At 72.3% G+C, this 54,365-nt stretch carries 54 protein-coding genes; 24 read left to right on the top strand and 30 right to left on the bottom strand.

Features of this window, described 5'->3' with window-relative positions:
- The 3 genes from DMB66_RS36975 to DMB66_RS36965 form a co-directional block, all read right to left on the bottom strand.
- Positions 1–686 (bottom strand): helix-turn-helix domain-containing protein (locus DMB66_RS36975; RefSeq protein ID WP_148112792.1); only part of this gene is annotated, 686 nt, incomplete at its 3' end.
- Positions 687–802: 116 nt separating this feature from the next.
- Positions 803–1,723 carry a sulfite exporter TauE/SafE family protein gene (locus DMB66_RS36970; RefSeq protein ID WP_125808777.1) on the bottom strand — a complete coding sequence of 307 codons (921 nt, stop codon included), beginning with the start codon at positions 1,721–1,723 and terminating at the stop codon, positions 803–805.
- Positions 1,724–1,854: 131 nt separating this feature from the next.
- The gene (locus DMB66_RS36965; RefSeq protein ID WP_125808776.1) at positions 1,855–2,484 is read right to left on the bottom strand and encodes a helix-turn-helix transcriptional regulator; all 630 of its coding nucleotides are present in this window, start codon (positions 2,482–2,484) and stop codon (positions 1,855–1,857) included.
- A 163-nt stretch (positions 2,485–2,647) separates the two neighbouring features.
- Between DMB66_RS36965 and DMB66_RS36960 the strand changes: the two genes are divergently transcribed.
- The 3 genes from DMB66_RS36960 (at position 2,648) to DMB66_RS36950 (ending at position 4,980) form a co-directional block, all read left to right on the top strand.
- On the top strand, positions 2,648–3,634 hold the full coding sequence (locus tag DMB66_RS36960) for a hydrogenase expression protein HypE (RefSeq protein ID WP_125808775.1): 987 nt from the start codon (positions 2,648–2,650) through the stop codon (positions 3,632–3,634).
- Positions 3,635–3,647: 13 nt separating this feature from the next.
- Positions 3,648–4,157 (top strand): NifU family protein, encoded by a 510-nt coding sequence (locus DMB66_RS36955; protein ID WP_125808774.1) that lies wholly within the window; start codon positions 3,648–3,650, stop codon positions 4,155–4,157.
- 340 nt (positions 4,158–4,497) lie between these two features.
- The gene (locus DMB66_RS36950) at positions 4,498–4,980 is read left to right on the top strand and encodes a hypothetical protein (RefSeq protein ID WP_125808773.1); all 483 of its coding nucleotides are present in this window, start codon (positions 4,498–4,500) and stop codon (positions 4,978–4,980) included.
- A gap of 94 nt (positions 4,981–5,074) precedes the next feature.
- Here the strand turns inward: DMB66_RS36950 and hypB are convergent, their stop codons facing one another.
- Entirely contained in the window at positions 5,075–5,767 is a 693-nt protein-coding gene (gene hypB / locus DMB66_RS36945; RefSeq protein WP_125808772.1) for a hydrogenase nickel incorporation protein HypB, read from the bottom strand.
- Positions 5,768–5,770: 3 nt separating this feature from the next.
- Entirely contained in the window at positions 5,771–6,100 is a 330-nt protein-coding gene (locus DMB66_RS36940; RefSeq protein WP_125808771.1) for a hydrogenase maturation nickel metallochaperone HypA, read from the bottom strand.
- A gap of 196 nt (positions 6,101–6,296) precedes the next feature.
- Between DMB66_RS36940 and DMB66_RS36935 the strand changes: the two genes are divergently transcribed.
- From DMB66_RS36935 to DMB66_RS36875, 13 genes are all read left to right on the top strand, one after another.
- Positions 6,297–7,334, top strand: a complete 1,038-nt coding sequence (locus tag DMB66_RS36935; RefSeq protein WP_233625102.1) for a hydrogenase expression protein HypE — start codon at positions 6,297–6,299, stop codon at positions 7,332–7,334.
- A gap of 14 nt (positions 7,335–7,348) precedes the next feature.
- Positions 7,349–9,139 (top strand): nickel-dependent hydrogenase large subunit, encoded by a 1,791-nt coding sequence (locus DMB66_RS36930; protein WP_125808769.1) that lies wholly within the window; start codon positions 7,349–7,351, stop codon positions 9,137–9,139.
- Between the two features lie 3 nt (positions 9,140–9,142).
- Complete coding sequence (locus DMB66_RS36925) at positions 9,143–9,718, top strand: NifU family protein (RefSeq protein WP_125808768.1); 576 nt, start codon at positions 9,143–9,145, stop codon at positions 9,716–9,718.
- On the top strand, positions 9,715–10,386 hold the full coding sequence (locus DMB66_RS36920) for a DUF5947 family protein (protein ID WP_125808767.1): 672 nt from the start codon (positions 9,715–9,717) through the stop codon (positions 10,384–10,386). The genes DMB66_RS36925 and DMB66_RS36920 overlap by 4 nt, the downstream gene beginning before the upstream one ends.
- Complete coding sequence (locus DMB66_RS36915) at positions 10,383–11,024, top strand: DUF6084 family protein (RefSeq protein ID WP_125808766.1); 642 nt, start codon at positions 10,383–10,385, stop codon at positions 11,022–11,024. Before DMB66_RS36920 ends, DMB66_RS36915 begins: the two co-directional genes overlap by 4 nt.
- The gene (locus tag DMB66_RS36910) at positions 11,021–12,355 is read left to right on the top strand and encodes a hypothetical protein (RefSeq protein ID WP_125808765.1); all 1,335 of its coding nucleotides are present in this window, start codon (positions 11,021–11,023) and stop codon (positions 12,353–12,355) included. The genes DMB66_RS36915 and DMB66_RS36910 overlap by 4 nt, the downstream gene beginning before the upstream one ends.
- A gap of 133 nt (positions 12,356–12,488) precedes the next feature.
- Positions 12,489–13,001, top strand: coding sequence for a hydrogenase maturation protease (locus DMB66_RS36905; protein ID WP_125808764.1), 513 nt, complete (start codon positions 12,489–12,491; stop codon positions 12,999–13,001).
- A 2-nt stretch (positions 13,002–13,003) separates the two neighbouring features.
- A complete protein-coding gene (hypF, locus tag DMB66_RS36900) occupies positions 13,004–15,532 on the top strand; it encodes a carbamoyltransferase HypF (protein WP_125808763.1) in 2,529 nt (842 codons plus the stop codon).
- A 27-nt stretch (positions 15,533–15,559) separates the two neighbouring features.
- Positions 15,560–15,823 (top strand): HypC/HybG/HupF family hydrogenase formation chaperone, encoded by a 264-nt coding sequence (locus tag DMB66_RS36895; RefSeq protein ID WP_125808762.1) that lies wholly within the window; start codon positions 15,560–15,562, stop codon positions 15,821–15,823.
- Complete coding sequence (gene hypD, locus DMB66_RS36890) at positions 15,820–16,923, top strand: hydrogenase formation protein HypD (RefSeq protein WP_125808761.1); 1,104 nt, start codon at positions 15,820–15,822, stop codon at positions 16,921–16,923. The genes DMB66_RS36895 and hypD overlap by 4 nt, the downstream gene beginning before the upstream one ends.
- Entirely contained in the window at positions 16,920–17,978 is a 1,059-nt protein-coding gene (gene hypE / locus DMB66_RS36885) for a hydrogenase expression/formation protein HypE (protein ID WP_125808760.1), read from the top strand. The genes hypD and hypE overlap by 4 nt, the downstream gene beginning before the upstream one ends.
- Before the next feature lies 1 nt (position 17,979).
- A complete protein-coding gene (locus tag DMB66_RS36880) occupies positions 17,980–18,690 on the top strand; it encodes a DUF6390 family protein (RefSeq protein ID WP_125808759.1) in 711 nt (236 codons plus the stop codon).
- Between the two features lie 109 nt (positions 18,691–18,799).
- On the top strand, positions 18,800–19,810 hold the full coding sequence (locus tag DMB66_RS36875; RefSeq protein ID WP_158647493.1) for a LysR family transcriptional regulator: 1,011 nt from the start codon (positions 18,800–18,802) through the stop codon (positions 19,808–19,810).
- Between the two features lie 708 nt (positions 19,811–20,518).
- Here the strand turns inward: DMB66_RS36875 and DMB66_RS36870 are convergent.
- The 7 genes from DMB66_RS36870 to DMB66_RS36840 all read right to left on the bottom strand — a co-directional run bounded on the left by DMB66_RS36870 (position 20,519) and on the right by DMB66_RS36840 (position 27,139).
- The gene (locus DMB66_RS36870; protein WP_125808757.1) at positions 20,519–21,361 is read right to left on the bottom strand and encodes a carbohydrate ABC transporter permease; all 843 of its coding nucleotides are present in this window, start codon (positions 21,359–21,361) and stop codon (positions 20,519–20,521) included.
- A 4-nt stretch (positions 21,362–21,365) separates the two neighbouring features.
- Entirely contained in the window at positions 21,366–22,301 is a 936-nt protein-coding gene (locus DMB66_RS36865) for a carbohydrate ABC transporter permease (protein ID WP_125808756.1), read from the bottom strand.
- Positions 22,302–22,312: 11 nt separating this feature from the next.
- Positions 22,313–23,629 (bottom strand): extracellular solute-binding protein, encoded by a 1,317-nt coding sequence (locus tag DMB66_RS36860; protein WP_125808755.1) that lies wholly within the window; start codon positions 23,627–23,629, stop codon positions 22,313–22,315.
- A 156-nt stretch (positions 23,630–23,785) separates the two neighbouring features.
- Positions 23,786–24,709: an ABC transporter substrate-binding protein gene (locus DMB66_RS36855; protein WP_125808754.1), complete on the bottom strand. Its 924-nt coding sequence runs from the start codon at positions 24,707–24,709 to the stop codon at positions 23,786–23,788.
- 26 nt (positions 24,710–24,735) lie between these two features.
- Positions 24,736–25,428 carry an ABC transporter permease gene (locus tag DMB66_RS36850; RefSeq protein WP_125808753.1) on the bottom strand — a complete coding sequence of 231 codons (693 nt, stop codon included), beginning with the start codon at positions 25,426–25,428 and terminating at the stop codon, positions 24,736–24,738.
- Entirely contained in the window at positions 25,425–26,084 is a 660-nt protein-coding gene (locus tag DMB66_RS36845) for an ABC transporter permease (RefSeq protein ID WP_125808752.1), read from the bottom strand. The genes DMB66_RS36850 and DMB66_RS36845 overlap by 4 nt, the downstream gene beginning before the upstream one ends.
- Positions 26,081–27,139, bottom strand: a complete 1,059-nt coding sequence (locus tag DMB66_RS36840; RefSeq protein ID WP_125808751.1) for an ABC transporter ATP-binding protein — start codon at positions 27,137–27,139, stop codon at positions 26,081–26,083. Before DMB66_RS36840 ends, DMB66_RS36845 begins: the two co-directional genes overlap by 4 nt.
- A gap of 120 nt (positions 27,140–27,259) precedes the next feature.
- Between DMB66_RS36840 and DMB66_RS36835 the strand changes: the two genes are divergently transcribed.
- Positions 27,260–28,729, top strand: coding sequence for an aromatic amino acid ammonia-lyase (locus DMB66_RS36835; protein ID WP_125808750.1), 1,470 nt, complete (start codon positions 27,260–27,262; stop codon positions 28,727–28,729).
- Here DMB66_RS36835 and DMB66_RS36830 read toward each other — a convergent pair.
- Entirely contained in the window at positions 28,697–29,278 is a 582-nt protein-coding gene (locus DMB66_RS36830; protein ID WP_125808749.1) for a cysteine dioxygenase family protein, read from the bottom strand. The two genes, DMB66_RS36835 and DMB66_RS36830, sit on opposite strands and share 33 nt — an antisense overlap.
- Positions 29,275–30,171 (bottom strand): amidohydrolase family protein, encoded by an 897-nt coding sequence (locus DMB66_RS36825; protein ID WP_125808748.1) that lies wholly within the window; start codon positions 30,169–30,171, stop codon positions 29,275–29,277. The genes DMB66_RS36830 and DMB66_RS36825 overlap by 4 nt, the downstream gene beginning before the upstream one ends.
- Positions 30,172–30,298: 127 nt before the next feature.
- Between DMB66_RS36825 and DMB66_RS36820 the strand changes: the two genes are divergently transcribed.
- Positions 30,299–31,327, top strand: a complete 1,029-nt coding sequence (locus tag DMB66_RS36820) for a LacI family DNA-binding transcriptional regulator (protein WP_125808747.1) — start codon at positions 30,299–30,301, stop codon at positions 31,325–31,327.
- Here DMB66_RS36820 and DMB66_RS36815 read toward each other — a convergent pair.
- Positions 31,263–32,783, bottom strand: a complete 1,521-nt coding sequence (locus DMB66_RS36815) for an aromatic amino acid lyase (protein ID WP_233625101.1) — start codon at positions 32,781–32,783, stop codon at positions 31,263–31,265. The genes DMB66_RS36820 and DMB66_RS36815 overlap by 65 nt on opposite strands.
- Entirely contained in the window at positions 32,780–33,799 is a 1,020-nt protein-coding gene (locus tag DMB66_RS36810; protein ID WP_125808746.1) for an ornithine cyclodeaminase family protein, read from the bottom strand. The genes DMB66_RS36815 and DMB66_RS36810 overlap by 4 nt, the downstream gene beginning before the upstream one ends.
- 53 nt (positions 33,800–33,852) lie before the next feature.
- Here DMB66_RS36810 and DMB66_RS36805 point away from each other — a divergent pair, with 53 nt between their 5' ends.
- Positions 33,853–34,713 carry a MurR/RpiR family transcriptional regulator gene (locus DMB66_RS36805; RefSeq protein ID WP_125808745.1) on the top strand — a complete coding sequence of 287 codons (861 nt, stop codon included), beginning with the start codon at positions 33,853–33,855 and terminating at the stop codon, positions 34,711–34,713.
- Here the strand turns inward: DMB66_RS36805 and DMB66_RS36800 are convergent.
- The 5 genes from DMB66_RS36800 to DMB66_RS36780 form a co-directional block, all read right to left on the bottom strand.
- The gene (locus tag DMB66_RS36800) at positions 34,701–35,393 is read right to left on the bottom strand and encodes a hypothetical protein (RefSeq protein ID WP_125808744.1); all 693 of its coding nucleotides are present in this window, start codon (positions 35,391–35,393) and stop codon (positions 34,701–34,703) included. The two genes, DMB66_RS36805 and DMB66_RS36800, sit on opposite strands and share 13 nt — an antisense overlap.
- 171 nt (positions 35,394–35,564) lie before the next feature.
- Positions 35,565–38,666, bottom strand: a complete 3,102-nt coding sequence (locus DMB66_RS36795) for a GH92 family glycosyl hydrolase (protein WP_125808743.1) — start codon at positions 38,664–38,666, stop codon at positions 35,565–35,567.
- Between the two features lie 363 nt (positions 38,667–39,029).
- Positions 39,030–39,512, bottom strand: a complete 483-nt coding sequence (locus DMB66_RS36790) for a hypothetical protein (protein WP_125808742.1) — start codon at positions 39,510–39,512, stop codon at positions 39,030–39,032.
- Between the two features lie 86 nt (positions 39,513–39,598).
- Positions 39,599–40,216 (bottom strand): DNA-3-methyladenine glycosylase, encoded by a 618-nt coding sequence (locus tag DMB66_RS36785; protein WP_233625100.1) that lies wholly within the window; start codon positions 40,214–40,216, stop codon positions 39,599–39,601.
- Between the two features lie 10 nt (positions 40,217–40,226).
- Complete coding sequence (locus DMB66_RS36780; protein WP_125808740.1) at positions 40,227–41,333, bottom strand: citrate synthase 2; 1,107 nt, start codon at positions 41,331–41,333, stop codon at positions 40,227–40,229.
- 67 nt (positions 41,334–41,400) lie between these two features.
- Between DMB66_RS36780 and DMB66_RS36775 the strand changes: the two genes are divergently transcribed.
- The gene (locus DMB66_RS36775) at positions 41,401–42,636 is read left to right on the top strand and encodes a citrate synthase (RefSeq protein ID WP_125808739.1); all 1,236 of its coding nucleotides are present in this window, start codon (positions 41,401–41,403) and stop codon (positions 42,634–42,636) included.
- Between the two features lie 138 nt (positions 42,637–42,774).
- On the opposite strand, the gene DMB66_RS36770 is transcribed toward DMB66_RS36775, so the two are convergent.
- From DMB66_RS36770 to DMB66_RS36760, 4 genes are all read right to left on the bottom strand, one after another.
- A complete protein-coding gene (locus DMB66_RS36770) occupies positions 42,775–44,349 on the bottom strand; it encodes a N,N-dimethylformamidase beta subunit family domain-containing protein (protein ID WP_125808738.1) in 1,575 nt (524 codons plus the stop codon).
- Positions 44,350–44,584: 235 nt separating this feature from the next.
- Entirely contained in the window at positions 44,585–44,737 is a 153-nt protein-coding gene (locus DMB66_RS61620; RefSeq protein WP_158647492.1) for a hypothetical protein, read from the bottom strand.
- A complete protein-coding gene (locus tag DMB66_RS36765) occupies positions 44,734–45,534 on the bottom strand; it encodes a CAP domain-containing protein (RefSeq protein ID WP_233625099.1) in 801 nt (266 codons plus the stop codon). The genes DMB66_RS61620 and DMB66_RS36765 overlap by 4 nt, the downstream gene beginning before the upstream one ends.
- A gap of 152 nt (positions 45,535–45,686) precedes the next feature.
- On the bottom strand, positions 45,687–45,926 hold the full coding sequence (locus DMB66_RS36760) for a hypothetical protein (protein WP_125808737.1): 240 nt from the start codon (positions 45,924–45,926) through the stop codon (positions 45,687–45,689).
- Positions 45,927–46,119: 193 nt separating this feature from the next.
- On the opposite strand from DMB66_RS36760, the gene DMB66_RS36755 reads away from it, so the two are divergent.
- Genes DMB66_RS36755 through DMB66_RS36745 form a run of 3 tightly spaced genes read left to right on the top strand, consistent with a single transcriptional unit; the run spans position 46,120 to position 47,893 of the window.
- Positions 46,120–46,602, top strand: coding sequence for a type II toxin-antitoxin system PemK/MazF family toxin (locus DMB66_RS36755; RefSeq protein ID WP_125808736.1), 483 nt, complete (start codon positions 46,120–46,122; stop codon positions 46,600–46,602).
- A gap of 38 nt (positions 46,603–46,640) precedes the next feature.
- Positions 46,641–47,225 carry a hypothetical protein gene (locus DMB66_RS36750; protein ID WP_125808735.1) on the top strand — a complete coding sequence of 195 codons (585 nt, stop codon included), beginning with the start codon at positions 46,641–46,643 and terminating at the stop codon, positions 47,223–47,225.
- A 14-nt stretch (positions 47,226–47,239) separates the two neighbouring features.
- Positions 47,240–47,893 (top strand): nucleoside monophosphate kinase, encoded by a 654-nt coding sequence (locus DMB66_RS36745; protein WP_125808734.1) that lies wholly within the window; start codon positions 47,240–47,242, stop codon positions 47,891–47,893.
- Positions 47,894–47,911: 18 nt separating this feature from the next.
- Here the strand turns inward: DMB66_RS36745 and DMB66_RS36740 are convergent, their stop codons facing one another.
- The 3 genes from DMB66_RS36740 to DMB66_RS36730 all read right to left on the bottom strand — a co-directional run bounded on the left by DMB66_RS36740 (position 47,912) and on the right by DMB66_RS36730 (position 50,307).
- Entirely contained in the window at positions 47,912–48,307 is a 396-nt protein-coding gene (locus DMB66_RS36740; protein WP_125808733.1) for a carboxypeptidase-like regulatory domain-containing protein, read from the bottom strand.
- A 110-nt stretch (positions 48,308–48,417) separates the two neighbouring features.
- Positions 48,418–49,425 carry a serine protease gene (locus DMB66_RS36735; protein WP_125808732.1) on the bottom strand — a complete coding sequence of 336 codons (1,008 nt, stop codon included), beginning with the start codon at positions 49,423–49,425 and terminating at the stop codon, positions 48,418–48,420.
- Between the two features lie 120 nt (positions 49,426–49,545).
- Complete coding sequence (locus DMB66_RS36730) at positions 49,546–50,307, bottom strand: polyphosphate kinase 2 family protein (RefSeq protein WP_125808731.1); 762 nt, start codon at positions 50,305–50,307, stop codon at positions 49,546–49,548.
- A gap of 131 nt (positions 50,308–50,438) precedes the next feature.
- Here DMB66_RS36730 and tyrS point away from each other — a divergent pair, with 131 nt between their 5' ends.
- A complete protein-coding gene (gene tyrS, locus DMB66_RS36725; RefSeq protein ID WP_233625103.1) occupies positions 50,439–51,680 on the top strand; it encodes a tyrosine--tRNA ligase in 1,242 nt (413 codons plus the stop codon).
- A 10-nt stretch (positions 51,681–51,690) separates the two neighbouring features.
- Here the strand turns inward: tyrS and DMB66_RS36720 are convergent, their stop codons facing one another.
- On the bottom strand, positions 51,691–53,877 hold the full coding sequence (locus DMB66_RS36720) for a bifunctional polysaccharide deacetylase/glycosyltransferase family 2 protein (RefSeq protein WP_125808729.1): 2,187 nt from the start codon (positions 53,875–53,877) through the stop codon (positions 51,691–51,693).
- Positions 53,878–53,880: 3 nt separating this feature from the next.
- Entirely contained in the window at positions 53,881–54,300 is a 420-nt protein-coding gene (locus tag DMB66_RS36715; RefSeq protein WP_125808728.1) for a hypothetical protein, read from the bottom strand.
- Positions 54,301–54,365 lie beyond the last annotated feature (65 nt).

Below are 54,365 nucleotides of genomic sequence, written 5' to 3'. Positions count from 1 at the left end.
TCTTCCGCCATTCGGACCGCTAGCGGCTCCGCGTCCTCGGGTCGCTCGCTGCGCAGCAGAGCGCAGACCACCTGGTAGGCCGCCATTCCTCGCGCCGTCATCGAGTCGGCCTCAACGGCGGCCGACGCGCACCGGTCCGCTGCCAAGAGGCTCAGGTCGCCAGCACCGACCTTCGTCAACAGCTTCGCTGCCACGGCATACGCCGACGAGTAGCCGAGCAGAGCATCGCGCCGTTCGTCACCCACAGCCGTCCGGTGCAGCACATCGGCGTCGGACAGCAGGCTCGGTAGCCCGGCAATCACGTCCTCGTACCGTGCGGCCTGGTACGCCTCATGCGCGGCAGTCACGGATGCGTTCAGGCTCGGAGGCGCTATCGGCTCCAGCGGGGCGATGCCCAGAAGGTTGTCGTAGCGGGAGAGGAAGCGCCGCACCTCGCCCAGGCCGTCTGGGGAGGAGTTGCCGTTCGGCGCGTACTGCCAGGGTGATCCCGCCAGCGACTCCACATCCACGTGGAGAACCTTGGCCAGGTCGAGCAGTACCGAGAGCCGGTCAACGGGCCGGATCCCGCGCTCTACCTGCGATAACCACGATTCGGATCGTCCGACCAGTCCCGCCAGGGCTGTCTGGCTCAGGCCGCGTCGACGGCGGTACGCCGCGATCCGCTCACCAACCGACCCACCCGCCACGGATCAACCATCTCACAGGGAACGGGACCACAGGCAGCCCAAGTAACGCTCAGCGATGGCCTCGATGTCGTTCCCCGGCGTGGTGCGCATGCGCTTAGCGGGGCGTGCGTGCTCGCTTAGCGGGCACTTACGCTTTCTCGGTCGTCGTCCTCCATCGGGCCGCTCGGGCTGGGCACCGTGGCGGCCGGTCGGTGGCTGCGGCGCCAGATCGCCACGCCGATGGCCACCAGGATGGCCGTGCCGGTGATGAGGCCGACCGCCAGGGTCGGGACGTCCAGCAGCTTCAGTGCGCTGGCCAGGAGCACGATCACCAGGGCCGCCCGGACGATGCCGCCCGGTGCCCGCGACGAGATCCGGGCGCCCAGCAGCACTCCCGGGATCGAGCCCAGCAGCACCGCGCCCGCGATGTCCAGGCGCAGGTCGCCGAAGAGGGCGTGGCCCACGGCCGCCGAGATGACCAGCGGGATCGCCTGGACCAGGTCGGTGCCGACCAGGTCGTTGGCGCGCAGCTTCGGGTAGAGGGCGAGCAGCGCGACGATGATCAGGGAGCCGGAACCCACCGAGGTCAGCCCCACGATCACGCCGCCGCCGATGCCCACCAGCAGGGTCGGGATCGGGCGGATCTCGATCGGTTCGGCCGGGCCGTCGGCGCGCTGGCCGCGGGTCACCCAGGCCTTGAGGAGCATGCCGCCCGCGGCCAGCAGCAGCGCCGCCCCGAGGGCGACCTTGATGGTGTGCTGCACGGTCTCGCTGTCGCCGAGCAGGCGCAGCAGCAGGACGCCGAAGAAGGCGCTCGGGACGCTGCCGGCGCACAGCCAGCCGACCAGCCGCCAGTTGACCGTGCCGCGCAGGGCGTGCACCCAGCCGCCGAACGGCTTCATCACCGCGCTGGCGGCCAGGTCGCTGGAGACCGCGGCGACCGGCGGGATGCCGAAGACCAGCACGAGGATGGGCGTCATCAGGGCGCCGCCGCCCATGCCGGTGAGGCCGACCACGATGCCGACACCGAGTCCGGCCAGCGCCAAGGTGAGATCCATCGGTCGAGTCTCGGCGAGAACTCCTTCCTTGTCTACTAACTTGGTGGATTTCGTGGACTATTTCCGCGACCGTCCCAAGGAGCGGAAACGGACCGTGACTTCACTCACGTTCTGCCAGGTCCGGGGGCCCGTCAGTGGAACGGAGGCTCGCCGAAGGCGTCCCGGATCCGGTAGAGGTCGCGCAGCCTGGGCTCGGTCGTGCCGCTCATCCACCGGCTGACAGTCTTGGTCGAGACGTCCAGCTTCCTGGCCGCCGCCTCGATGGTCAGGCCCTCCGCCCGCAGCCGGGCGGACAGCCAGGCCGCGAAGGATGGCGAGCCGGTGTTCGGTGTCGGGCCGGCGGCGCCGGGCGTGGGCCGGTATACCGCCGCCCGGGCACCGCGGTCGAGCGGTGCGCCGTTGCCGAGGCCCACCGGATCGCCCGGGCGCGGCGGCGCGGCCGGGCCGCCGCCGTTGAGCCCGGGCTGTGCCGCCGGCTCGTGGTCCGGCGCGAAGAGGACATCGACCTCCGCCGCGTCCGGGAAGATCCGTAGCGAGATCTGGATGGTGCCGCTGGTGCCGGCGGCGTCCAGCAGGACGTCGGCGACCCGGTCGCACAGGGTGCGGACGTCGTCGTCGGACACGGCCGTCGTGGTCAGCTGCCGGCGCACGAAATCGCGGATGTCCGGAAGAGCGGACGGCCGGGCCGGAAACGCCTGGGCGACCACCACGAGCGGCAGGACCTCGAGGTGGTCCGCGGCTGGTCGTGCGGACGTCGGCATCGCGTCCCCTTCCATCGGGTCCGATGTGACTCCCCGCCGAGCTTACGGCGCCGATCGCACCCGATCGGGTGATGCTCTTGTCCGGCTCCTTCTCCCGGGGGCGTTCGGGCGCATAGGCTCACCTCGATCGGAGACGGGACCACTGATCGGATGGAGACACCTTGTGAACGTCCCGGCCGCCGGTGACGACGAGCAGGTGCTGCACATCCTCTGGCTGAACGGCGGCCTGAGCTGCGACGGCGAATCGGTGGCACTGACCGCGGCGACCCAGCCCAGCATCGAGGACCTGGTGCTCGGGGCGTTGCCGGGTGTCCCGCAGATCGCGCTGCACTGGCCGTACCTCGGCTTTGAGACCGGCCCGGACGGCGGTCCGGACAGCTTCATCGAATGGTTCCACCGCGCCGATCGCGGCGAACTGGAGCCGTTCGTCCTGATCGTCGAGGGGTCCGTGCCGGACGAGGGCAACAAGGAGCAGGGCTACTGGAGCGGCTTCGGCAACGATCCGCGGACCGGGCAGCCCATCACCAGCAGCGAGTGGCTGGACCGGCTGGCGCCGAAGGCGACGGCGGTGATGGCCGTCGGCACCTGCGCGGCCTACGGCGGCATCCACGCGATGGCCGGCAACCCCACCGGCGCCATGGGGGTGCCGGACTATCTCGGCTGGGAGTGGAAGTCCAAGGCCGGGCTCTCCATCGTGTGCGTGCCGGGCTGCCCGACCCACCCGGACAATCTCGCCGAAACCATCCTGCAACTGCTCTATCAGATCAGCGGGCAGGCGCCGCCGCTCGCCCTCGACGAGTCGCTGCGGCCGCGCTGGCTGTTCGAGTCGACCGTGCACTCGGGCTGTGACCGGGCCTCCTACTACGACCAGAGCGACTTCGCCCTGGGGTACGGGTCGTCGACCTGCCTCGTCAAGGTGGGGTGCTGGGGCCAGGTGGTGCGGTGCAACGTCGCGAAGCGGGGCTGGATCAACGGGGTGGGCGGCTGCCCGAACGTCGGCGGCATCTGCATCGGCTGCACCATGCCGGGATTTCCCGACAAGTTCATGCCCTTCATGGAGGCGCCGGCGGCCGGTGCCGTGCCGTCCGGTGCCGGATACGCGCCGGTCGTGCGGACGCTGCGCGGCTTCACCGTACGGATGGTGAACTGACCCGGAGGTCTCGATGACCGCAACCGACGCGGCCGAGGTGGCCGCCCAGCGGATCGACCAGCTCCTCGCGGAGCTGCGCTCGCGTCCCGATCGGCGCGCCGCCGACATCGGCGAGGAGCTGACCCGCTGCCTGGTGCAGCTCTACGGCGCCGGGCTGGCCCGGATCGCGGGTCTGCTCGGCCCGGGCCGGCTCGCGGACCTCTGCGCCGACCCGCTGGTGGAGAGCCTGCTGTTGGTGCACGACCTGCACCCGTTGGACACCGGCGCGCGGATCGAGCGCGCCCTGGCGGGGCTCCGGCTCGCCGGCGCACCGGAGTATCTGGGCATCGACGACGCCGGGGTGGCGCGGCTGCGCCTGGCCGGGGCCGGCGGCTGCCCGTCGTCCCGGCAGGCCGCGGTGGGCCAGATCGAGGAGGCTGTCGCCCGCGCGGCCCCGGAAGTGACCGGCGTCGTCGTGGAGACACCGCCCGCGCCGCCGCGGCTGCTGCAGGTCTCGCTGCGGCCGGGCCTGACCGTGCCGTGACATCTGTCACTCTTCCGGGTGAGCGGGCCCGTCCCCCGGCACCGGACACAAGTGTCCGGTCGTCGCCGCTGAGCAGGCCTTTTCGCGGCCGGAACGGCGTGGAACGCCGCCACATGTGTGCGGACACGCTTGGGGCTGGCGGCGGCCGGAATGTGAGTGCAGGCTTGGTCACCGTGCGTAGGACGCAGGTGGACAACTCAGGAGTGGCCTCGTGATTTGGCAAAGAATCCCCGCACGCCGGGCGGCGGCACCGCATGGCGACACCGGGCCGGTCACCCGGCCGATTCCGATGATGCGGCAGGAACAGCGGTCTCAGTCCGGGTGCGTGCCGAGGATGGTCGTGCGTGAGCCCGAGGCCTCGTGGTGGCGGGCGCAGGCGGAGCTCGAGCAGATGGCGCCCGCCGGTCCGACGACGACCGTCGCGATGCTGCACGAGCGGGACGCCGGCACGGATGCCGCGGTGGCCCGCCTGGCCGAGCTCGCCGTCGCCGACGAGCTGCTGGTGGTGTTCGGCTCGGCCTCCCGCGCGCGCCCCGATCCGCAGGCCATGATCGCGGGGCTCCGCAACCGGCTGCCCCGGCACGACGTCGTCCCCGTCCACGTCGGGCACCGCGGCTCCGGCTGGCGCTGGCAGGCCACGCTGGATCGCTTCCTCGAGGCCGGCCGCCTGCCGGTAGTGGTCACCGCCTCGGCATTCCTGCAGGAGGTCACCGCCGAGGTCTCGAGCTACGTCCGGGCCGACCGGGTGCTGCGGGTCTTCGGCACCACCACCCACGCCGAGCTGCACCAGGTGTGGCGCCGGGCCGAGCCGAGCGTCAACTGACGCCCGCGCAAAACGCCGGCCGGGCGTCAACTGATGCCCGCGCAAAAGGCAAGCCGGGCGTCAACTGATGCCCGCGCAAGACGCCGGCCGGGCGTCAACTGATGCCCGAGGCGAGCCACTCGTACCACGATGAGACGTTGTCGCCGCGGGTGGCCGAGAGCGGGAGCACCCGCGCGCCGGGGTTCACCGCCGCGACATGGCGCCGGCAGGCGTCGAGGTCGAAATCGACGTACGGCAGCAGGTCGATCTTGTTGACCAGCACCAGGTCGGCCGCCGCGAACATGTAGGGGTACTTGAGCGGCTTGTCGGTTCCCTCGGTCACCGAGATGATCACGACCTTTCCGCCCTCGCCGAGGTCGAACAGCGCCGGGCAGATCAGGTTGCCGACGTTCTCCACGAACAGCAGAGAGCCGGGGGCGGGGTCCAGCTCGTCCAGCGCGTCGTTCATCATCGCGGCGTCGAGGTGGCAGCCGGCACCGGTGTTCACCTGCACGACGGCGCAGCCGGTGCGCCGGATCCGGTCCGCGTCCAGCGGGGTCTCCTGGTCGCCCTCGATGACGGCGACCGGCCGGCCGCCCGCCAGGTCCCGGATGGTGCGCTCGAGCAGGGTGGTCTTGCCCGAGCCGGGCGAGCTCATCAGGTTCACGGCGTGGATGCCCCGCTCCGCGAGCCGGCCGCGGATCAGGTCGGCGAGCATGTCGTTCTTCGCGAGCACCCGCTCCTCGAGGGTGATCGTCTCGGTGTCGGCGTGGTGATGATGATCGCCGCAGCCGCAGGTCGCGCACATGGCTCAGCCCACCTCCATGGAGACGATCTGCAGCTCACGCCCGGCGGTGACCGCCACGTCGGCGCTGCCGCACGGGCACAGCAGGATCAGGTCGTCGATGACGGCGTCGGCGCCGCACCGGCGGCAGTGGACGGTGCCGGGCCGGCGCTCGATGTCGAGCCGGGCACCGTCGGCGACCGTGCCCGCGACGGCGAGTTCGAAGCAGAACCGCATGGCCTCCGGCACCACCGCGGTCAACGCCCCGACCCGGATCATGACGCTGCGCACCGGCCGCTCGCCGGCTCGCTCGCACACGGTGTCCACGATGCTCTGCGCGATCGACAGTTCATGCATGCAGCCCCGATTCGGCCGGCGTCGGGCGCCGCGGCGCCACGGTCGGGTGGGACGCCGCGCGATCGGTTGACAGTGTCGCACGCGTGAGGGCAATGTGTTATCTGCGTCACACGCACGAGGCCGAGTGTCGATCCACCAGCGCCGCAGGGGTCCCCGGGCCCCGGGAAGCGGGTCAGCCATGCCCTCAGCAGAAGCGGTGAAAGCAGCCGACACGCTCATCCATGTTCTGTGGATCAATGCCGGGCTCAGTTGTGACGGTGACTCCGTCGCCCTGACCGCGGCGACGCAGCCGAGCATCGAGGAGATCGCCCTCGGCGCGCTGCCGGGACTCCCGCAGGTCGCCGTGCACTGGCCGTTGATCGACTTCGAGTGCGGCCCGAACGGCGGTGCCGACGACTTCCTCGCCTGGTTCTTCAAGGCCGACCGCGGGGAACTGGAGCCGTTCGTTCTGGTCGTCGAGGGATCGATCCCCAACGAGCAGTTGCACGACGAGGGCTACTGGTGCGGGTTCGGCAACGACCCGGCCACCGGCCAGCCCATGACGACCAGCGAGTGGCTGGACCGGCTCGCGCCCAAGGCCACCGCGGTCGTCGCGGTCGGCACCTGCGCGACGTACGGCGGGATCCACGCCATGGCCGGCAATCCGACGGGCGCGATGGGCGTGCCCGACTATCTCGGCTGGCAGTGGAAGTCCAAGGCGGGCATCCCGATCGTGTGCGTGCCGGGCTGCCCGATCCAGCCCGACAACCTGTCGGAGACCCTGACGTACCTGCTCTACCTGGCCACCGGTCAGGCGCCGATGATCCCGCTCGACGAGGCGCTGCGCCCGACCTGGCTGTTCGGGCAGACCGTGCACGAGGGCTGCGACCGCGCCGGCTACTACGAGCAGGCCGACTTCGCCACCGGCTACGGCTCGCCCGAGTGCATCGTCAAGCTGGGCTGCTGGGGCCCGGTGGTCAAGTGCAACGTGCCCAAGCGCGGCTGGATCAACGGCATCGGCGGCTGCCCCAACGTGGGCGGCATCTGCATCGGCTGCACCATGCCGGGCTTCCCGGACAAGTTCATGCCGTTCATGGACGAGCCGCCCGGCGGCCGGCTGTCCACCGCGGTGATCGGCCCCTACGGCGCGACGATCCGGCGCCTGCGCGACATCACCACGCACACGCTCGACCGGGAGCCCAAGTGGCGCAGGCCCGGCCGGAAGCTGACCACCGGTGCCACCCGAACCTGGTGACAGGAAGAGACGACATGACCGCGACGCAGGGCCGGCGGGACACCGCGAGCCAGGGCACCGAACTTGTCGACATGGCGTGGGACCCGATCACCCGCATCGTCGGCAGCCTCGGGATCTACACCAAGATCGACTTCAAGCAGCGGATCGTCGCGGAGTGCAAGAGCACCAGTTCCATCTTCCGCGGCTACTCGATCTTCATGAAGGGCAAGGATCCGCGCGACGCGCACTTCATCACCAGCCGCATCTGCGGCATCTGCGGCGACAACCACGCGACCTGCTCCTGCTACGCGCAGAACATGGCGTACGGGGTGAAGCCGCCGCACCTCGGCGAATGGATCGTCAACCTGGGCGAGGCCGCCGAGTACATGTTCGACCACAACATCTTCCAGGAGAACCTGGTCGGGGTGGACTACTGCGAGAAGATGGTCGCCGAGACCAACCCCGGCGTGCTGGAGATGGCGAACAGCACCGATTCACCGCACGCGGGCGAGCACGGCTATCGCACGATCGGCGACATCATGCGCTCGCTGAACCCTTTCACCGGCGAGTTCTACCGCGAGGCGCTGCAGGTCAGCAGGATGACGCGGGAGATGTTCTGCCTGATGGAGGGCCGCCACGTGCACCCCTCCACGCTGTATCCGGGCGGCGTCGGCACGGTCGCGACGATCCAGTTGATGACCGACTACCTGACCCGGCTGATGCGCTACGTCGAGTTCATGAAGAAGGTCGTGCCGATGCACGACGACCTGTTCGACTTCTTCTACCAGGCGCTGCCCGGCTACGAGATGGTCGGCAACCGCCGCATCCTGCTCGCCTGCTGGGGCTCCTTCCAGGACCCGGAGCACTGCAACTTCAAGTACGCGGACATGACCGGCTGGGGCCGGAAGATGTACGTCACCCCCGGCATCATCGTCGACGGCAAACTGATCACCACCGACCTCGTGAAGATCAACCTGGGCATCCGGATCCTGCTCGGCTCGTCGTACTACGACGACTGGGAGGACCAGGAGATGTTCGTGACGCACGACCCGCTCGGCAACCCGGTCGACCGCCGGCACCCCTGGAACCAGCACACCAACCCGAAGCCGCAGAAGCGCGACCTGGACGACAAGTACAGCTGGGTGATGTCCCCGCGCTGGTACGACGGCAAGGACTACCTGGCGCTGGACACCGGCGGCGGGCCGCTGGCCCGGCTCTGGTCGACCGCCCTGGCCGGCCTGGTCGACATCGGCTATGTGCGCTCGACCGGGTCGAGTGTGGAGATCAACCTGCCCAAGACCGCGTTGAAGGGCCCGGTTTCCTTCGAGTGGAAGATCCCGCGCTGGAGCAACACCATCGAACGCAACCGGGCCCGCACCTACTTCCAGGCGTACGCGGCGGCCTGCGCCCTGCACTTCGCCGAGCGGGCACTCGCCGAGATCCGCGCCGGGCACACCAAGACGTGGGAGCCCTTCGAGGTGCCCGACGAGGCCATCGGCTGCGGTTTCACCGAGGCGGTCCGGGGCGTGCTCTCGCACCACATGGTCATCCGGGACGGCAAGATCGCGAACTACCACCCGTACCCGCCGACGCCGTGGAACGCCAACCCGCGCGACAGCTACGGCACGCCCGGGCCGTATGAGGACGCGGTGCAGGGCCAGCCGATCTTCGAGGAGAACGACCGGGAGCATTTCAAGGGCATCGACATCATGCGTACGGTGCGCAGCTTCGACCCGTGCCTGCCCTGTGGCGTGCACATGTATCTCGGCGGCGGCAAGAAGCTGGAGCTGCTGCACTCCCCGACGCAGTCCGCCGGGAGCGAGTGAGACGTGCCGGAGCAAGAATTTGACCGGACTGAAGGTTGGCAGGCCGCCGGGGCGCGCATCGACTCGCTCATCGGCGCCAGCGCGTCCGGTGGCCCCGTGGCGCGGGAACGGGCCGAGGAGTTGGTCCGCGTGGTGGCCGATCTCTACGGCGCCGGGCTGGAACGGCTGCTGGAGCTGCTGCACGAGCGCGGCGTGCTGACCGACGAGATGATCGACGCCGTCGCCGGCGACGACCTGGTCGCCGGCCTGCTGCTGGTGCACGGCCTGCACCCGTACGACGCGGTGACCCGGATCGAGCGGGCGCTGGCCGGCGGCGAGGTGGAATTGCTCGAGGTCACCGCCGACGGCGTGGCCCGGCTGCGGCTGCCCGGCGGCCACGGCGGCTGCGGGTCGTCGTCGGAGAAGCTCCGGCGCGCGGTCGAGGGGGCGATCGAGGCCGCCGCCCCGGAGATCACCGCCGTCGAGTTCGAGGAGAGCCCGGCCGATACCGCGCCGGCGGTGATTCCGGTGTCGGCGCTGTTCTCCCGGCTCACCGACACCGCCGGAGCGTCCGGCGCCGGCGCCGCGGTCGCGACATGAGCACCCCGGGCCGCGCCGGGCCGCCGCTGGCCGCGCTGCGCCGGATCGCCCGCAGCCGCCCCGCGCCGGCCGCGGGGGAGCGCTGCGAGATGTGCACGGCCGGCATCGGCGCGGGCCACTCGCACGTTGTCGATCTGCGGAGCCGGGCGCTGCTGTGCACCTGCCGGCCCTGCTACCTGCTGTTCACCGACGAAGACGCGAACCTGCACTACCGGGCCGTGCCGGAGCGCTACCTGACGCTGCCCGGCTCCGCGATCGACGAGCGCGCCTGGGACGAACTGCAGATCCCGGTCGGGCTCGCGTTCCTGTTCCGCAACTCGGAGCGGGGCCGGATGGTGGCGTTCTATCCGGGGCCGGCCGGCGCGACCGAATCCGAACTGCCGCTGCCGGCCTGGGAGCGGATCGTGGCCCGCACCCCCCAGCTGGCCCTGCTGCGCGCCGACGTCGAGGCGGTGCTGGTGCGCCGCCCGGCCCGCACCGGCGACAGCCACCGGGCCGAGGCGCGGTGTCATCTCGTGCCCATCGACGCGTGCTACGAGCTGGTCGGCCGGCTCCGCACGCTGTGGCGCGGCTTTGACGGCGGCAGCGAGGCACACGAGGCCATGGACCAGTTCTTCGCCCGGATGGCCGCGCTGAGCCGGCCCGCACCACAGATGGATACGTCATGAGTGATTTCCGGTTCACCGTGCTGGAGGTGGTCGCCGAGCCGTACGCGATGGCGCCGCAACTGACCGCGCGGCTGCGCGTCGAGGAGACCACCGGCCAGCGGGTCCACGCCATCGTGCTGCGCTGCCAGGTGCGCGTCGAGCCCCAGCGCCGCCGCTACGGCCCGGCCGAGCAGAACGGGCTGCGCGGGCTCTTCGGCGAGCGGGACCGCTGGGCGGACACCCTGAAGCCGTTCCAGTGGATGCAGTGCAACACCACGGTGCAGGGCTTCACCAGCCGCAGCGAGACCGACCTGGCGCTGCCCTGCACCTACGACCTCGACGTGATCGGGACCCGCTACCTGCACGCGCTCGACGCCGGCGACGTGCCGCTGGCGTTCCTCTTCTCGGGGACGGTGTTCCTCCGGGGCACCTCGGGTTTCGAGGTGGAGCAGATCCCGTGGGCGTGCGAGGCCCGGCACGCGCTCCCGGTCGCGGTCTGGCGGCAGATGATCGACTCCTACTACCCGAACACCGGCTGGCTGCGGGTCGGCTCCGAGGTGCTGACCCAGCTCGCCGACTACCGCTCGCGGCACGGCCTGGTCAGCTGGGACGAGACGATGCAGAAGCTGCTGGCCAAGGCGGCAAGGAAGACGCCATGAGCCTCGACGCGGTCCGGGCCGTCGCCGACGCGGTGCTCTACGAGGGATACCTGCTCTATCCGTACCGGGCGAGCTCCGCCAAGAACCGGTCGCGGTGGCAGTTCGGGGTGCTCGGCCCGCCGAGGGCCGCGGCGGGTGCCTTCGGCGAGGCGCCCGACATGGCGATGCAGTGCCTGCTCGCGCCCGAGGGCCGGGCGGGCAGCGTCACCGTCCGGCTGCGCTTCCTGCACCTGCAGGCCCGCGAGGTGCAGCGCCGCCGGCCGGACGGCTCCCACGTGCCGGTCGACGCGCTGACCGTCGCCGGTGCCGCGGTGCTGAGCTGGGACGAGGCGGTGGAACACGAGATCACCTGGGCGAGCCTGCCGCTGCGTGGCGCGGCGGAGTTCCCGGTCGAGGTGCCCGGCGCCGAGGACGTCGAACCGCTCCAGACGGCGGGCCGGATCGTGCGCCGCCGGTGGGCGCTCACCGCGCGGCTGCGTACCCGGGTGGAGCAGGACGACGGCTTCCTGCGGTTGACCGTGGCCGTCGCCAACGACCATCCGGCGGAGGTCGCCGAGCGGGACGACGCCGTCCGGCGGTCGCTGATCGGGGCGCATCTGGTCGTCGAGGCGCACGACGCCGCGTTCGTCTCGCTGCTCGAACCACCGCCGGCGGCAGCCGCGGCCGCCGGCCGCTGCCGCCAGCACCGCTGCTGGCCGGTGCTGGCCGGCCCGCCGGGGTCGAGCAACGTCGTGCTCGGCGCGCCCATCATCCTGTACGACCACCCGCGGGTCGCCGAGCAGAGCCCCGGGGCGTTGTTCGACTCCACCGAGATCGACGAGATCCTCACCCTGCGCGTGATGACCATGACCGACGCCGAGAAGGCGGAGGCGCGCGCCACCGACCCGCGGGCCCGGGCCATCGTCGACCGGTGCGACGCGATGTCGGCGGCCGACCTGCAGCGGCTGCACGGCGGGCGGAGCGACGCCGGGCCAGCCGGCTCTCTCACCGCCGAGCTGCCCTGGTGGGATCCGGCCGCCGACGCCGAGGTGGACCCCGACACCGACGCGGTGGTCATCGCCGGCGTCCGGGTCGCCAAGGGCAGCCTGGTCCGGGTGCACCCGACCCGCCGGGCCGACGCGCAGGACCTGTTCTTCGCCGGGCAGACCGCCCGGGTGACCGCCGTGGTCGGCGACGTCGACGGCGAGGTGCACGTGGCGGTGGTGCTCGTCGACGACCCGGCCGCGGACCTGCACGACTGGTACGGCCGCTACTTCTATTTCGCCCCCGACGAGCTGGAGCCGTTGCCGGCAGCCGCCCGCCCGGTGCACCGAGAGGAGAACCGATCGTGAGAGTCATCGGCGTCATCACCACCGTCGTCGCCACGGCCGGCGCGGTGTGCGCCACGGTCCTGATCGTCCAGTCCCTGCCGGACATCCGCCGGTACCTCAAGATCCGCTCGATGTAGCCGGGGAAGGCGACGCCATGACGGAGGCGGCGGGTGTGCTGGTGGCCGGGATCGGCAACCTCTTCCTCGGCGACGACGGCTTCGGTCCCGAGGTCGTCCGGAGGCTGGCCGGCCGGCACCCGCTGCCGCCCGGGGTCCGGGTGGCCGACTACGGCATCCGGGGCATGCACCTCGCCTACGACCTGCTCGCCCCCTGCGCCGCGCTGGTGCTGGTGGACGCGCTGCCCGGCGGCGTCCCCGGCGAGATCGTGGTCCTCGAGGTCAGCTCGGGTGACCTCAGCGGGGCCGATCTTGGCGGCGGCGAGTTCGACGGGCACGGGATGAGCCCGGTGGCGATGCTGGCCGGCGTCGAGCGGCTCGGCGGCACGTTGCCGCCCACGTACGTCGTCGGTTGCCGGGCCGGCGCCGTCGCGGAGGGTATCGGCCTGAGCCCGCCGGTGGCCGCCGCCGTTCCGGGCGCGATCGCCGCCGTCCTCGCCCTCGTGCACCGCCTCACCGCCGCCGAACCGGCCCGTACCCGGAGGTCCTGACCATGTGCCTGGGCATACCCGGACGGGTGGTGCGGATCGAGCCGGGCTACGCCGGCCAGCTGGCCATGGTCGACGTCGTCGGCGCGCAGCGCCGGGTGAACATCGGCATGCTCGCCGCGCCGCCGGTGCCGGGCGAGTGGGTGCTGATCCACATGGGCTTCGCGCTGGAGGTCATCGACGACGCCGGCGCCGAGGAGGCGATGGGCGGTCTGGAGCTGATGGGCCGGGCCCGCGCCGGCCGGATCCGGCGCCGGTTCACGGTCTCGGGGCTCGTGCAGGGCGTCGGATTCCGCCCGTTCGCCTACGCCACGGCCGCGGCGCTCGCCCTCGCCGGATCGGTCGGCAACACCACCGACGGGGTGGTGGTCGAGGTCGAGGGTGACCCGGAGGCGGTCCGCGAGTACGCCCGCAGACTGCGCGAGTCGGCGCCCCCGCTCGCCGTCGTGACCGGCGTCGAGGAGACGGAGCTTCCGGTCGAGGGCGGCACCGGGTTCACCATCGCGGCGTCCGCCGGGGACGGCCCGGCCCGCACGCTCGCCTCCCCGGACGTCGCGATCTGCGCGGACTGCCTGCGGGAACTGCGGGACCCGGGCGACCGGCGGCATCGGCATCCGTTCATCACCTGCACCAACTGTGGCCCGCGGTTCACCATCATCAACCGGCTGCCGTACGACCGCGCGGCGACCACGATGGCCGGCTTCGCCATGTGTGCCGCCTGCCGCGCCGAGTACGAGGACCCGGGCGACCGCCGGTTCCACGCCCAGCCGATCGCCTGCCCCGGCTGCGGTCCGCGGCTCGACCTGGTCACCGCGGACGGCGCGGCGACCTCCGGCGCGGAGGCGCTGCGCGGCGCCCGGGAACTGCTGGCCGCCGGCCGGATCGTCGCCGTCAAGGGCCTCGGCGGCTACCACCTCGCCTGCGACGCGCGCGACGCCGGCGCGGTCGCCGAGTTGCGCCGCCGCAAGGGCCGCGGCGGCAAGCCGTTCGCGGTGATGGTCGCCGATCTCGACGCCGCCCGGCGGCTGGTCACGATGACCGGCGACGAGCAGCTCCTGCTCACCGGCACCCGCCGGCCGATCGTGCTGCTCGCCCGGCGCGCCGACACCGACGCCGGCCTGGCCGGCGCGGTCGCCCCGGACAATCCCGACCTCGGGATCATGCTGCCCTACACCCCGCTGCACGTGCTGCTCTTCGGGCTGCCCGGCGACCCGCCCGGGCCGGACGCGCTGGTGATGACCTCCGGCAATCTCGCCGGCGAGCCCATCGTCACCGACGACGCCGAGGCCCGCACCCGGCTCGCGCCGCTGGCCGACGCGTGGCTGCGGCACGACCGCGGCATCCGGGTGCCCTGCGACGACTCGGTGAGCCGGCACGTCGCCGGTGCCGAACTGCCGATCCGCCGCTCCCGGGGCTACGCGCCGCTGCCGCTGGCGCTGCCGTTCGACGTCGCGCCCACGCTCGCCGCCGGCGCGGACCTGAAGAACACCTGCGCGCTGGGTAGCGGCCGGTACGCCTGGGTCAGCCAGCACATCGGCGACATGGACGACGTGAGCACGATCGAGGCGCTGGGCCGCACCGAGCGGCACCTGGAGGAGCTCACCGGCGTGCGGCCCGAGGTTCTGGTGGCCGACCGGCATCCGGGCTACCGCTCCGGTGACTGGCTGCGCGCCCACGCGGCCGGCCGGCCGGTGCGCCTGGTCCAGCACCACCACGCCCACATCGCCTCCGTCATGGCCGAGCACGGGCTCGGCCCGGACGAACAGGTGATCGGCGTGGCCTTCGACGGCACCGGCTTCGGCGACGACGGCGCGGTGTGGGGCGGCGAGGTGCTGATCGCCGACTACAAGTCCTACCGCCGGGCCGCCCACCTGGGGTACGTGCCGCTGGCCGGGGGCGACGCGAGCGTGCTGCGGCCGTACCGGATGGCACTGGCTCATCTGCGCGCCGCCGGCGTGCGCTGGCAGCCGGATCTGCCGGCCGTGGCGGCCTGCCCGGCCGCCGAGCGCGACGTGCTCGCCCACCAGCTCGAGACGGGCCTCGGCTGCGTGCCCACCTCCAGCATGGGCCGCCTCTTCGACGCCGTCTCCTCGCTGGCCGGGGTCCGGCACCGGGCGGAGTACGAGGCGGAGGCCGCCGTCGTCCTGGAAGGACTCGCCCGCCGGGCCGGCGCGGGCGGCAGGTATGCCTTCGGGCTGCACGAGCCGGCTGGCGGCCCGATCGTCGCCGACCCGGGCCCGGTCATCCGCGCGGTCGCCGGCGAGGTGCGCGCCGGCGTGCCCGCGGCCATCGTGTGCGCCCGGTTCCACGCCGGCGTGACCGATCTGATCACCGCGCTCGCGCTGCGTTGCCGGGAGCAGACCGGGCTCGACGTCGTCGCCCTCGGCGGCGGCGTGTTCCAGAACGCGTTGTTGATCTCCTCGGCCGCGCTCGCGTTGCGCGAGCACGGCTTCACCGTGTTGCGCCCCCAGCTGCTGCCGCCGAACGACGGCGGCATCGCCCTCGGCCAGCTCGTCGTCGCCGCATCCGGCTGAGGTCCTTCCGAAGAGAGGAGTACGCGCATGTGCCTGGCCGTGCCAGGACGGGTCCTGAGCGTTTCCGAGGTCGACGGCACCCTGATGGCGCAGGTCGACTTCGGCGGCATCCGCAAGGACGTGTGCCTGGAATACGTGCCGGATGTCGCGTCCGGCGAGTACGTCATCGTGCACGTCGGATTCGCCATCCAGCGCCTCGACGAGGCGTCGGCGATCGAGACGCTCGCCAACTTCGAGCGGCTCGGCATCTTGGAGCAGGAGTTCGGCGATCAGGCGGGAGCGGAACGGTGAAGTACCTCGACGAGTTCAGCGATCCGGAGCTGGCCCGCAAGCTGGTCGACCAGATCCACGCGGTCACGACCAGGCCCTGGGCGATGATGGAGGTCTGCGGTGGCCAGACCCACTCGATCATCCGGCACGGCATCGACCAGTTGCTCCCCGAGGGGGTCGAGATGATCCACGGACCGGGGTGCCCGGTCTGCGTGACCCCGCTGGAGATCATCGACAAGGCGCTGGCCATCGCCGCCCGGCCCGGCGTCATCTTCTGCTCGTTCGGCGACATGCTGCGGGTGCCGGGCAGCAGCCGGGACCTGTTCGCCGTCAAGAGCGCCGGCGGCGACGTGCGGGTGGTGTATTCGCCGCTGGACGCGCTGAAGATCGCCCGGGAGAACCCGGACCGGCAGGTGGTCTTCTTCGGCATCGGCTTCGAGACCACCGCGCCGGCCAACGCGATGACCGTCTACCAGGCCCGCCGGTTCGGCGTGGCCAACTTCTCCCTGCTGGTGTCGCACGTGCTGGTGCCGCCGGCGATCGCCGCGATCATGGAGTCGCCGCGCTGCCGGGTGCAGGCGTTCCTGGCCGCCGGGCACGTCTGCAGCGTGATGGGCACCGCCGAATATCCGCCGCTCGCCGAGAAGTACGGGGTGCCGATCGTGGTCACCGGCTTCGAGCCGCTGGACATCCTGGAAGGCATCCGGCAGACCGTGGTGCAGCTCGAATCCGGGCGGCACGAGCTGCGGAACGCGTACCCCCGGGCGGTGCGCGCCGAGGGCAACCCCGCCGCGATGGCCATGCTGCGCGACGTGTTCGAGGTGACCGACCGGACCTGGCGCGGCATCGGGATGATTCCCCGCAGCGGCTGGCGGCTGTCCGAGCGCTACCGCGACTTCGACGCCGAACTGCGGTTCGACGTCGCGGACCTGCGCACCGAGGAGTCGGCGCTGTGCCGCTCCGGCGAGGTGCTGCAGGGACTGCTGAAACCGAACGAGTGCGAGGCCTTCGGCAAGCAGTGCACCCCGCGCAATCCGCTCGGGGCGACCATGGTCTCGTCGGAGGGCGCGTGCGCGGCCTACTACGCGTACCGGCGGCTCGACCTGGTGCGGATCCGATGACCGACCTGGACTTCGAGAACTGGACCTGCCCGGTGCCGCTGCGCGACACACCCACGGTCGTCATGGGGCACGGCGGCGGCGGCGCGATGTCGGGCGAGCTGGTCGAGCACCTGTTCCTGCCCGGGTTCGGCGCGGCCGGCGGCACCGCCGACCTCGGCGACTGCGCGGTCGTGCCGGCCGGCGAAGGCCGGATCGCCTTCTCCACCGACTCGTACGTGGTGAAGCCGATGTTCTTCCCCGGCGGCTCGATCGGCGACCTGGCGGTCAACGGCACCGTCAACGACCTGGCGATGGGCGGCGCGACGCCGTTGTATCTGTCGGCCGCGTTCATCCTGCAGGAGGGCACCGCGCTGGCCGACATCGCCCGGATCGCCGAGGCGATGGGCGCCGCCGCGCGCGCCGCCGGGGTCCGGCTGGTCACCGGCGACACCAAAGTGGTGGACAACGGCAGCGGCGACGGCGTCTACATCACGACCTCCGGGATCGGTCTGGTCGCCGACGGCGTCGACATCGGCCCGCGCCGGGCCGTGGCCGGGGACACGGTGCTCATCAGCGGCGACATCGGCGTGCACGGCGTGGCCGTGATGAGCTGCCGGGAGGGCCTGGAGTTCGGCACGGCCGTGTCCAGCGACACCGCGCCGCTGCACGGCCTGGTCGCCGCGATGCTCGCCACCGGCGCCGACGTGCACGTGCTGCGCGACCCGACCCGCGGCGGGGTGGCCGCCTCGCTGAACGAGATCGCCCGGGCCTCCGGGATCGGTGTCGACCTGGTGGAGCGCGACCTGCCGGTGCCGCCGGGGGTGGCCGACGCGTGCAGCCTGCTCGGCCTCGACCCGCTGCAGGTGGCCAACGAGGGCAAACTGCTGGCCTTCGTGCCGGCCGAGCAGGCCGGGGACGTCCTGGCCGCGATGCGGGCCCACCCGTACGGTGCCGGGGCGCGCCGGATTGGCACCTGCGTGAGCGAGCATCCCGGCATGGTGGTGGCCAGGACGGCGCTCGGCGGCACCCGGGTGGTGACCATGCCGATCGGCGAGCAGCTGCCCAGGATCTGCTGACATGAGCGTGCGCGGCGCGCTGTTGTTCGCGCGGTACGCCTACCCGCCCAACGAGCTCGGCTACTGCGGTCCGGAGGGCGCCGCCGCCCTGCTGCGCGGCGACGCCCCGGAGGAGATCGCCCGGCGGGCCCGCCAGTTCGAGGGCGCGTGGAGCTATCTCGAGTTCATCGCCCGTGCCGCCGGGGTCGCCGATCCGCTGGACGAGGCCGTGGTGCAGGCATACTGGGTCGGCAACGACCTGCTCGGCCGGGTGGCGCCGGAGGAGCTGCTGCCGTTTCTGCGTACCCGGTTCGCCGGGCAGGCCGGCGGCACCTGGCAGGACGCGGACACCCGGGCGATCGCCCACCACAGCTTCCACGTCTTCGAGGTGTACCCGTGGGCGGCGATGCTGCGGCGCACGGGCAACCCGACAGCCGTGTCGGTCCTCGACCGGTGCCGGATCCGCACCGGGGTCGTGCGGGAGGTGCACGGCGAGACGGCCACGGTCAGCTCGCGCCCGCTGCTCCTCGGCGACGGCGTGCTCGCGCCCGGCCCGGCCCGCGACGAGGCGGTGACCTGGTCGGCCGGCGGGCAATCGCTGCTGTCCGGCCTGCGGCCCGGCGACCGGGTGTCGCTGCACTGGGACTGGATCTGCGATGTCATCACCGCCGAGCAGGGCGAGCGCCTCGAGTCCTTCGAGCGGCGCCAGCTCGTTCTGGATTGTGACCGCTAACAGCAGATACACGGCAATTTCCGTCGCATGCTGTTACGCCTTGACTACGGGAATGTTAACGATAACACTGCGAGATACGCATCGATGGGGTGATCGAGGAGGTCTCGGCATGAGGAACCCGCCCCGGCAGCCGAGCCTCTCCGCCGGCGGACGGCCCGGTGCCACCATTCGCGCGGTGCCGGACCCGGTCGGCGGCCGCATCGAGTTGCGCCAGTTGCGGTATTTCGTCACCCTCGCCGAGGAGCTGCACTTCGGCCGCGCCGCCGCCCGCGAGCACATCGTCCCGTCCGCGCTCAGCACCCAGGTGCAGCGACTCGAACGCGCCGTCGGTGTGCAACTCGTCGATCGCACCACCCGGCACGTCGCGTTGACGGCGGCCGGCGCCCGCTTCCTGATCGAGGCCCGCCAGATCCTCGAGCACGTCGACCGCGCCGCCGTGCTGGCCCAGGGCAGGGCGCTCGCCGCGCCCACGCTGCGCGTCGGCGTGCTGGACGAGGGCTACGACGCCGTCCAGCCCGTGCTGCGCGCGGTGCAGGCCCGCTACCCGGATCTGGAGATCCACCAGGTGCTGGCGGGCGTGCCCGAGCAGCGCCGGCTGCTCGCCGACGGCCGGCTCGACGTCGGCATCGGCCGGCTGCCGGGCGCCGCACCGGAGATCGCCGCCGAGATGTTCCGGCTCGACGCGCTCGGCGTCCTGGTGCCGACCGGGCACGCGTACGCCCGGCTGGCCCGCGTCCCGGTCGCCGCGCTGCGCGACGAGACGCTGCTGCTGGCCGACGAGGAACAAGCGCCGGAGTTCAACGCCTTCGTCGCCGAGGTGTGCCGGTCGGCGGGCTTCTTCCCGACGCTGTTCCCGGGCAGCGTGCAGACGCTGCGCGCGGCCGTCGACCTGGTGGCCCAGGGCCGCTGCGTGCTCTGCACCCCGGCCTCCACCGCCGGCGCCTCGTCGGATCCCGACCTGACCTGGCGCCCGCTGGGCCCGTCGGTGCCACGCTATCCCTGGTCGATCCTGTGGCGGGCGCAGAACCCCTCCCGGTACGCGCTCGACCTGGTCCGCACGGCCCGTGAACTCTCCGCCGAACTGGGCTGGCGCGACGCCGCCCACGACCGCGCCAGCTGACGCTCACCCACGCCGCGCTCACCGTCGACGCCTGGCAGAAGCTGGGCGCGCCGGTCACCGCCGGATCAGCGGTGCCCGCTTCGTCGGCGTCCACCCCAAGCACGGCCGCACCGGCGCCTCGCAGTGGGCACCCCTGGCCTTCAAGGACGCGACCCCGATCGCCTGAGCGCTCTCAGCGTTCCGGGGGCGCCCGAGGCTATGACCGTCCACCTTGGGCTCGCTGCGGCGCTGGCCGCTCCGTACCGCCGCGTCCGGCCAGCGGGGGTAGTCGTAGTAGCTTGCTTTGCTCTGCTTCCCCATCGGAAACGCCGGCCGGTGGATTCGCGTTCTGCCCGAGAGGTGTGTCGGTGTTGTCCGGGAGGTGTTTCCCATGGGGAAGCAGTGCAAAGCGACGTTGTTCGTGCCCCCTTCCGGGCGCCGGAGGGCTGGGTAATGGGCGGTGGTCGCCAGAGCCCGTTCGAGTGACGGTTCGTGGCGGTGGGTGACGGCGGGCAGCGCCGCGAAACCCGCTGACCTGCAACGTCCCGCCATTAGCTCACTTCGGGCCCGTTATCGCGGGTCGGCAAGGTTGTTCGTGCTCCTTCCAGGGCTGCCGTGGGGCTGGGTAGTGGGGCGCCAGTCGAGGCTCGGTTTCGGCGCGAGTGAGGAGTCTGGGCACGGCGTGGCCGGGACCACGAACCGCCACAGCGGTGTGCCGGGCGATCGCGGTCAGCCCTTCAGGCCGCTGCCCGCGATGCCCTCGACGATGTGGCGCTGGAACATCAGGAACACGGCGACCAGCGGGATCGCGCCGAGGATCGCGCCCGCCATCGTGTCCGCGTACCGGATGCCGAACGAGCCTTGCACCGTCGCCAGGCCGACCGGCACCGTCATGTTGTCGGGGTTGCTCAGCACCAGCAGCGGCCACAGCAGGTCGTTCCAGGACGTGACGAAGGTGAAGATGGCGACGGCCGCGACCGCCGGGCGGGCCAGCGGCATGATGATCCGCCGGTAGATGCGCAGGTAGCCCGCGCCGTCCACGCGGGCGACCTCCTCGAGCTCGCGTGGCAGGCCGTCGAAGAACTGCTTGAAGATGAAGACCGCGATGGCGGTGGGGATCTGCGGCAGGCTGACCGCCCAGTACGTGTTCAGCAGCCCGAGCGCGTCGAACTCGCGGAACCACGGCACGATCAGCACCTGGCCGGGAATCATGATGCCGGCCAGCACGATCCAGAAGACCACGTTGCGGTAGCGGAAGCGCATCCGCGAGAGCGCGTACGCCGCCAGGCTGGCCACCAGCACGGTGCCGGCCGCGGACAGCGTCGCGATGAACAGGCTGGAGCCGAGCCAGGTGAGGATGTCGGTGTCGCGCAGCACCCGGCCGAACGCGTCCAGGGTCGGGTCGGCGATGGCCCAGGTGGTGCGGGTGGTCTCGGCGTTGGGCTTGAGCGCGGTGTCCAGCGCCCAGGCCAGCGGCACCAACCAGAGCAGCGCGAACGCGATGAGCACGCCGAAGCAGATGCGGTTGAACAGCTTGACGCGGAATTCGGCCCGCTGGGCGAGGTCGGTCACGGGATCACACCTCCTTCTCCTGGCGGCGTACCAGGGCGAACCAGACCGCCGAGACCATGAGCACGACCAGGAAGAACAGCATCGACACGGCGGCGGCGTAGCCGACCCGGAAGTTGGTGAAGGCCTCGTCGTAGACGTATTCGAGGATCGAGCGGGTGGCGAAGTTCGGCCCGCCCTGGGTCATGATGTACATCTGGTCGAAGACCTTGAGCGACGCGATCACCTGGAGCACCGCCACCAGCGTCGTGGTGCGGCCCAGCATCGGGATGGTGATCTTGCGGATCTGTTGCCACGGCGACGCGCCGTCCATCGCCGAGGCCTCGTAGAGGTCGCGCGGGATCTCCTGCATTCCGGCCAGGTAGAGCACGAAGTTGAAGCCGAGCGTCCACCAGATCGTGGTGATCGCCAGCGAGGGCATGGCCCAGTTCGGGTCGCCCAGCCAGTCCGGCGAGGTGATGCCGATCTTGACGAGCCCGGCCTCGATCAGCCCCAGGCCGGGCGTGTAGAGGAAGATCCAGATCAGCGCCACCACGGCGGACGGCAGGATGAACGGCGCGAAGAACGCCAGCCGGAAGAACCACCGGCCCTGCTTGGCCCGGTCGGCCAGCAGGGCGAAGACGAACGCGAGCAGGATCAGCGGCGGCGTGGTCAGGATGGTGAACCAGACGGTGTGCCACAGCGACGACCAGAAGTCACTGCTCTGCAGCGCCTCGGTGTAGTTGCCGAAGCCGGCGAAGTCGGACAGCCCCGGCTTGACCAGGCTGGTGTCGAAGAAGCTCATCACCAGGCCGTACAGGGTCGGGCCGATGATGAACGCGAGGTACAGCACCAGGAACGGCGCCAGGAAGCCCAGCGCGGGCAGCCCGCTGCCGCGGCGCCGCTCCGGAGCGGGCCCGTCCTCGGTGGCGGGGCGGGGGCGTACGACGGTCTCGGTGGTCACCGGGGACCCCCTCAGATGGGTGACGCGGTTGTGGACAGGTTCCGCAACTGGCGGTGCATCTGGGCGAGCGCGTCGGCCGGGGACTGCTGGCCGGCGAGCACGGTGGCGATGGCGGAGCCGGTGACGATCTCGAAGTTGGAGCCGGACCCGGAGTACCAGCCGTCCGGGTCGTAGACCGCGCCGTCGGCGGCCGCGGCGTAGTTCGACTGCGGTGTCATGGCCTGGTATTCGGGGCTGTCGCGGAACGGCAGCCAGGTCGGCACGTGCCCGCCCTCGGCCCAGGTCTTGCTCTGATCCAGCATCGAGCGGATCAGCAGCAGCGACCGGTCGATCTGGTCCTGGTCCTGGCCCGGCTGGCGGGGGATGACCAGGGTGTGCGAGTCCGCCTGCACGGCGTACCTGCTGCCGCCGTAGAGGTTGGGAAACAGGGTCATGGAGAACGGCATCTTCGCGGTCTGGAAGGTGGAGATCTCCCACTCGCCCTGGAAGTAGAAGCCGGCCTGGCCGTTGGCGAAGGTGGCGACCGCGCCCTGGTAGTCGATGCCGGCGGGGAACAGCCCGCTGCTGGTCAGCGACTGCAGGAAGGTGAGGACCTGGCTGGCCTTGGCGTCGTCGAGCACCACCCGGCGGCCCTCGTCGGCCAGGGTCTCGCCGCCGAGCTGGCCGTACAGCGACTGGAAGATCCGCCACGGCGTCGCGGTGTCGTTGTTGATCGACACGACCCCGCCGTAGCCGCCGGAAGCCTCCTTGGCCCGGCGCATCGCGTCGGTGAACTTCTCCGGGGTGTCCAGCGGGGTGAGCGCACCGGACGCGTCGAGCAGCCCGGCCTTCTCGCAGACGTCGGTGTTGTAGAACATGACGAACGGGTGGGTGTCGATCGGGATGGCGTACGCCCGGCCGTCGACCAGCCCCGCCTGCCAGGCCCGCGCGGTGAACTTGTCCGCGGTGATGCCGTGCCGGGCCAGGTCCGCCGGCCGCAGCTCCTCCAGCAGGTCGGAGGTGACCAGGGTCTTCATCCGGGTCAGGTGCGCGACCGCCACGTCCGGCGGCTTGTCGCCGAGCGTCGCCAGCGCCAGCTTGGTGTAGTACGGATTGCCCCAGGTGAGGGTGACGGCGCTGAGGTCGATGCCGGGATTGGCGGCGCGGAAGACGTCGAGCATCTGGTTCATCCGGACGCCGTCGCCGCCGCCGAACAGGTTCCAGAAGTCCAGCGACCCGCTGGCGTCCCGCCCCGGAGCCAGCCCGCTGCATCCCGCCGCGCCCAGGCCCGCCAGCCCCAACGTCGCGGCAGCGGTGCCGCGCAGCAGCGCGCGTCGGGTCAATGTCATGACTGGAGCGTGCCGCCGGGCCGGACCACGAGTCCAGGGATCGGCCTTCGCAAGACGAGAAGGACCGGACGCGAATCGAGAAGGATCGCTCGGTCGTGCCGCCGGCCGCCGGCGTCCGCAGGGTGCTGCGGGTCGCCGGACGGCCGGCGGGGTGGGTCAGATCAGGCCGTTGTCGGTGAGGAACGCCTTGGCCACCGTGGCGGTGTCCTGCTTGTCCACCTGCACGCGGGCCAGGTACGTCGTGAGGTTCTCAGTGGTCAGCTTGGCGGAGACCGCGTTGAGCGCACCGGAGACCGTGGCGTTGTTCGCTTCGGTGCGGATCAGCGGCACGATGTTCTCGGCGAGGTACAGGTTCTTCGGGTCCGTGAGGACGACGAGCTTGTTGGTCGCGATCGCCGAGTCGGTGGAGAAGACGTTGCCGACGTCGATGTCGCCGTCCAGCAGCGCGTTGACCGTCAGCGGTCCGCCGGCGTCGAGCGGCTTGAACTGCTTGAACTCCACCCCGTAGACCTCCTTGAGGCCCTTGAGGCCCTGGTAGCGCTCGGCCCACTCCGGGCCGGCCCCGACGACCAGCTGACCGGCGACGGCCTTCAGGTCCTCGATGCTGGCCAGCTTGTGCTTGGTCGCGGTCGCCTGGGTGACGCTCAGCGTGTCCTTGTCCTCGGCCGCCGCCTGTTCGAGGACCAGGGTGCCCTTGGGCAGCACCTTCTGCAGCGCGGCGTAGACGTCGGTGGGGCTGCTGACCCCCTCCGGCGCGCCGCCGGTGGACAGCGCCGACAGCAGCGCCCCGTTGTATTCGGGCAGCAGGTCGATCGAGCCGTCCTGCAGCGCCTTCAGGTAGAGCTCGCGGGCGCCGATGTTGAACGACCGCTTGACCTCGACCTTCTTGCTTTCCAGTGCCTGGGCGTAGATCTCGGCCAGCAGCTCGCTCTCGGCGAAGTTGGCCGAGCCCACGGTGACGGCCGACGACGACGATCCACTGTCGTCGCTGAGCGGGTCGCTGTCGGCGCCGCAGGCGGCGAGGGCCAGGGCCAGGGTGATGCCGGTCAGAGCGGCGCCGGCCGAACGTATGCGGGACATGGTCTGCCTTCCGGTGGGTGGAGATTTCAGGTGGTGGCTCGCGGGGACCGGGCGCGGGCCCGGATCCGCCCGGTCAGGCCGGGAGAGACGATCCAGCGCTGCACGAGCGCGAAGAGCAGGTCCAGCGCGATGGCCAGGACCGCGACGACGATCGCGCCGGCCAGCACCCGGGAGTAGTCGTTGACGGCCAGGCCGTCGATCAGCAGCCGCCCGAGGCCGTTGAGGCCGACCGCCGCGGCCACGGTCGCGGTCGCGACCACCTGCAGGGCGGCGTTGCGGAAGCCGCTCATCAGGACGGGCAGGGCCATCGGGAACTCGACCCGGGTGAGTACCTGCCACGGGCGCATGCCCATGCCGCGCGCGGCGTCGATCACCTGCTGGTCCAGCGTGCGCATTCCGGCGTACGCCGAGGTGAGGATCGGCGGGATGACCAGGACGGTCAGCGCGATGAGCACCGGCGTCAGGCCCAGGCCGAGCAGGGTGACCATGAGCATCAGCAGGCCCAGGGTCGGCAGCGACCGGCCGGCGTTGCCGGCGTTGATGGCGATGAAGGAGCCGCGGCCGGTGTGGCCGATGTACAAGCCGACCGGCAGGGCGATGACCGTGCCGATCAGCAGGGCCAGCGCCACGTAGCCCAGGTGCGACAGCAGCAGCTGCGGGAGGCTGCCCGGCGCGGTGAGGTTCCAGTGCGCCGGATCCAACAGGTACGACAGGTTCATGCCGCGCCGCCGTTGCCGTGCTGGTAGCGCGTCCATGGGGTGACCGCGCGCTGCACGAGCACGATCGCCAGGTCGGCCAGGCCGGCGACCAGGACGGACAGGATGATGCCGACCAGGATGGGCTCCAGGTAGAACAGCTGGAAGCCGCGGGTGAACAGCTGGCCGAGCCCGCCGACGCCGATCAGGGCGCCGACGCTGACCAGGCTGATGTTGGAGACCGTGGCCACCCGCAGGCCCGCCAGGATCACCGGCAGGGCAACGGGGAGCTCCACGTCGACGAGGCGGCGGAAGCGCCGGTAACCCATCGCGGTGGCGGACTGGACGATGGTGCGGTCCACGGCGCGCAGACCGTCGGCGACCGTGCGGGCCAGCAGCGCGACCGTGTAGATCGACAGGGCGACCACGATGTTGATCGGCGACAGGATCTTGGTGCCGAGGACCACCGGCAGGAACACGAACAGCGCCAGCGAGGGAATGGAGTACAGCACCCCGCAGGTGTTGACCAGCGGGTGGTACAGCCAGGGGAAGCGCACCCCCAGGTAGCCGATCGGCACCGACACCACGATGCCGATGAGGATCGGCAGCAACGCCAGATAGAGGTGCTGGCGCAGGGCGCTCAGGACGGTGTCCGAGTTGTTGGACAGATAGTTGATCATGGCGTCGGCTTCGCGGGACGGTGATCGCGCCGGGCGGCGAGGTAGTCCACGAGGTCGTGGTGGCGGACGATCCCGTCCGCCTTGCCGTCGGGACCGACCCGCACCGCGATCCCCACCGGGGAGCTGATCGCCAGGTCGGTCACCAGCCGCAGCGAGTCGGCGCCGGTGAAGCTCCCGCCGGTGGCGAGCAGCGGTTCCGGCTCCGCCGCGCGGCGCCAGCCGACCGGCCTGCCGGACGCGTCCAGCACCAACTCCACCCCGTCCAGGGCGGCGTCGGCCGGCGGCCGGACCTCGAGCTCGGCGGCGGTGTCGAAGGACAGGCTGCGGATGCCGCGGTCCCGCCCGACGAACTCGGCCACGAACTCGTCGACCGGCTGTTCCAGCAGCTCCCGTGGGGTGCCGAACTGGGCCAGGTGGCCGCCCTCGCGGAAGACCGCGACCAGGTCGCCGAGCTTGATCGCCTCGTCGATGTCGTGGGTGACCATGGCGATCGTCTTGCCCAGGTCCTGCTGCAGCCGCAGGAACTCGCGGTGCAGCCCCTCCCGCACGACCGGGTCGACGGCGCTGAACGGCTCGTCCATCAGCATGATCGGCGGGTCGGCGGCCAGGGCGCGGGCGACCCCGACGCGCTGCTGCTGCCCGCCGGAGAGCTGGGCGGGATACCGGCCGGCGAATTCCGTCGAGAGGCCCACCCGTTCCAGCAGTTCCATCGCGGCGGCCCGGGCCTCCCGGCGGCTGCGCCCGAGCAGCATCGGCACGGTGGCGACGTTGTCGAGCACCGTGCGGTGCGGGAACAGCCCGGCGTGCTGGATGACGTAGCCGATGCCACGGCGCAACACGGCCTCGTCCTGCTCGGCCACGTTGCGCCCGTCGATGAGGACCCGGCCCGAGGTCGGGCTCACCATGCGGTTGATCATGCGGAGGGACGTCGTCTTGCCGCAGCCGGACGGCCCGACCAGGACGGTGATCTTCCCCGTCGGCAGTTCGAGCGAGAGGTGGTCGACCGCCGTTCCTCCGCCGGGGTAGACCTTGACGATGTCGTCGAATGTGATCATGGCGGCTCCGGGGATGGCGGGTGACCCTTGAATACTGCTATTCACCTTCTGTTGCGGTGAATAAGATGTCAACGGTCCGTGCGAGCTTTTACGGTCCGGAAACACGCGGCTGGAGGCAGCATGCAGGCAAAAGGGGATCCGGAATCCGTTCGGCTCGATGGGCGAACCCTGACGATAGAGGGCCTCGCCGCGGTCGCGTACGGCAAGGCCGGTATCGCGGTGGACCCGGCGGCGATGCGCCTGGTCGAGGCCCGGCATGAGGTCCTGCTCGCCGCCCGCGAGCAGGGTGCCGTCTACGGGGCCAACACCGGCGTCGGGGCCAACCGACACGAGCTGACCAGCGGAAACGGTATGGTGGCCGCCGTACGGCACGGGCTGAGCCTGCTGCGCAGCCACTGCGCCGGCATCGGGCCGGAGGAGGACGACGGCGCCGCTCGGGCGGTGATGGCGGTGCGGCTGAACCAGCTCCTGGCCGGCGGCTCGGGGGTCTCCCCGCGCGTCGCCGACGCGCTCGCCGTGGCGCTGCGTGACGGCGCCGTGCCCAGCCTGCATCGCTGGGGCGCCATCGGCACGGCCGACCTCGCCTCGCTCGCCGAGTTGGGGCTCACCCTGGCCGGGGAGCGCCCCTGGCGGTCCGGGCCCGGGCCGGTCATCGCGATCGACCCGGCCGACGCCCTGCCGATCATCAGCTCAAGCGCGCTCACCGTGGCGACGGCCGCACTCGGCGTGACGGACGTGCGGAGCCAGCTGCGCGCGTCCACGGTCGTGGCGGCTCTGTCGTTCCTCGCGTTGCGCGGCAACCCCGAGGCCTACGACCCCGCCGTGCACGCGGCCCGGGTCCACCCCGGCCAGGCCGAGGTCGCCGCGACGCTGAACGGGATGGTGGCCGGCTGCGTCACTCCCGCGCGCATTCAGGACCCGTTCGGGCTGCGGGTCGTGCCACAGGTGACGGCGCCCGCGCTGCACTCGGCCCGCGCGCTGCGCGCGGTGCTGACCGCCGAGCTCAACGCCGCCGCGGAGAACCCGCTGACGACCGACGACGGCGTCCGGCACCACGGGCAGTTCCACACCGCGACCCTGGCCGCCGGCCTCGACGCCGTACGCGGCGCGTTCTTCCCGGTCCTGTCGCTCTCGGCGGCGCGGCTCGGCCTGCTGATGCGTCCCGACCTGACCGGGCTGCGGGCCTTCCTGGCGGCCGGCCCGCCGGGCAGCTCCGGGCTGATGATCGCCGAGTACGTGGTCCAGGACCTGCTGGCCGAGATCTGCATGCGGGTGCCGCCCATCCTGACCGGCACGCTGAGCATCTCGATGGGCGTCGAGGAGCACGCCAGCTTCGCCACCCAGGGCGCGCGGTCGCTGCGGACGATGACCGAGCTGGCGCCGGTGCTGCTGGCCGCCGAGCTGGTCGCGGCCGTCCGGGCGCTGCGGATGGCGCCCGAGCGGCTCACCGGCGGCATCGCCCGGCACGCCTTCGACATCGCCGCCGGGGTCCTGGACGACGACGTCGCCGATCGTCCGCTCGGGGTGGATCTCGAGCGGGCGGCCGGGGTGCTGCCGCTACTGGCCGACGCCGTCGGCGATGAGCTGTAGGCCGGGGTCGTCGACGGCGTCCACGCCGTCCAGCGGCCGCAGCTCGTCGGCGTAGCTGACCGCCTGGCGGCGCATCACGCCGCTGGCGCTGATCGAATACTGCCCCATTCGCCAGAGCGGCGGCGAGTAGGCGTGGATGGACACCGAGCCGTCGACGGAGCCGCCCATGCGGTGGATGTGGTCGGGCCCGAAGGCGAACGCGCGCCCGGCCGGCACCACCCGGACGACGGGCTCGCCGCCCATCCTCGGGTTGGACTCGGTGACCGCGCCGCGGGTCACCGCGACGGCCCCGGAGGAGACGTCGTGGTCATGCCAGCCGGTGTCGTCGCGCCGGTTCCAGCTCAGCACCCAGACGTCGATGTCGCTGTCGCGGTACAGGGAGGCGAAGTGCCGCTTGCCGGTGTCGTGGCCGACCAGCGGCTCCCACAGCTGGGTCCGCCTGGCCAGCTCGGCCACCCACGCCTGCAGCTCCCGCGGGCTGAGCACGCGCCCGGGCAGGGCCGGCAGGGCGGCCAGGTCAGTGGCCGCGACGGTGTCGACTGTCGTCATCTGGGTTCTCCTGTCAGTAGGTGGCGGGGGTTGGCGGTAAAGAGGGCGTGGGTGAAGGCGCTGCCCAGGCCCGGGTCGACCGGCTCGGCGTAGGGCCGGTCGGAGCCGTGCACGATCGGATCGACGCCCACCACCCGGATCAGCGCGTCGATCGCCCGCGTGCCGTAGGACGACGTCTCGTAGTAGACGTACGGATCGAGCGGGCCGAGGGTGCCGCCGCGGGCGGCGAGGCGTTCGTGGTGCAGCGGCGCGAGCCCGGCGAGCGCCACGAAGGCGATGCGCAGCCGCGGGTGCCGGCGCCGCCCGGCGATGTGCCAGGCCAGCCAGGCCTGGTGCTGCTGCGCGACGTACGGCGCCAGCGCCGGCCACCACGCCGGCAGGCCCGCGGGCCCGGGCGGCGCCGGCCCCGGATGCACCAGCACCGGCTTGCCGGCGCGCTCGGCCTCGGCCAGCAGCGGCTCCATCCGGGCGATCGCGTCCGGATCCGCCAGCGCGGTGGCGGGCAGCTGCAGGCCCGCGATGCGCTCGTCGCGCAGCAGCTTGACCAGGTCGCCGGGGTCCGGGTCGCCGACCGGGGCGGCGGCCCAGACCCGGTACGGGTCACCCAGCTCCAGCGCGCTGTCGTGCCAGAGCGCGATGAGCTCCGCGCCGTCACCGGCGGGCAGGTGCTCGATGCCGAGCGGGCTGGAGAGCGAGAGCAGGACCTGATCCTTGCCCTCGGCGAGCTCCCGCGAGCGGCGGGCCTCGATGTCGTGGGCGGCCGGATCGACGGCGTACGGCGCCTCGCCGGGCAGATGCAGCGTCCAGCCCCGCAGGTAGGGATGGACGCGCCGGCGCCGAAGCGCGTCGATGAAACCCGGTGGCCACAGATGCTGATGGCAGTCGATCCGCATGGCGTGCTCCTCGTCCCCGCCTCCGTCCGGGAGGGACGGAAGCGCTTCACATTCCTAGAGTGAAGCGCTTCCGTCCCCGGAATGCAACGGGATCTCAGGCTCCGGTACGCGGTGTTACCCTGGCCCGATGCCACGGCAGCAACCCCGGCGGACGCTGCAGGATCTGGCGACCACCGCCGGACTTTCGCTGGCCGCCACCTCCTACGCCCTGCGCGGAGTGCGCGGGTCGCCGGCCACCATCCGCCGCGTCCGGGAGCTCGCCGACGAGATGGGCTACACCGTCAATCCCATCGCCCGGGCCCTGGCCAGCGGCCGCACCGGCTCGGTGGGGGTCAGCGGCTCGCTCCGGGATCTGTGGCAGCAGGATCTGTCGGTGCTGCTGACCCGGTCCCTGCGGCGGCAGGGGCAGTATGCGACCATCGCCGACGCCGACGGCGACCCGGAGCAGGAACGCCTGATCGTGGAGCAGTTCGCCGCCCAGCGCATCGACGGCGCGGTGGTGTCGCCCGTCGACCCGACGGCCGGATACTGGCGGCTGCTGGGACCGCAGGTGGCGGTCGTGTCCATCGGCGACGCCCTGGTCGGCCGGCCGGGCTCGGGCAGCGTCCTGTTCGACAACCGGCGCGGCGTCCAGACGGCGCTGGCGCACCTGGCCGGCCTGGGGCACCGCCGGGTCGGTCTGCTCACGCCGTCGCTGCCCTCCACGCCGGGCCGGCCGGCCGAGGTGCTCGCCGAGCAGATCGCCGCGGGCCTGGAGGTCGAGCTGATCGCCGTCGCCGCGCCCGTGGCCACCACCGAGGCGGTCGCGACCGCGGCCGCGATGCTGGCGGATCCCGGCCGGCCGAGCGGGGTCTTCTGCCTGAGCGACTCGCTCGCGTTCGCCGTCTACCGGGCCGCCCGCGAGCTGGGCCTGCGGATACCGGAGGACCTCTCGGTCGTCGGCTACGACGATCATCAGCTCGCGGTGCTGGTCAGCCCCGGGCTGACCACCCTGGCCTGGGACGAGGACGCGATCGTCGAGGCGGCCGTGTCCCAGCTCGGCGGCCTGCTGACGGGGTCGGCGTCCGCCCCGCCGCCGTTCCGGCCCGAGCTCATCGTGCGTGGCTCGACCACGGCGCCAGCGCGCTCGGCGCGTTCCGTGCCCAGCCCGCGGTGAGCAGCTCGATGATCTTGTCCAGGTCCCGCCCGAACGGCCGGTCGCCGGCGCCGGCGGGCAGGATCCCGGCGACCTGACCCAGCGCGGTGGTCACGGCCTCGGCCACGCCCGCCGGCGGTCCGCCGAGCACGCCGGCCTGATGCACGGCCAGCAGTTCGCAGGCCAGGATGTCGCGCAGCCCGTCGACCGCCACCGTCAGGCACTCGGCCGCCTCGAATCCGAAGCTCTGCACGTCCTCCTGCCCGGTCGAGGTCTCCATCGCCCCGACCAGCGCCGGCACGGCGAACCGGCGCAGCCGGTGGGCCACGCCGACGGCCCGTTTGTGCACCGCGGCCATCCCCGCGTGCAGCCCCGGCGCGTCGGAGAGTTGCCGGGGCAGCCCGGTGATCCGGTCGTCGAGCAGCCGGTGCAGCCGGGCGGTGCCGACCTCGCCCAGGTGCACCAGCGCGGTGGTCAGCGCGCCGGCGGCCGCGGTGAGGTCGGTCCCGGCGAAACCGGCGGTGCCGATGAACCGGCCGTCCACGTGCGCGGGGGAGTCGGTCACGCCGGTCAGCGCCCGCCGCACGGCGGCGTCGAGCCCGTCGACCGCGCGCATCACCACCGCGAGGGCCGGCGCGGTGACCCGGAAGGAGACCGGTGCCTGCAGGGCCCGCACCGGTCCGTCGCCGCGCAGCTCACGGCTGGCGGCCAGCACCGCGAGCAACTCGTCGTCGCCGTGCCCGAGCGCCGGGTGCAGCGGGTCGCGGCTGGCGTGGACCAGGGCCTGCGCCGCCGAGAACACGACCACGACCTGCGCGACCAGCAGCCGGGCGTCGCGGCCGGCCAGCACCGCGCACCCGGTCAGGCCGGGCACGCCCTCCAGGAAGGCGACGCCCTCCTTGGCGGCGAAGGAGCGCGGGCCCAGGCCGGCCGCGGCCAGCGCCGGTCCCGCGTCGACCGCCTCGCCCCGGGCGTCGAGCACCTGCCCGGAGCCGAGGACGGCGGCGCCGAGATGGGCGAGCGGGATGATCTCCCCGGCCGCGCCGGAGCCACCGGCCGGAACGGCGGGCACCACGTCGGCGTCGAGCAGGTCGGCGAGGAACCGGCACAGCTCCGGGGAGGCGCCGGCGGCCGGGTGCAGCAGCGTGCGCAGGCGCACCGCCAGCATCGCCCGCGCCTGCGTACGCCGCAGCCAGGGTGCCGAACCGACCGCCCGCCCGGCCATCAGGGTGTTCTGGTGGCGGTCGCGGGCCGCGGCGTCCAGGCGCACGTCGGCCAGCGCTCCCATGCCGGTGTTCACCCCGTACACGGGCTGGTCGCCGGCCAGGTCCGCGAGCGTCTCCGCCCGGCTGACGGCCAGGCCGGCGAGCAGTTCGGGGGCGAGCGTGACCCGGCAGGTGCCGCGGGCGAGCCCGTCGATCAGCGCCGGGCCGAGGTCTTCCGCGCGGCGGATCGCATGGACGGCGATCGCGGTCACCGGTACCGCAGCATCGTGCCGGTCTCCGCGGCCTCGGCCCGGGTGAGAATGAGATGGGCCAGCGCGACGTCGAGGATCGACAGGCCCCGGTGCCAGAAGAGGATCCGCTCGTCCGGCCGCTCCCGGCCCGGCTTGCGCCCGCTGACGATCTCGCCGAGCTGGGCGTGGAGCGACTGCTCGCTCAGCCGTCCGGTGTCGACGTGGGCGCGCAGGGCCCCGAAGCGCCCGGACCGCGACTCCCGCCAGTCGTCCACGACGACCTTGTCCATCACGTCGAGCAGATCGAGCTCGACCGCGCTGACCGTGCCGTACGGCACCACGAAGGCGCCCGGCTTGACCGCCGCCGTGCGCAGCAGCGGCTCCGGCTGCTCCAGCCGCGAGGCCTCGACGAGGATGTCGGCGCCGTCGAACGCCTCGTCGGCGGTGGCGACGGCCCGTACCGGGGTGGTGGTCACCTCGCGCAACCGGGCGGCGAAGGCCTCCCGGGACTCCGGGCGCCGGCTGGTCACCCGGATCTCCTCCAGCGGGAACAGGCCGTCCAGCATGGTCACGTTGGCGAACGCGGTGCCCCGGGCGCCGACGTGGCCCAGGATCCGCGAGTCCCGGCGGGCGAGGTGCTTCGCGCCCACGGCGGTCATCGCCCCGGTGCGCATCTCGGTGATCAGGGTGGCATCCATGATCGCCAGCGGCACCCCCGTCATGGGGTCGAAGAGCGTCACCATGGCGAGCTCGCTCGGCAGGCCGTGCTGGTAGTTGGGGACGAAGTCGCCGACGACCTTGACCGCGCTGATGCCCCGCCGCCCGAGGGTGGAGACGTGACCGCGCAGGATGTTGAAGTGGCCCACGCCGCCGTTGTCCGGCACGAGGTGGGTCCGCGGCTCGAAGACGGTCTCGCCACGCCCGTGCGCCCCGACGACGGATTCCACCGCCGCGATCGCGTCGGCCGGGCCGATGGCCAGGCCCTCGATGTCGGCACCGGAGAGGAACCGCAACCAGATCGGCTGTGCCTGAATCATGGAATGCACGATATAGCGTCTGTGTTTCAAGATATTCAGTTGTGGGGGCGCGTATGGAACAGCGGGAACGATCCGACCACGGGCCTGCCGCGGACTGGCTGGTGGAGCTGGCCCAGCGGCACCGGCTCTCGCCGACCCAGCGGCAGATCGTGCAGCGCATGCTCGGCATGTTCCCCGACGTCGCGTTCCGGTCGACCGTCGAGATCGCCGAGCTGACCGGCGTCAGCCAGCCGACGGTGGCCCGGCTCGCCGCGGCGCTCGGCTTCGCCGGCTTCCCCGAGTTCCGCGCCGCCCTGCGCGACGTGGTGCTCGCCGGGCCGCCGGCCGGCCCGGCGGATCCGGACCGGCACGGCTCCGGTGCCATCGCCATCGACCAGGAACGGGCCAACCTCGCGAGCCTGCGGCGGGTGATCGACGGCGACCGGATGGGCGCGGCCGTCCGGCTGCTGGCCGCCACCGCGCCGCTCGGCGTGGTCGGCCTGCGCGCCTCGGCGGCCCTCGCCCAGTACTTCAGCTACTTCGCGCGGCGGGTGCTGCCCTCGGTGCACACGCTCACCGACGCGGCCGGCATCGACGACGCCGTGCTGCAGCTGCAGCAGGAGGGCGCCTCGGCGCTGCTCGTCTTCGCGATGCCGCGGTATCCGGCCGCCACGGTCGCCGCGATCCGGCAGGCCCGGGGCCTGGGCCTGGCGACGATCGTGGTGGCCGACACCGCCCTGCTGCCGTTCGCCGACGACGTCGACGTGCTGCTCGTCGTCCCGGTCGGCACCGGGCTGGTCTTCGACTCGCACGCCGCCGTGGTGGTGCTGGCGATCAACCTGCTGGACGCGATCGCCAACATCGACCCCGAGCGCACCCAGCGGCGCCTCGAGGCGCACGAGGCGCTGGTGGGCCGCTGGGCCTACGAGGAGTGAGCCAACGCCTCGGCGGCCGCCTCGGGCTCGGGCTCGGCGGCCGCGATCTCCAGCACCTCCAGGCCGGCGCCCACCCGCGGCCGGTCGACCCAGAGCGCGCGCAACTGGCCCTGCATGAACGAGGTCAGCCGGGCCCGGTACTCGCGGTCGAAGTGCTCCAGCGCCTCGATCTGCCGCTGCAGCGCCTCGCGCTTGGCGATCAGGCTGCCGACCGAGTCCTCGTACCGCTGCTGGGCCTGCAGCTTGAGCTGCTCCGCGTGGCCCTGCGCGTCGCTGACGACGGTGTCGGCCGCGCCCCTGGCCTCGGCCAGGATCTGCTCGGCGCTGCGCTTGGCGTCGTCGGCGCGCAGCCGGGCGTCGCGGGCGGCCTGCTCCGAGGCGGCGCGCGCCTCGGCGAGCACCTTGTCCGCCTCGCAGCGCACGTTGTGCGCGTGCACCTGGGCGTCGCGGGCCGACTGGTCCGCCGCCGCCTGCGCGTCGGAGCGGATCTTGTCCGACTGGCGTTTGGCTATCGCGACGTGTTCCTCGGCCGTGCGCTGTGCCAGGGTCAGCACCTGCAGCGCGTGGTCGGGGTGCAGGGGACCGCCGGGCACGACCAGCGGGTTCTCCGAGGTCGCGCTGTCCTGGGAGGTGCCGCCGAGCACCGCTTTGACCCGGGCTTTTATCTGGTTGTCAGTCACCGAAGACCTCCGCTAGAGATGGCTGGCCCCCGCCGTGGACCTTGCCTTCTCCTAACGGGCCAGGACGGCCGGACGCCACGGCCCGGGACGGGGGCAATGTTCGTGGCAGTCCTCACGCTGTCCGGTCCGGGGCGGGCGTCGCGGGACCCGACGCCCGCCCCGGGGGCTCGGCTACGAGGTGACGAGCACCTCGTAGACGCGTGCCGCGGTGGTGCCGTCCGAGGTCGGGGTCAGCACCGCCACCCGGACGTAGCGGGCGTCGACGCCGACCGCCGTCGTGGTGGAGTCCGCGGTGTTGCCGCGCACCTGCGCCCTGGTCGTCCACGCCGACCCGTCGTCGGAGGTCTGGACGTCGAAGTCGCGGGTGTTCCAGGCCGGGTATTCGCCGCCGGCGCCCGCGTGCCGGATCAGCACCGCACCGACGCGCTGCCGACTGCCCAGGTCGGCCTGCACCCACTTGCTCGCGCCCTGCGAGCACCACTTGTCGGTCCAGCCGCCCAGCCAACTGCCGTTGAACGCCTTGGCCGGGCCCTCGGCGGCGCCGCAGGACGAATCCGCGGTGGCCGGGCGGTTCAGCGCCAGGTCGGCGGGGGCGCTGCTGCCGCCGTACACCTCAAGCTCGTAGATCCGGGCCGCCCCGCTGCTGTCGCCGGCCGGCTGGCTGGTCTCGAACCGCACGTAGCGCGCGCTGCGCGCCACGATCGGGGTGTAGGTCCGGCTGCTCTTCGAGCCGGTGACGGTCACCGCGGGCGTGAAGGTGGTGCCGTCGGTGCTGGTCGCGATCGTGAAGGCGCCGGTGTTCCAGGTGGTGTTCTCGCCGCCCAGGCCGGCGTGCTTGACGACGAACGACGACACCGTGCGCGCCGAGCCGAGGTCCACCTGCAGCTGCCGCGGCGCGGTGCCCGTACACCATTTGCTGTTGCCCGCGAGCGCGCCGTCGACCGCCTTGCCGGCGCTCTCGCTCGCGGCGCACGCCGCGGAGCCGGTCGCCGGCCGGCCCAGGGCCAGGTTCGGCCCGAGATCCGGTTCCGCGGGCGGCTGGGTCGCCCCGTCGGCGAAGCTCGGGGGTACGTCCGCAGCGCCCGTGCCCCAACTCGACGGACTGCCGCCCATGGTGAAGGCGACGGTCCCGCCGTCCGCGACGTCGCCGTACCGCAGGTAGTTGTGGCTGGTCGTGACCCCGTCGACGGACAGCGACTGCACGTAGCGGTCGGCCGCGCTGCCGCCGGTGATGGTGATGTCGCCCGGGCCGCGCCGGATGACCACGCTGGGGAACAGCGCGCCGTGCACGGCCAGGGTGTCCGCGCCGGGCGTGACCGGGTAGAGGCCCAGCGCCGACCAGACGTACCAGGCGGAGGTGGCACCCAGGTCGTCGTTGCCGGGCAGGCCGCCGGCGCCGGTGGTGAACGACTCGGCCATCACCCGGCGCACCGCGTCGCTGGCGCCGGCCGGCTTGCGGGCGGCGTTGTAGGTCCACGGCACGTTGTGCTCGGGCTCGTTGCCGATGTAGAAGTACGGCCGGCTCAGCCCGCCGTTGAGCTCGGTGAAGTGGTGGTCCAGGCGCTGCACCGCGGTGCCGGGGCCGCCCATCAGGGTGATCAGCGCGCCCATGTTGTGCGGGACCATCCAGGTGTACTGGGCGGCGTTGCCCTCGACGTACGGGCTCTCCTGCGCCGGGTTGAGCGCCGCCGACCAGGCCCCGCCGCCGTCGCGGGTGTGCAGATAGGACGATTCGCCGTTGAACAGGCTGCGCCAGTACTGCGAGCGGGTCGCGTAGGTGTCGTGCGCGGCGCTGTCGCCGAGCGCGCCGGCGAACTGCGCGATGGCGAAGTCGCTGGCCGCGTACTCCAGGGTCTCCGACGGGTTGCCGGGGATGAAGTGGTTGGCCTGGTAGGTGGCCTGGTTGCCGCGCAGCACCACGCCCTGGGTCGAGCCGCCGCTGCCGCTCTTCTTCATCAACGCCAGCGCGGCCGCCGTGTCGAAGCCGCGCACGCCGAACGCGTAGGCGCTGGCCACGATGATCGGCCCGGGGTCGCCGGGCATGACGAAGTCCTCGACGGTCTGGTGTGACCACTTGGGCAGCAGCCCGCCCTGCTGGCCGTCCAGCACCATCGACTTCATGATGTCGCTCATCACGTCCGGGGCGATCAGCGCGACCAGCGCCGCCCAGGACCGGTAGATGTCCCAGCCGGAGTAGTTCTGATAGACCGGATGCGCGGCGGTGTGCACGGCGTTGTCGAAGCCGCGGTATTCGCCGTTGGTGTCGCTGGCCAGGTTCGGGTTCTGCAGCACGTGATACAGCGCGGTGTAGAACTTCCGCAGATCGCTGTCGGCGCCCCCGGTGGCCTGCACCCGGTTCAGCGCCGCGTTCCAGGCGGCGCCGGCGTCGGCGCGCACGGTCGCGAAGGGAGCCGCCTCGGCGGTGGCGTTGTTCTGCGCGTTGGCCACGCTGACGAAGGAGATGCCGACGGTCGCGGTGACGACCGGATTCGCGGTGGTGTCGAAGGTGACGTAGGCGCCGGTGCTGGTGCCGCTCGTGGTCGCCGAGCCGGCGGTCACCGTGCCGGCCTTGAAGGTGCCGAAGCCGGTGGGCGCGCGGTCGAACAGTATCGAGTAGTACATCTTGAACGTCTTGCCGCCGCAGAAGCCGCCGGCGGTGTGCTCGCCCCAGACCCGGTTGCCGGTGATGGTGACGTTGCCGTCGCGGTCGCCGGTGGCCGAGCGGCTGGCGTTGATCAGCACCCGGGCGGTGGTGCTCGCCGGGTAGGTCAGCTTCAGCGCGCCGGTGCGCTTGGTGGCGCTGAGCTCGGCGTCCACGCCGTACCGGTCGAGCCGGTTGCGGTAGTAGCCGGGCGCGGCGCTCTCGTTGGTCTTGGTGTAGGCGGACGCGTAGCTGGTCCAGCTCGAGCCGGGGGAGGCGCCGAGCGCGCCGGTCACCGGCAGGATCGGGATGTCCTCGTTGTTGGGGCAGCCGGCGCCGTTGAAGTGGGTGAGGCTGAACGACTCGATCGTGCGGTCCCGGTCGCGGTAGCCCGACGGGGAGGCGGTGGGGGTGTCCGGGCTGAACTGCACCATCCCGAACGGCACGGTGGCGCCGGGGAAGGTGCTGCCGCCGGCTCCGCCGCCGACGGGGTTGGGGGAGTTGCTGTCGTCGGTGCCGACGAACGGATTGACGTAGGAGGTGAGGTCCGGATCCACGGCCGCATGCGCGGCCGGCGGTGCCGAGAGAACCGCGGCGGCGAGGATGACCGCCGTGGCGAGGGTACGGAGCATGGGGGTAGCCGTCCCTTCGGGTGACAACGATGTCAACTGCGTGCAGCCTATAGAAGCACGCAGATATAACTAGTTGTCAATAAAGAAACTGTCCCATTACCGCGCTGTCATCTCCCGCTCGGCGGCGAGTGCTGTCCGCCGGCCGCGCTGTCATCTCCCGCTCGGCGCCGGTGATGGTGCCCTCCACCGCTGCTTTGCACTGCTTCCCTGGAGGAAACGCCTTGCTGCTTTGCACTGCTTCCCTGGAGGAAGCACCTCGGTGCTTTGCACTGCTTCCCTGGAGGAAGCACCTCGCTGCCTTGCACTGCTTCCCCGGAGGAAGCACCTCGCTGCTTTGCACTGCTTCCCCGGAGGAAACACCCCTCAGCCGGTGCGTGCGGTGCGCCGTCCGCGCGCCAGCGAAGCGGCGGCCAGCGCGGTCCCCCCGGTGCCGATCCCGCCGAGCACCCCGAGCGCGAACCGCTGCTGATGGTCGACCTGCCGCCGCCCGGCGGCGCTGTCCCCGGCCGGCGGTTGCTCGCTCATTCCGGCGATGGCGCTGAGGCCGGCGAACCAGAAGGCGAAGAAGGCCAGGCCGGTGAGCACGAGCCCCCACCGCGGCAGGTCGGGCGGCGCCCAGACGGACCGGACCCACCCGCTCTGCGGCTGGCGGCCCCGCACGATCCGCCGGTTGGTGACGACCCCGGCGATGAACCCGGGCAGCACGAGCACCAGCGCGACCACCACGGCGACGGCGGTCGGCACCAGCCGAATCCCACCGAGCAGGGCGCCGATGAGCACGCCGGCCCACCCGACGCCGGCCACACACATGACGTCGAGCAGCAGCAACATCCGACGCGAGATCACCAGCAGAAACGCTAGTTCCCGGCCGGGCAGGCCGGGCCGGAACACCCGATTTGCCGCGTTGCGATCTTGGTGAACCGACCGATGCCTCAGGACGGCGCGCGGCGTCGGGGCGTGTGCCGCCGGTAGCCGCTGACCGTCGGGTCTCCCTTGATCCAGAACCGCCACGCAACGTCGTGCGCGGCGGTCACGCCGACCCGCGGCCCGGCCTCGACGAGTTCGGCCGGCACCGGTTCCGACGGCGGTGCGATGGTCAACGGTCCGGTGCCGTTCACGACGGAGGTCGCATTGGCCCGCCGGTCCAGCGCGAGCACCTGCATCAGCTTGGCCGGCCCGGCGGCCAGATCCCGATCCGTACGGGCGGCGGGGCGCCGCGACCGAGCGGACTCCAGCCCGTCGACGACCTCTCCGGCCCGCAGCAGCACCGCCGCGGCCATGCCCGCCTCGCCGCACACCACGTTCGCGCAGAAGTGCATGCCGTAGATCTGGTAGACGTACAGCATCCCGGCGGGACCGAACATGACCTCGTTGCGGCCGGTCACCCCGCGGTGCGCGTGGCTGGCCGGATCCCGGCCGAGCCCGCTGTACGCCTCGACCTCGGTGAGCCGGACGGAGACCCCGTTCGCGGTGAGCCGCCACCCGAGCAGTTCCCGCGCCGCCCGGTCGACCTCGGAGGCGGGAATCCGCAGCCAGGAGTAGTCGTCCACCCGCCGTACGCTAGTGGGTGGCGCCGAGGCGGTCCCAGCCGGCGAGCGAGGACGGCTCCCGGTCGGCCTCGCCGACATAGTCGGCCGACGGCCGGATGATCTTTCCGAGCCGCTTCTGCTCGATGATGTGCGCACTCCAGCCGGCCGTGCGGGCGCAGGCGAACAGCGGCGTGAAGAGATCCGCCGGTACGCCGGCGAAGTCCAGCACGATCGCGGCCCAGTATTCGACGTTCGTCTCGAGGACCCGCTCCGGCTTTCGTTCCCGCAGTTCGGCCAGCGCGGCGTTCTCCAGGGCCAGCGCGACCTCGTACCGTGGCGCGCCGAGATCCCGGGCGGCCGCCCGCAGGATCCGGGCCCGGGGGTCCTCGGCCCGGTAGACGGGATGGCCGAAGCCCATCAGGCGCTTGCCGCTGTCCAGCACCTCCCGCACGTACCCGCGGGCGTCGCCGCGCTGCTCCACGGCCTCGACCATGCCGAGCGCCCGGGACGGGGCGCCGCCGTGCAGTGGCCCGGAGAGGGAGGCGACCGCCGCGGACAGGCACGCGGCCACGTCGGCCCCGGTGCTGGCGACCACCCGGGCGGTGAACGTCGAGGCGTTCATGCCGTGCTCCGCCGCGCAGACCCAGTATCGGTCGACGGCCGCGACGCGGCGCGGATCCGGCTCGCCCAGCCACCGGATCATGAACTGCTCGGCGGCGGTCCGGCCCTCGTCGATCCGGCGCTGCGGCACGGCCGGCAGCGCCATCCCGCGGGCGGACTGGGCCACGAACGACAGCATCGTGGCCGACGCCCGGGCGAGATCCTCCCGCGCCTGCTCGTCATCGATGTCGATCAGGGGCCGCAGGCCCCAGCGCGGGGCGAGCACGGCCGTCGCCGCCTGGAGATCGACCCGGACGGCCCCGGAGTGGACCGGGGTGGCGAACGGCTCCGCCGGGGGCAGCGCCCGGGCGAAGTCGCCGTCGACCAGCAGGCCCCAGACGTCGGCGAAACTCGCCCGTTCGACCAGCCTGGCGATGTCGACCCCGCGATAGCGCAGGGATCCGCCGGTGCGGTCGGGCTCGGCGATCCGGGTGTCGAACGCGATGACGTCGGCAAGCCCTGGTTTCACGGTCAGCATCGCTTCAATGTCGGGCCCGACAATCCTCATGTCAACATTGATTCAGTCAACATGAGAAGATGACCACATGAGCGCGGAGCGGTTGCTGACGACGGAAGAGGTGGCGCGCCGGCTCGGCGTCAAGAAGGCGACGGTCTACGCGTACGTCAGCCGCGGGCTCCTCGGCAGCCGCCGCAACGCCGACGGCAAGGAGAGCCTGTTCGCCGAGCCCGACGTCGCCGCCTTCGTGGCCCGGCGCAAGCGGCCGGGCGCGGTGCCGGACGCGCCGGCCATCCACACCGGCATCACGCTGATCACCGGGGACGAGCTGTTCTACCGCGGCCACAACGCGCGGGTGCTCGCCGGGACGGCGTCCTTCGAGTCGGTCGTCACTCTCCTGTGGACTTCCAGGCTGGCGCATGTCCCGGTGGAGCCCGACCCTGAGCTGCGGGCGCTGGCCGAGGCCGTGACGGTGCCGCTGCCGGCCGGCGCCCGGTCGACCGACCGGCTCAGGGTCACGGTGGCCGCGATCGCCGCCGTGGACCGGCTGCGCTTCGACACCACGCCGGCCGCGGTCATCGCCCGCGGCCGCACGATCCTCGGCACCATGGTCGCGGCGCTGCCCGTGCGAGCGCACCCTCCGCGAGGGCAGGCCCTCGCCGACGCGTTGTGGTGCCGCCTCACCGATCGCGCGCCCACTGCGGCCGGCGTCGCCGCCCTGAACGCGGCGCTCGTGCTGCTCGCCGACCACGACCTCGCGGCCTCCACCTTCGCGGCCCGGGTGGCGGCCTCCACCCGGGCGCATCCGTACGCGGTCATCCAGGCCGGCCTGGCCGCGCTCGACGGCCCGCTGCACGGCGCGGCCAGCGACATCGTGTTCGGGCTGCTGACCGAGGTGATGCGCTCCCGGGACGCGGTCGGCGCCATCGCCGACCGGCTGCGCGCCGACGGCTGGCTGGCGGGCTTCGGGCACCCGCTCTACCCGGCCGGCGACCCACGCGCGGCCGTCCTGCTCGGCATGCTGGCGGAGCCGCCGGTCGCCGAAGGCCAGCGGGCGGTCCGGGCTGCCATGGCCGACGCGACGGCGGCCATGGAGCGGCATTCCGGGGCCGCGCCGAACATCGATTTCGCGCTCGCCGCTCTCGCCCTGCTGCACGGCATGGCGGCGGACGCGGGCGAGACGATCTTCGCCGTCGCCCGGACGGCCGGCTGGATCGCACACGCCCTGGAGGAATACGCGGACGAGCCCAGCCGGTTCCGGCCCAACGGCCGCTACTCCGGCCAGTCCCCGGGCGCGGTCCACGGGGTGTCTGGCGGATCATGACGGCCTTCGCCGGGTCCAGCTTCCGCCTCGCGGCGCGGGCCGGAAGGCCGGATACACCACCGGTATCCGACCTTCCGCCCCCTTGCGACGCGAAACCGGGACCTCGCCGCAGGCGACGCCATGATCCGCCAGACACCCCTAGCGGTTCCGCGGGCTGCTTCTCGGGTCGGCCAGCATGCGGACGAGCAGGTTCTTCGTCGCCCGCTGGATCCGTACGTCGGTGTACGGGGAGTCGATCAGCGCGAGGTTCCAGTGGAACGTCGCCGCGGCGAAGACGAGCGTGCCGCGGGCGGTCTCATAGAGGCTCGTGTTCTGCACGCGGCGCCCGCGACCGAGCCGGTCCTCGTACGGGGTGTTCGACAGCAGCGTCTGGTTCGCCTCGCGGGAGATCTTGATCTTCGGGTTCCAGCCGTCGGCCTCGACCGCCACGAGCCCGGGGATCGTGTCGCCGGCCCGGGCCCCGGTGCCCGCCCAGAACCAGTGCCGGGTCTGCGTGATGACCATCGGCACCGGCTTCGCCAGAATCCCGTTGTACTGCACGCCGAGCAGCCGCTGCTCGGCCTCGCTGTGCCGCGCGCCGAGCTTCCGCCAGTTCCTCGTCGGCCCGTGCTCGTCCGCGTGCGGGTCGGGGGCGTCCTTGTAGCAGGTCACCACCCGGTTCGGGCGGCCGTCCCGCGCGGCGTCGAAGCGGACGTGCCAGTAGATGTTGTTCGCCGCGAGGAACGCCAGGTGGGTGCCGTCGTCGACCGCCTGCTCCGTGGTGTCCCGCATCGCCTGCGACCAGTATTCGTCATGACCCGGGAAGATCATCGCGGCGTGCCGGCCCGGCGGGACAGGTCGTTCGTGCAGGTCCAGGCTCGATGCGTAGGCCACGTCGAAGCCGGCGGCTTCGAGCCAGCGGGCGGCGGCGAGGTCCAGGTCGGACCAGGTGGGCATCCCGTCCCGCGAGTAGGGGCGGTCGAACGAGACCTGGAACGCGCGATCGTCGATTCCGCCGAGCTTGTCGGGTTTGACATAGCCCTTGTAGAGGTTCTTCCCGGTCCGGCCGTCGGCGGGCCAGAGGTTGTACGCCTGGTAGGTGCTGAAGGGCACCACGACCAGGAAGTCCGCCTTGTGCTGATCGTTACGCACCACGAACGGCGTGCAGCTGCGGTAGCCGTCGTCCGTTTCGAACACTGCCAGGAAGTAGCCCGACGTCCAGGTCTCGGCGACCGCCAGGGTCCAGGCGACGGGCCAGTCGCAGGCGATCAGCCCCGTGTCGGCGTCGACGGAGGGCGCGGGCATCTCCCTGCCCTGGAGCCGGTCGCTGGTCACCATCCGCCGGCCGCCCGCTCCGCCGTAGTGACCCAGCCGGTACACCGCGACGGTGAACGCCTTGTCCCCGGCCACCGAGATGTGGAAGTCGAGCGAGCCACCGACGTTGACGGAGGTCCGGGCCGCGTAGCCCTGGATCTGGCGCGTGACGTCATCCGAGGCCCGCGCGCCGGCGGTCTGCCACCCGCGGTCGCCCTGGAGCAGGTTCTCCCGGACGATCGGGTTGGCGAGCGGGCCGGTCACCTTCTTCTCGTCGTGGGCCTTCTCGTTGTGGGCGGGACGAACTGCGGCGGTGGCGTTGGTGCTGGAGGTGGTGCTGGTGCTGGAGCAGGCGCCGGAGGTGCTGACGGCGCCGAGCGCGAGCAGGCCCAGCGCGGCACGACGAGATATGGACGGCATGGTGTTTCCCCCGTGGTGAATGCCGCCGGCCCGATCCGCCCAGTGTGCACTGTGGACAGTCGAACGACGGAGACCGGCCGTGACGCACGGCGTTTCGCTGGGCGCGCCGGGTAGGCCGGGCATCGTTGCTGATCTTTCGGCCGAGTATTACCGGCCGCCGCAACTCCGCTGCCCATCTCGGCGTGCGCGAGCACCGCCGGTAGCGCCTATGCCGGGCGCACCCGCGGCGCGGTGGTCAGCGGGCCGGGCGTCGCGAGCCCGCCGGGCGGGTGCGCTTGACCGGTCCGCACTGGCCGCCGGGCCGCTTCGGGCCGAACGGCCGCGTCGGGCCGAACATGTCGCGCAGCCGCCGGCGCCGGCCCGGGCCGCTGGGCCACCGGCCGGTCATCCGACGAAGTCCTGGGTCAGCCAGACCTGGCCGTTGGACTCGCGGACCACGCTCAGGCCGATCCGCTCGAAGCTCTTGCTCAGCAGGTTCTTCCGGTGCCCGTCCTCCGGCGGCACCTCGGCGAGCATGCTGTCGCACAGCCCGTTCGCCGCCCCGACGATCGCGGCGTCGGCGGCGCCCGCCCAGCCGTAGCCGATGTTCTCGCCCGCCGAACTCCACCGCACGCCCTGGGCGCTGAACCGCTCGCCGATGTCGCCCTCGCCCGGGCACCGGTGCTCCAGGCCGCAGTCGCCGCTCATCAGCTGGTTGTGCAGCGCCGCGGCCTTCGACAGGTTCTGGTCCAGCGACAGCGGCGCCAGGCCCTCCCCGGCGCGGGCCGCGTTGATGTGGGCGAGCACCTGGGTGAGGATCGAGCCGCTGGTCGTCGGGGCGCTCTTGGCCTTCGGTGCGGGTGCGGCGGTGGTGGCCTTGAGCTTGGTCGGCGTGACCTTCGGCTTGCGGGTGGCCGGGGCCTTCGTCGCGGGTGTCGCGCTGGTCGCCCGGGCGGACGGTGCCGCGGCGCTCGGCGGGGCGGCCGGCGCGGCGTCGTCCAGCAGCAGGTCGGTGCCGGCGCCCGGGTCGCCGCCGGGTTCGGCGACGACCAGCGGGACGTCCGCCGCGGTACGGGTGGCCGGGGGAGCGGCCTGCCGGTTGAGCCCGACGACCGTGAAGCCCACCCCGATCACCACCGCCGTGGCTCCCGCCACCAGGGTGTACCGGACTCGGTGGGCAGCGGACATCGGCACGGGAACGGTCACCTCGGGGATCGGGGGCTGCGGCCGCGCGGGCGCGGCGGGCTGCCGGGTGGGGGACGGCGGCCCACCGACTATGCGGCCCGCCGCCTCCGGGTGGGCGTCTCCTCAGGTGCGCTTAAGGATCGACACACGAAGACATAAGAAGCCGGGCCCGCTCAGCCGACCCAGGCCAGGAAGCGTTCGTAGAGATCGGCGGGGGTCGGCTCGCCGGAGGCGGTGAGGTCCTCGACGGCGTCGTAGAGCACCGACGCCATGTAGATCGCCAGGCCGGCCGGGAACCGTTCGTACTGTTCGGCGAGGTCGGCCTTCGCGTTCGCGCAGGGCCAGGGGTGGTCGCACACCGAGCAGTCCCAGGCCGGGCGGGCCGGCAGGTGCTCGGTCCGCGGCAGCAGCATCAGCCGCCGCCGTCATGCATGCCGAGGTCGGCCATCACGCACCCTCCGCCTTTCCAAATCTCACGCTGAGCAATGCGAGAACTACACAGAGGAGCGTTCTTGACCTAGTGTCAGTCATCGATGGGCTGTCGGCAAGAGTGCCGCCGGGCGCGCGAGGAGCAATGGCCGGCGCCCGGGCCGCTACAGTGCCCCGGTGAGCAGACTTCTCAAGGGCATCGCCGGCACGCTGCGGCGCGTCGCGGGCCGGCGTGCCCCGGCCCCGCAGGGCACCCCGCGCCCGGGCCCGCGGCAGGTCCCGGCCGCGAGCCGCGGCCGTCATCTCGAGTATTCGCCGAACCTCGACGGCGACGCCGACCCGGGCGAGATCGTGTGGACCTGGGTGAAGTACGAGGACGACCCGTCGCAGGGCAAGGACCGGCCGGTGCTCGTGGTGGGGCGCAGCGGCCGGATCCTGCTCGGCCTGATGCTCTCCAGCCAGAGCGAGCGCGACGGCCAGCGCAACTGGCTGGGCCTCGGTCCCGGCGAGTGGGACCGCGACTCGCGGCCCAGCTGGATCCGCCTCGACCGGGTTCTCGAGGTCGACGAGGACGGCATCCGCCGGGAGGGCGCGGTGCTCGACCGGGCCCGCTTCGACCGCGTCGCCGGGGTGCTGCGCCGCGATCACGGCTGGGCATAACGCGCGGCCGGCCCATGTTGACCACTAGCGTGGTGCACATGGATACGGACGTCATGGTCGGTTTCGGCGGCAAGCAGGCGTGGTTGGCCGTCCGCGACGGCGACCCGGAGCGGGTGCTGTCGGCCCTCGGCCTGCGCGACCTCGGCGAGGTGTCCTGGCGCGCGGGCATCGACCTGGCGCACCTGAGCGACGACCGGGTCGCGGTGACGCCCGCGCTGCCGGGCGCCCGGGAGACGTCCTGGGTGCTCGTGGCCGGCCGCTATCTGCTGCGCCCCGACACGATCGTGGACGTCGTCGAGCTCTCCGCGCGCCTGCGCACCGAGGTGCAGTTCTTCGCCACCCACCGGGTGACCGAGTCGCACCGCTGGCAGCGGGCCGTCGACGGCGAGCTGGTCCGCACCTTCGGCTACGTGGGACAGACCGGCGACGTCACCTCCTGGCACGGCGACCCCGACCCGGCCGAACGCTCCGCCGGGCTGCCCGCGACCTTCGCCGACGAGGAGAGCACCGTGCTCGTATCCGAACAGGACGTGCTGCGGGTCGCCGACGGGTGGAGCATCGACCCGGCCGGGCTCGACGGACGCCCGGCACCGGGCCCGCTGCGCGTGGGCGCCGCGGACTGAGAGAGGACGACACCATGCGCAAATACGTGATCATGGGTGTGCAGGGCAGCGGCAAGGGCACCCAGAGCGAGTTGCTCTGCGACGACCTCGACCTGGTGCACATCAGCGTCGGCGATGTCTTCCGCTGGCACGTGCAGCACCACACCAAGCTCGGCGCCCAGGTGCGCCGCACCGTGAACGCCGGCGAGCTGGTCGGCGACGACATGGTGGAGTCCGTGGTCCGCGACCGCCTGGATCAGCATGACTGGAACTTCGGCTTCATCATCGACGGCTTCCCGCGCAACGGCCGGCAGGCCGAGTTCTTCATGGAGAGCTACGACATCGACGGCGTCATCCACCTCGAACTGCCCGACGACGAGGTGCGCCGCCGGGTGCTCAGCCGCCGGCTCTGCCCGGGCTGCGGCATGGACTACAACCTCATCGCCGACCGGCCCAAGGTCGAGGGCCGCTGCGACATCTGCCGCACCGAGCTGATCACCCGCGAGGACGACACCCCGGAAGCGCTCGCCGGCCGGCTGCGCGACTACCACGAGAAGACCCGGCCGGTGCTGGAGCTCTTCCGCCGCAAGGAGGTCGTCTACGACATCGACGCCCGGCCGGCCGTCGAGCAGGTCCAGGCGTCGATCCGCAAGGTGCTGGGGCTGCCCGCCTATTCGCCGCCGGAGTGATCCGCGCCCGGCCGGCGGTCAGCGCAGGGTCAGGTCCAGGGTGACGGTCTGACCTGGTACGACGGTGGCGGTCCCCGCCGTCCGCCTGGTGCCGGCGACGGCGGTCACCTCGTAGCGCCCGCCGCGCAGCCGCCACTCGTAGCGGCCGTCGGTGCCCGTGCGCACGCCGATCTCCGGGATCGCGACGGCCGGGTCCTCCAGCGACGCGACCAGCACGCCGGCGTCGGCGACCGGGCTGCCGTCCGGGCGGGCGACGGCGCCGGCGATCGTGCCCATGACGGGTGACCCAGCCGGCGGCCCGGGCGGATCGGTGTCGGAGACCGGCTGGTCGCCGCCGGCCAGGACCAGCCCCACGCCGAGCAGGAGTGGCACCGCAGCGAGCAGGGCGATCGTCATCGGGCGTGGAGTCCGCACGAGGTGCTCCTTCGGGGTGGCCGGCGCTGACCCCGGTTTGGACGGGCCGGCGGCCGGGCCGGTTCCGGGTGACCCGCCGGTGGCGGGCCACCCGGGCATGTCGCGGCCGGTCAACCGCGCCAGGTGATCAGGTTGTTGAAGACCGCCTCGGTGATGCGGGTGCCGTGGTTGTCGGTCGAATGCGGCGACGAGCCGTGCAGCCCGTACGCGTGGATGGCCATCACGCACTGGCCGGTGCAGAACGAGCTGCCGGCGGCCCGGTTCTGGTAGACCGGGCTGCCGCTCTGGCAACCGAACGTGTCGTTCTGGTAGAAGACCTGCTGCGCCTGCGTGGCGGTGACGGACATGCCGGCATGGCGCCACTGCTCGCCGAAGGTCTTGTCACACGGATAGCCGGACACGGTCGTGGCGGTCCCGTTCAGCGAGGCGCTCTGCCACCAGAAGCCGAACGTGCCGGTGCTGGTGCCGGCGTTGCAGTTGAGCCGGATCGCGCCGTAGTCGTTGCCCTCGTTGCCGCTCGCGGTCCACCCGTTGACCGACAGCAGTTGGGTGGCCGTACAGGTGCCGAACGGGTTGGTGCCGCCGTTGCGGGCCGGGATGATCGTGTAGTTGGCCCGCGGGTAGAAGCCGTTGCCCCCGCCGCCGTCGGCGCCGCCGCCGGGATGCACGCAGTGGCCCGCGGTCGCGATGATGTTCGCGCCGTAGAGCCATCCGGTGCAGCCGAAGGTGGTGCTGCCGGCGGTGCGGACGATCTGCACGATCGCGCTGGTCGGGTACGTCGTGGTCGGATTCACCCGGGTCCGGCTGTCCGTGCCGATCACCGTCTGATTGATGCCGCCGGCCGGCGGTTTCGCGGCGACCTCGGGCGACTTGGTGGGAGCGAGGTCGCCGGTGCCCTTGGTGCCCGAGGCGCCGGCCCCATCGACGCCTGCGGCGTTCGTCAGGAGATGCCCGCCACTCGGCGGTGCCTTGTCGTCGGCGACGGCGGCGTTCGGGTCGGCCGCCGTGCCGGGCGCGGCCGACGCGGGTGAGGCCATGCCCGCTATCGCCAGGCTCAGCGCTGCGCCGCCGATCAGGACCGCCGAGCGCAGCCGGGCCAACGGTGGACTGAGTCGCATGTGGATCCCCCTCTGGTCGGGCCCGGGCCGGACGCCAGGGCCGCAGAGCGGAATGTATTCAGATATATAGATCGATGGACGGCTCTATCCATGGTCCGACACGCCGGCTGTCGGATGCTGTCAGTCGGCGTCGTGGATGTCGTAGCCGCGCTCGGTGAGCTTGGTTTCGAGGGTGTGGCAGACGTGCTCGACGACGGCGACCCGGGCGTAGGGCTTGCTGTCCCCGGCGACGATCTTCCAGGGCGCCCGCTTCTTGTCGGTCCTGGTGACCATGTCCTCGACGGCGTCCTCGTAGTCGTCGCGGTGGTCGCGGTTGCGCCAGTCCTCGTCGGTGAGCTTCCAGGAGCGCAGCGGGTCCTGGGCGCGGTCCTCGAAACGGCGCAGCTGTTCCTCGGGGGAGACGTGCATCCAGAATTTGATCAGGATCATGCCCTCGGCGGTGAGGGTGCGCTCGAACTCGACGATCTCGTCGTAGGCGCGGGTCCACTGTTTCGCGGTGGCGAAGCCTTCGACGCGTTCGACCAGGACGCGGCCGTACCAGGAGCGGTCGAGGACGGTCATGCCACCCCAGCCGGGCAGGACAGCCCAGAACCGCTGGAGGAAATGGTGCCTCTTCTCGTCGTAGGTGGGCGCCGCGAACTGGGAGACGCGGACGTGCCGGGGGTCGAGGGGCGCGACGAGGCGTTTGATGGCGCCGCCCTTGCCCGAGGCGTCCCAGCCTTCGAAGAGCACGCAGAGCGGCGGCCCGATCTTGTGGTCGCCGAGCTGGCCGCCCAGGAGCAGCCGGAGCCGCAGGAGGCGCTCCTGGGCGGCTTCGAGCCGCGCGAGGCCGTCCTTCTTCGGAAGCTTGGCCGACAGATCGACCTGTGCGAGGCGCGTCATGCCGCCATCCTCCCTGTCCAGGCGACTCGTTGCCCAGCTCTCGCGGGAGAGCGCCGGCGGGGCATCGCCAAACCCGGTGTACCCGCGTCCGCCCGATGCGGGACAATTTCGGGGTGACTCTCGTTGACGACATGCAGTGGCGCGGACTGATCCAGGACTCCACCGACCCCGATGAGCTGCGCAAACACCTCGACGGCGGTGCGATCACGTTCTACGTCGGCTTCGACCCGACCGCCGCCTCCCTGCACGTCGGCAACCTCATGCAGGTGGTCACGGCCCGCCGCCTGCAACTGGCCGGGCACCGCCCGCTGTTGCTGGTCGGTGGCGCGACGGGCCAGATCGGCGACCCGGGCGGCAAATCGGCCGAACGCGTGCTCAACCCCCGCGAGGTGACCGCCGGCTGGGTGCTGCGCATCCGCGACCAGCTCGCCCCGTTCGTCACCTACGAGGGGGCGAACGCGGCCACCATGGTCAACAACCTGGACTGGACGGGCGAGCTGTCGGTGATCGACTTCCTGCGCGACGTCGGCAAGCACTTCCCGGTCAACAAGATGCTGGCCCGTGACGTGGTGAAAAATCGCCTGGAGACCGGCATCAGCTTCACCGAGTTCAGCTACCAGCTCCTGCAGGCCAACGACTACCACGAGCTGCACCGGCGGCACGGCTGCTCCCTGCAGTTCGGCGGCTCCGACCAGTGGGGCAACATCACCGCGGGCGTCGACTTCGTCCGCCGCCGCGGCGCAGGCCCGGTGCACGCGTTCACCACCCCGCTGGTCCTCAAGGCGGACGGCACCAAGTTCGGTAAGAGCGAGGGCGGCGCCACCTGGCTCGACCCGGCGATGACCTCGCCGTACGCGTTCTACCAGTTCTGGGTCAATGCCGACGACCGGGACATCCCGCTGTACCTGCGCTACTTCAGCTTCAAGAGCCACGAGCAGATCGAGGAGCTGGAGAAGGCCACGGCCGAACGGCCGCAGGCCCGGCTGGCGCAGCGCGAGCTGGCCTTCGAGATCACCGCGCTGGTGCACGGCGAGGAAGAGGCGAAGCAGGCGGTCACGGCCAGCCAAGCGCTGTTCGGCCGGGGATCCCTGGAGGAGCTCTCGGCGGACACGCTGCGGGCAGCGCTGTCCGAGGCCGGGTTGACCGAGGTACGCGGTGAGCTGCCGACCGTGACGGCGCTGTTGCAGTCGTCGGGGCTGGTGAAGAGCGGGGGCGAGGCGCGCCGGACGATCGCCGAGGGCGGCGCGTACCTGAACAACGAGCGCCTCACCGACCCGGAAGCGCAGGTCCCGGAGTCGGCCCTGCTGCGGGGCCGCTTCCTGGTCCTGCGCCGGGGCAAGCGAACCTTCGCGGGGGTCGAAGTGATCCGGTGACCCGCACCGGCTAGTTGATCGGCCAGTGGGCGGACCGCACGGCCGGCTGCCCGGGGTGCGGCCTCGGGAGCGGTTCCGGCGTCGTCGCGGCGGCGTGTGCCGTGGCGGCGCCGGTCCGCACCATCCGCTGCCAGCCCAGCCGCCCGCCGAGCAGGGCCATCACCGCCGACTGCACCACCACCAGATACATGAGCTGGCGATACACGATCTGCTGCAGCGGCAGGCTCCACAACGGGCCGTAGCTCTCGCCGTCGAGCTTCAGCGCGTAGGCGGCGGTCGCGACCTGCACCGCGGTGAATCCGGCCCAGACCGCGACGACCTTGTCGAGCGGCAGGAAGAAGAGACCGTAGAGGCCGTACACGTCGACCATGGGCGCACTCAGCGGCAACAGCACCTGGAAGACCAGCAGATAGCCGAGGCCGCGGCGGCCGAGCCGGCCCGCCGGGCCGCGCTGGGCCAGGGCCCGCCGGTGCTTCCACATCGCCTGCATGGTGCCGTAACACCAGCGGTAGCGCTGGCGCCACAGTTGCCGCAGCGACGCCGGCGCCTCGGTCCAGGCGACGGCGCTGGGCTGGTAGGCCACGCGCCAGCCGGCCCGGATCACCGCCATGGTGAAGTCGGTGTCCTCCGCCAGGGTGTCCGGCGAGACCCCGCCGACATCACGGACGGCCGCCCGGCGGAAGGCCCCGATCGCGCCGGGCACCGTGGGCATGCACCGGCCGACGTCGAACATCCGCCGGTCCAGGTTGAAGCCGATCACGTATTCCAGGTGCTGCCAGCGGCCCAGCAGCCCGCCGCGGTTGGCGACCTTGGTGTTGCCCGACACCGCGCCGACACCCGGGTCCCGCATCGGCTGGATCAGCCGCCCGACGGCAGCACGCTCGAAGACGGTGTCGCCGTCCACCATGATGAAGATGTCGCCGCGGGCGTACCCGACGCCGGTGTTCAGCGCGGCCGGCTTGCCGGCGTTGCGCTGCCGGATCACCCGGACGCGGGGCAGCCTGAGCCGCTCCACGACGCCGGCGGTGTCGTCGCTGGAGCCGTCGTCCACGACGATCACCTCGAGCAGCGGATAGTCGCTGGCGAGCAGCGACCGCACCGTACCGGCGATGTTGGCGGCCTCGTTGTAGGCGGGCACGATCACCGACACCAGGCCGAGGTCGACCAGCGGTTCAGCGTCGAGCGCGCGAACCCGGCGCAGGTGCGCGCGAGCACACCACAGCTGCACGAGCAGGCGCATCGCGGCGAGCACCAGCGCGATCAGCATCAGGACCGTCATCGCGTGGGCCAGCCAGCCGCCGGACACCTGCGCCAGCCGCAGCGCGTGCCCGCGCCAGCGCTCACCGGCCGAGGCCCGTGGCGCCGCCGGCAGCCCCAGCCCCTCGGAGAGCGTGACGAACCGGTAGCCCTGCCTCCGCATCGCCGGGATCATCTGGTCCAGAGCGGCCACCGTCTGCGCCCGATCGCCTCCGGAGTCGTGCAGCATCACTACCGCACCGGCATCGCGTGCCGGCCGCGCCGCCCGCACGATCGCCGCGACGCCGGGGCGCCGCCAGTCCTCGGTGTCGCGGTCGGTCAGCGCCACCAGGTAGCCCTGCGCGCCGATCCGCCGCAGCGCGGTGAAGTCGGCTCCGGTGACCGCGTCCGGTGCCGAGGAGTACGGCGGCCGCATCAGCACCGGCCGGTAGCCGGTGGCGGCGGCGATGGCGTTGCGGGTCAGGGCCAGCTCGGCGTCCAGCAGCCAGCCCGGGGCGCCGGCCGTGGTCAGGTGGCTGAACGTGTGCGAACCGATCTCGCTGCCCGCCGCGACGACCTGACGGGAGATCTCCGGATGTTCGTTGACCCGGGACCCCACCTGGAAGAACGTCGCGTGGGCGCCGTGCCGGGCCAGCACCGCGAGAATCCGGGGCGTCCAGACCGGATCGGGTCCGTCGTCGAAGGTCAGCGCGATGGTCCTGGCCGGCATCGCCCGGCTGCTCACCGCCCCGTCAGCCGCGATGCGCTGCACGGCCGCGCCGTCGCGGACGGCGGCCGGCACCCGGCCACCGGCGCTGGCGACGGCGGGCTCGCCGCTGCCCTCCGCGCCGGCATGGTTCACGTACCCGTTCAGCGACAACTCCGCCAGCAACACCAGCATGAGCAGGGCCAACAGCGCCCAGTGCGCGCGGGGAGCGGGCTGCCGTACCCGTTTGCCCATCCGTCATTTGTCCTTGCTCTTGCGCGGATTCGGCGTGTGCGTGGGCACCCGCCGGTGCGGATTCACGGACGCGGCGGGCGTGCTGCTGGGCGTCGCGCTGGCGGGTGCCGGAACCGTGGTCACGAGCGCGGCCGGGGCGGTGGTGCGCCGCACGGCAGCCGTCGTCGGCGCCGGCGGCCGGGTCGTCCGGGGACGGACCGACACCGCGGAGTCCGGCCGGCCGACGCGCAGCTCGTCGGTGCCGCCCGGCCAGCCCGGCACCGAGCCCGGTCCGGTCCCGGTGAACCCGGCGACCAGCGCCACCGAGGCGATCAGCAGCACGAGACCGCCGCCCGAGCCCGCAGCCACGAACAGCCGCCGGCGTCGGCCGGTGCGGTCCAGGAACACCGGATCCGCGGCGCCGGCCACTTGCCTCATCGTCATCGCCTCGCTTCTCACCGGGTGCTCTGTCTCTTGCTGTGGCTCTGTTCCTTGCTGTGGCTCTGCTC

The sequence above is a fragment of the Actinoplanes sp. ATCC 53533 genome, assembly GCF_003947245.1.
Note: the sequence above shows the minus strand (reverse complement) of the source record. Positions and strands in the feature narration are given on the sequence as shown.

Bases quoted from the DNA above. Each gene is read 5' to 3' on its own strand.
- DMB66_RS36970 (WP_125808777.1), bottom strand. From the start codon at position 1,723: ATGGATCTCACCTTGGCGCTGGCCGGACTCGGTGTCGGCATCGTGGTC.
- DMB66_RS36965 (WP_125808776.1), bottom strand. From the start codon at position 2,484: ATGCCGACGTCCGCACGACCAGCCGCGGACCACCTCGAGGTCCTGCCG.
- DMB66_RS36955 (WP_125808774.1), top strand. From the start codon at position 3,648: ATGACCGCAACCGACGCGGCCGAGGTGGCCGCCCAGCGGATCGACCAG.
- hypB (WP_125808772.1), bottom strand. From the start codon at position 5,767: ATGTGCGCGACCTGCGGCTGCGGCGATCATCATCACCACGCCGACACC.
- DMB66_RS36940 (WP_125808771.1), bottom strand. From the start codon at position 6,100: ATGCATGAACTGTCGATCGCGCAGAGCATCGTGGACACCGTGTGCGAG.
- DMB66_RS36930 (WP_125808769.1), top strand. From the start codon at position 7,349: ATGACCGCGACGCAGGGCCGGCGGGACACCGCGAGCCAGGGCACCGAA.
- DMB66_RS36920 (WP_125808767.1), top strand. From the start codon at position 9,715: ATGAGCACCCCGGGCCGCGCCGGGCCGCCGCTGGCCGCGCTGCGCCGG.
- DMB66_RS36915 (WP_125808766.1), top strand. From the start codon at position 10,383: ATGAGTGATTTCCGGTTCACCGTGCTGGAGGTGGTCGCCGAGCCGTAC.
- DMB66_RS36910 (WP_125808765.1), top strand. From the start codon at position 11,021: ATGAGCCTCGACGCGGTCCGGGCCGTCGCCGACGCGGTGCTCTACGAG.
- DMB66_RS36905 (WP_125808764.1), top strand. From the start codon at position 12,489: ATGACGGAGGCGGCGGGTGTGCTGGTGGCCGGGATCGGCAACCTCTTC.
- hypF (WP_125808763.1), top strand. From the start codon at position 13,004: ATGTGCCTGGGCATACCCGGACGGGTGGTGCGGATCGAGCCGGGCTAC.
- DMB66_RS36895 (WP_125808762.1), top strand. From the start codon at position 15,560: ATGTGCCTGGCCGTGCCAGGACGGGTCCTGAGCGTTTCCGAGGTCGAC.
- hypE (WP_125808760.1), top strand. From the start codon at position 16,920: ATGACCGACCTGGACTTCGAGAACTGGACCTGCCCGGTGCCGCTGCGC.
- DMB66_RS36880 (WP_125808759.1), top strand. From the start codon at position 17,980: ATGAGCGTGCGCGGCGCGCTGTTGTTCGCGCGGTACGCCTACCCGCCC.
- DMB66_RS36875 (WP_158647493.1), top strand. From the start codon at position 18,800: ATGAGGAACCCGCCCCGGCAGCCGAGCCTCTCCGCCGGCGGACGGCCC.
- DMB66_RS36860 (WP_125808755.1), bottom strand. From the start codon at position 23,629: ATGACATTGACCCGACGCGCGCTGCTGCGCGGCACCGCTGCCGCGACG.
- DMB66_RS36855 (WP_125808754.1), bottom strand. From the start codon at position 24,709: ATGTCCCGCATACGTTCGGCCGGCGCCGCTCTGACCGGCATCACCCTG.
- DMB66_RS36850 (WP_125808753.1), bottom strand. From the start codon at position 25,428: ATGAACCTGTCGTACCTGTTGGATCCGGCGCACTGGAACCTCACCGCG.
- DMB66_RS36845 (WP_125808752.1), bottom strand. From the start codon at position 26,084: ATGATCAACTATCTGTCCAACAACTCGGACACCGTCCTGAGCGCCCTG.
- DMB66_RS36840 (WP_125808751.1), bottom strand. From the start codon at position 27,139: ATGATCACATTCGACGACATCGTCAAGGTCTACCCCGGCGGAGGAACG.
- DMB66_RS36835 (WP_125808750.1), top strand. From the start codon at position 27,260: ATGCAGGCAAAAGGGGATCCGGAATCCGTTCGGCTCGATGGGCGAACC.
- DMB66_RS36830 (WP_125808749.1), bottom strand. From the start codon at position 29,278: ATGACGACAGTCGACACCGTCGCGGCCACTGACCTGGCCGCCCTGCCG.
- DMB66_RS36825 (WP_125808748.1), bottom strand. From the start codon at position 30,171: ATGCGGATCGACTGCCATCAGCATCTGTGGCCACCGGGTTTCATCGAC.
- DMB66_RS36820 (WP_125808747.1), top strand. From the start codon at position 30,299: ATGCCACGGCAGCAACCCCGGCGGACGCTGCAGGATCTGGCGACCACC.
- DMB66_RS36810 (WP_125808746.1), bottom strand. From the start codon at position 33,799: ATGATTCAGGCACAGCCGATCTGGTTGCGGTTCCTCTCCGGTGCCGAC.
- DMB66_RS36805 (WP_125808745.1), top strand. From the start codon at position 33,853: ATGGAACAGCGGGAACGATCCGACCACGGGCCTGCCGCGGACTGGCTG.
- DMB66_RS36795 (WP_125808743.1), bottom strand. From the start codon at position 38,666: ATGCTCCGTACCCTCGCCACGGCGGTCATCCTCGCCGCCGCGGTTCTC.
- DMB66_RS36780 (WP_125808740.1), bottom strand. From the start codon at position 41,333: ATGCTGACCGTGAAACCAGGGCTTGCCGACGTCATCGCGTTCGACACC.
- DMB66_RS36775 (WP_125808739.1), top strand. From the start codon at position 41,401: ATGAGCGCGGAGCGGTTGCTGACGACGGAAGAGGTGGCGCGCCGGCTC.
- DMB66_RS36770 (WP_125808738.1), bottom strand. From the start codon at position 44,349: ATGCCGTCCATATCTCGTCGTGCCGCGCTGGGCCTGCTCGCGCTCGGC.
- DMB66_RS61620 (WP_158647492.1), bottom strand. From the start codon at position 44,737: ATGACCGGCCGGTGGCCCAGCGGCCCGGGCCGGCGCCGGCGGCTGCGC.
- DMB66_RS36760 (WP_125808737.1), bottom strand. From the start codon at position 45,926: ATGCTGCTGCCGCGGACCGAGCACCTGCCGGCCCGCCCGGCCTGGGAC.
- DMB66_RS36750 (WP_125808735.1), top strand. From the start codon at position 46,641: ATGGATACGGACGTCATGGTCGGTTTCGGCGGCAAGCAGGCGTGGTTG.
- DMB66_RS36745 (WP_125808734.1), top strand. From the start codon at position 47,240: ATGCGCAAATACGTGATCATGGGTGTGCAGGGCAGCGGCAAGGGCACC.
- DMB66_RS36735 (WP_125808732.1), bottom strand. From the start codon at position 49,425: ATGCGACTCAGTCCACCGTTGGCCCGGCTGCGCTCGGCGGTCCTGATC.
- DMB66_RS36730 (WP_125808731.1), bottom strand. From the start codon at position 50,307: ATGACGCGCCTCGCACAGGTCGATCTGTCGGCCAAGCTTCCGAAGAAG.
- tyrS (WP_233625103.1), top strand. From the start codon at position 50,439: ATGCAGTGGCGCGGACTGATCCAGGACTCCACCGACCCCGATGAGCTG.
- DMB66_RS36720 (WP_125808729.1), bottom strand. From the start codon at position 53,877: ATGGGCAAACGGGTACGGCAGCCCGCTCCCCGCGCGCACTGGGCGCTG.
- DMB66_RS36715 (WP_125808728.1), bottom strand. From the start codon at position 54,300: ATGACGATGAGGCAAGTGGCCGGCGCCGCGGATCCGGTGTTCCTGGAC.